This window comes from Kitasatospora sp. NPDC057015 (genome assembly GCF_042673745.1).
Lineage (GTDB): Bacteria > Actinomycetota > Actinomycetes > Streptomycetales > Streptomycetaceae > Kitasatospora.
Map to the genome: position 1 here is coordinate 1 of NZ_JBHUSG010000037.1, position 56,450 is coordinate 56,450.

Sequence of the window (56,450 nt, forward strand, 5' to 3'; positions counted from 1 at the left end):
ACCGGCACCTGCACCGGCACCACCGTCACCGTCGACACCACCGGCAAGGCCACCACCACCGTCAACCCCGGCGACGCCATCGCCCTGCGCACCGGAGTCGGCGGCGTGACGGCCAGCCCGACCAGCACCCCGTCCGGCAGCGCGACCCCCAGCCCGACCGCGACCGCCACGCCGCCCGGCGGCACGACCGTCTTCTACAGCACCAACAAGAACTGGGCCGCCTACAACCTGCACTACGCGCCCACCGGCGGCAGCTGGACCACCGTGCCCGGTGTCGCGATGACCGCGGCCTGCACCGGCTGGGTGAAGAAGACCGTCGACCTGGGTACCGCCACCGGCCTGGCCGCGACCTTCAACAACGGCTCCGGGACCTGGGACAACAACGGCAACCGCAACTACGCGCTGGGCACCGGCAACATCACCGTCAAGAACGGCGTCGTCGGCAGCGGCGACCCCTGCCCCGCACCCACGCCGACCGCGACTCCGACGCCGACGGTGACGCCGACCGCGACCCCGACCGTCACCCCCACCGTGACGCCGACCACCACGCCGACCACCACGCCGGACCCGGGTCCGAACCCCGGGGGACCGTACTACGCCACCAACCCCGGAGGGCACCTCGGGCGGGCGGCCACCGTGACGGTGGACGGCAAGCCCACCGAGTGGACCAAGGACATGATCGTGGCCCAGGGCGTCGCCAACGACGACCCCCGTATCTTCCGCGGCAGCCACGAAGGACCGGTCTACGACCCCTACTCCCTCTCCGCGGCGTGGGACGACACCAACCTCTACCTGATGTGGCAGTTCACCAACGTCACGGACGTGACCGACCCCGCCCAGGGCTACCCCATCAGCGACAACGGCAAGCCCTACCAGGGTGACATCCCCCAGTCCATCGCCCTGGACGTCGACCCGGACCGGGGCGGCAACGGCCTGGTCGGGGCAGGCCCCGCCGGCCCCTGGGGCCTGCGCACCTCGTTCGCCCGCGGGGAGGTCGACCACATCGCCAACTTCTCCAGCAAGCCGGGCGTGGGCCAGCCCGCCCTCTTCAACCTGAACTCGGCCGGCACCTTCGACTACGCGCCCGCCAACGTCCAGCAGTTCGCGGCCGCAGGCATCACCTACAAGTACGCCGACGGCCTGGCCTCCAGCGAGGTCACCGGCATCAAGGCCACCGGCAACGCCGGATACGTGCCCGCCAACCTGGCCGACGCCAGCCGCTACCAGAACCTGCTCGCGGCGGGCCACAACCCGGCCCAGGACACCACCTACGAGATGAACATCCCGCTGCAGGCGCTCGGTATCAACCGGGCCACCCTGGAGAGCCGCGGCCTGGGCATCATGCTCATCTCCACCTTCGGCCAGTCGGCCATCGGCTCCCTGCCCCAGGACCCGACCGTCCTGGACACCGCGACCGAGCCGTACGGCCCGGACAGCTCCACCTCGCACGAGAAGGACGACTACGACACCTTCCGCGTGCCCTTCGCCCGCATCGGACACTGACCACCGGGCCCGCCCCGGGCCCGCGTCCAGCTCCTGAGCGGAAACCCGGAAGTGCCTTCTGACCTGGAACGACAGAGCCTGAACAGGCTTCTGTCGTTCCAGCAGGGAGGCACTTCCGCGTACCCGCACCACCTGTGCCGGACGGCCGGAAGCCGAGCAGACCGTGGAGGAGGAGGGATGAGACCCTAGTGGTCCGCTCGCGACATGCGGTCGGATGTCCGGGTGCCTGGGACATCAGGTACCTTGCGCATCAGAGGCACGGGCCCAACGGCAACATGGTTCAGCTCGGTGATTGGAACAGGTTCTCGTCGTGGCGACTCCTTCGTTCGAGCCCGGCGAACCGGGTGAGCGGCGATTCGACGGCGGCGTCGCATGAGCATGGAACCCGACCGCCTGTCGCAGGTTCTCGGCGAGCCGACACAGCGCCCGGCCGCCACCCCGTGGGAACGGTCTGTTGCGGAGGTCGGTTCGCCTTCCCGTCGGACTACCGGGAGTTCGTGGACCGCTGTGGATCCGTGCGGATCAACGGCGAGCTGTCCGTGGTGGTGCCTACCCTGCGCTGCTATGACGGGGGCTCGATCATCGGCTTCCCGGGCTATGTCCGCCTGACCACGGAAGGCATCGCTGCCGAACTGGCCGCGGACGAGGACTGCCCGTACCCCGTCCACCCCGAGCCCGGCGGTCTCCTGTCCTGGGGCTCGAACCTCAACGCGGACCAGTTCTTCTGGCTGACCGAAGGTGATGACCCCGACGCCTGGCCGGTGGTCGCGTTCTACCGGAGCCTGGGGGAGTGGGACCGCTTCGACGGCGGCTTCGCTGCCTTCCTCCTAGCCGTCATCGACGGCACCTACGCTTACGCGGACGAGGTGGCTCCGCGCAGTTCCGATGAGCCGCGGTGGCGATTCCAAGGCGACTGGAACTGGGTGGAGTAGCAGGAACTCCCCGAACGGGCGTCGCTGCGTCGCGAGCCCGTTCGCCTCCATCTCTGCGCCGGTAACCCGTCCCCGGCGCGAGGGGCAGACGGCCAACCGGTTTCGAATACCGCCCCCACGCAGGGGCGGGCGAAGCCCCGCCGGTCGGGTGAGAGGTGGGAACCCGTTGATGCCGGGGGAGCGCCGGTGATGACGGCGGGACAGCGCGGGTTGGTCGGTCCGGGACCGGGCGCCCGCGGCCCGGCCGCCCACCGGGGCGCGTTCCCAGGGGGACTCCGCTGCGGCGGTCCGGTCGGTCTCGGGATGGGGCGATCCTGGTCGGACGCTCCCCAGAGTCGCCGCCGAGCGGTACCGTCATCAGGTAGCTACGGAGGGTTGGGTCATGGCGACGGAGATCGGCACCTGCACCTCGTGCGGCGGGGCACGCGGCACGGAGAAGGTGCAGCACAGGGTCGACCTGGATGTGAACGGCAGTCAGGTCCACCGCGTCGACCGGTTCCGGCCGTCCGGTACCGCGTGCGGCGGCGTGGGCACGGTGATCGTCGGATGAGGTACGTGTTCGAGTGCCTGGAATGCGGCGTCCACTACCTGCCCCCCGAGGGCATGGCCTACTCGGACGGCCCGGCGAGCCCGGTCTGGTGCACCCTGTGCCAGGGCCTGATGTGCGAGCGCGGGATCCCGGAGCCGGCGGCCGCCGCAGCCGTGGCGCTCGCCGCGGCGAAGGCCAACCTCGCCGCCCGGATCCCGCCGGACGAGGAAGCAAGGCGGCCGGACGTCCGCCCGTCCCGGCCAGCGCACACCCGTCGGGCCCGCTCCGGCCCGAGCAGCGCGCGCAGCAAGTTGGGCTGACGGCCCGGGGCCGGCTCCGGCGCGGCGTCGATCGCCGACTACGGTCCCGGCTCGCCCGAGTTTCCTGCTGGGCCTCGTGCAGGTCACGATCGGGATCACCGTCAACTGCGTGGTCATGTTGGCGGCCGGCACGATCGCCGGCTTCCTCGGCGAGCGGCCCGCCTGGCTCCGGATCCAGCGGTACCTGATGGGCACCGTGTTGACGGGGCTGGCCGTACACATTGCTGCCGACCGGTCCAAGGCGCTGGTCCCGGCCTGATCCCGTCTGCGGACATCGAGGTGCGGAGCAGCACCGCCCGACGGTGTCGAGGCCGAGCACCGGGACCACGTCGCGACGGCGGGGCCCGCACGCCGCCGTGCGGGCCGGGGCCGACGTCAGCCGCGGAGCAGGGATTCCACCCGGGCGAACTCGCCCGGGGTGAGCGGGGACCGGACGGCGAGGTTCTCCTCGACCTGGGCGACGGTGCGGCAGCCGGGAATGGGGATGACGGCATCCGTGCGGGCCAGGAGCCAGGCGAGGGCGCCCTGGGCGAGGGTGCGGCCGTCGGAGGTCAGGACCTCGCGAACGGCGTCGATACGGGACAGGTGTTCGGCACTGCCCGCGCCGTCCTCGCCGAAGTAGGGGATCCACTGGTGGCCCTGGGCGCGGACGTCGTCGGCGGCCACGCGGCGGCCGTCGTGGTATTTGCCGGAGAGCAGGCCCATTGCGAGCGGGCCGCGGGCGATGGAGGCGAGGCCGAGGGACTCGACCACGGCGACCATCTCGGCCGCCGGGTTGAGCACGGAGAAGTCGTGCTGGACGGCGACGCAGTGGGGGGCCTTCGCGGCGAAGCCCTCGGCGTTGGCGGGGGTGTCGGTGGACCAGGCGTAGGCGCGGATCTTGCCGGTGGCGACCAGGTCCTCGAGGGTGTCGACGAGGTCGAGGGCGGCGGACAGCGGGGCGTCTGAGATGTGGAACTGGTAGAGGTCGACGTAGTCGGTGCCGAGGCGGCGGAGGCTGCCGTCGATCGCGGTACGGAGGTAGGCGGGGGTGGCGTCCTGGCCGGTGGCCTCGCCGGTGGACTCGTCGAAGGTGTTGCCCCACTTGGTGGCGATGACCACCTGGTCGCGGCGGCCGGCGAAGGCTCGTCCGAGGACGCTCTCGCTGTGGCCCGCACCGTAGTTGCTCGCGGTGTCGAAGAAGGTCGCGCCGAGGTCGAAGGCGCGCTGCAGGGCGGCGGTCGACTCCGCGTCGTCCACCGCACCCCAGCCGAACTGCTCGCCTCCGGCGTGCAGCGGGCCGCCGATGGCCCAGCAGCCCACGCCGATCGGGCTCACCTCGATGCCGCTGTTGCCGAGTGTGCGCGTCGCAAGGGTCATGCCGACTCCTCCTGCTGGATGCTGATCTGCGCCCGGTACCAGGCGATCTTCTCGTTCAAGTGCTGCTGCTGCCGGAGCAGTTCGTCGATGGTGTGCTGGGCCCTGCCCGCGTGCTCGGTCAGCAGCGCGAGCCGCTCCTCCAGCGTCCGGTCGCCCTCGCGGGCGCTGGCCGCGTACCGCTGCATGTCGGCGATGGGCATCCCGGTGTCGCGCAGGCAGCGCAGCACGCCCAGCCATTCGAGGTGGTCCTCGTTGAACTGGCGCTGCCCGCCGGTGCTGCGCGCGATCCGGTCGAGCAGTCCGATGCGCTCGTAGTACCGAAGGGTGTCGATGCTGAAGCCGGACCGTTTCACGGCCTCGGCAGGAGAGAGCAAGTCCGCCATGCCGACGACTCTCGCACCTGGAGTGCGCTCCAGGTCAAGGGAGGGGGAGCGGACGGCGGGGCTGTCCCGAAGTTCGGGACGGCTGTGGCGGACACGGCATCGACGTGTTCGTCGCGGCGGTTGATCGCAGCGCTGTGCCGCCGCCGCTCGGTTCGGCTCCGACCTCATTGTCGATGCCCGGTTGCGCGCCCGGTTCCCGCAAGCCCGGGGCGACAGCGACCTGTCGGAACGACCTGCCGAGGCAAAGCCCAGGCTCCCGCCCGGTCAACGCTTGCCGCAGCCGAAGCAACGCGCCCAGGGCGGACTCGACGCGCAGATGTGCCTCCGCGCGTACCGGGTGACTCAGCGCTGGGCTGTGGAACGCGGTGTGAGCGGCAAGGGCGGGGTGAGGACGGGTTCGAGCAGATCGGCGAGCTGTCGGCGCTGTTGCGCGTCGAGCCGGCCGGTCGCCGGCGCCAGGGCCTCCCGGACCTCCTGGTGCAGCTTCCCGATGAGCTCGCGGCCGGCGTCCGTGATCAGGACGTCGACGACGCGCTTGTCATCCGGATTGGCGCCGCGGGCCAGGAGTCCTCGCCGTTCCGCGCGGTCGATGAGGCCGGACAGGGTCGACTTGTCCAGCCCGAGGAACGCCGCCAGGTCGCTCATGCGGGGGCGTCGGTCGCGGAGGATTCCGAGCACCCGCAGCTGGGTGAGCGAGAGATCGTGCTCGGCGCCGATGCGGGTGAGCACGCCCATGATCTGGAACGCACTGCGGACGAGTCCGTCCAACAGGGCGTCTTCGGAGTCCTCGGAGGTCATGGATCCCACCCTACTTGACATTGTTTGCATCACCAACAACCCTGGAAACACTTGGTGATGCAAACCAAATGCAGACCAAATCTCTGGGAGTCCTCATGCATGCTGCCGTCCTCATGTCGAACGACGCCCCGCCGATCTACGGCGAGCACCCCGATCCGGTCGCCACCGGCGAGCACGACATGGTCGTACAGGTCCTCGCCGCGGGCCTGCACCACCTGACCCGGGCGAAGGCGAACGGCTCGCACTACTCCAGCACCGGCTCCTTCCCGCTCGTGCCCGGCGTGGACGGCGTCGTGCGCGACGCGACGGGCCGCCTTCGCTACGCCGCCCTGGACGACACGGCGTTCGGCACGTTCGCCGAGCGCACGGTGATCGACGTGCGCCGGAGCGTGCTCCTGCCGGACGGCATCGACCCGGTCCGGATCGCGGCCGCGATGAACCCGGGCATGTCCTCCTGGGTCGCGCTGCGCCGCCGCATCGCCTTCCAGGAAGGCCAGCGCGTCCTCATCCTGGGTGCCACCGGCAGTGCCGGAAGGATGGCGATCCAGATCGCCAAGCGGTTCGGCGCCACCCGGGTCATCGCCGCCGGCCGCGACGCCACCCGCCTCAAGAGCCTGCCCGACCTCGGTGCGGACCAGGCGATCACCTTCGACGGGATCCAGGCTGCCGCCGACGTCGACGTCGTCCTGGACTACGTGTGGGGAGCACCCGCAGCCGAGGCCATGCTCCCGATCCTGACCGCCCGCACCGATCGTTCCACCCCGCTGACCTGGATCCAGATCGGATCCATGGCCGGCGAGAGCGCTCCGATCCCCTCCGCCGCGCTGCGCGCGGCGCGGCTGCAGATTCTGGGCAGCGGCATCGGCTCGGTCCCACCCCGTGACTTCATCGCCGAACTTCCCGAGCTCGCCGCAGCGGTGACCGAGGGTGCCCTCGACGTCCGGGCCCGGGCCGTGCCGCTCGCCCAGATCACCCGAGCCTGGACCGACCGTTCCAGCGAGCGCCTCGTCCTCGTCCCGTAGCCGCCCGGCCGGGTCCTCCACCTCCGGGGATCGGGCCGGCCTGCCGCCCGTTCGAGCGGCAGGCCGGCCCACAGCTGAGGCAAGGGGTCGGCCACAGCTGCGAGTTGACTCCCTGCAACCCCGGACCGCCCCGCCGTCGGCGCCGGGTACCAAGGCGGTGGGGCGGTCAGCCGACCTTCAGCAGCAGCTCGGTGAGTTCGCCCGGCACGGTGACCATGCAGTCATGGCCGCTTCGCAACTCCCACACCTGCGACGGGGTGCCGTTGGGCTGTACCGGGGGAACGGCGCGGCGGGTGACGCCCTGCACCGTGGTGCCGACACAGTGGATGTGCGTCCGGGGAATCGCGTCCATGGCCGGGTTGTCCAGCCGGACAGGCTGCTGGAAGCAGCGGACCGACTCGTCCGAGAGCACCGTGCGCAGCCACTCCTTGTCCGCCGGGTCGGTCACCCCGAACAGACCCACGGGCGCCGGTCCCTCCGGCATGGGCGGGATGCGCCAGGGCGCGTCGGAGGCGGCGGCCGCCTCGATCAGGTGCCGGGTCAGGGGCATGACGTCGAGCACGGTCTCGCCGTCGGCCGGGACCATCGCGTCGAGGTAGACCAACCCTGCGATCCGGTCAGGGACTCGGCTGGCCACGTCGGATATGACCATCCCGGCGTAGCTGTGCCCGACGAGTATCACGTCGCTGAGGTCCTCCTCCGCGAGGACGGCGACGACGTCGGCGACATGGGTGTCGAGGCCGACGTCCGGACCGAGCAGGTGCTGCTTCTCGCCGTGACCGGTCAGTGAGGGGGCGAGCACCCGGTGCCCGGCCCGGGCCAGCAAGGGGACCACCCGGTCCCAGACACGCCTGTCGTGCCAGGCGCCGTGGACAAGAACGTAGGTTTTGGTGTGCGGTGTACTCATGGAAGAGACGCTAGTGAGCGGTCAGGTACCTCTTGGTAACCTTCGGCCCATGCATGACTCAGCGGAGAGCGTCTTCCTCGCCGACTGCCCCGCTCGGCTGGCCATCGAGATCATCACCAACAAGTGGGCGGTCGTCGTCCTGTTCGCGCTCAGTCGCAGGCCGTGCCGACACGGCGAACTCGTCGAGCTGGTCGGTGGCATCTCGCGCAAGGTGCTCACCCAGACCCTGCGCAGGCTCCAGGGCTACGGCCTGGTCGAGCGCCGCACCTACCCCGAAGCGCCCCCGCGGGTCGAGTACCGCCTGACCGACCTCGGCCAGACCCTTGTCGAGCCCATCGCCGTCCTGACGGACTGGGCGAGGTCGTACGGCGATGCCATCGTCAGCTTCCAGGAGGAGGCGGAAGAGGAGTCCGCACCGGGTGGCTGACCTGTGACCGACGCCGACTGCGTCGGCGCCCAGGCCGGCCGCACCGCCACCACCTGGTCGCGAATCAGGGCAACCGGGCCGTCGCAGCGCCACCGCCGTCACCGTCACCGTCACCCACCAGGGCGTCAGGTGGCCCGACCTGAATCGTCGGTCAGGGCAGCTGCGGTGAGGGTGAGGTGCTGGACCAGGAGCGCTGCCGCGGTGTCGGCGTCGCGGGCCAGCGCCGCCTCCTCCAATGCGCGGTGTTCCTCGACGCCGTCCCGGTCGGGGGTGCGGTGCGCCGCCCAACGGCGGGCCAGTTCGCTCGCGGTCCACAACCGGTCGAAGGTCTCCAACAGCGCGCGGTTGCCGCACCCCTCCAGCAACGTGCGGTGGAAGGCCCGGTGCGCCTCGGCCCAGGCAGCGGTGTAGTGCTCGCCCTCCGCCGGCACGTACGCCGGGGTACGGGCCAGGCGATGGTGGGCGGCCCGCACACGGGACTCCCAGTCGATGTCGCCGCGCTCGATGGACATGCGCAGGACGACCGGTTCGATGGTCCGGCGGGCCTCCGCGATCTCCTGCCAGCGGTGGTCGGAGAAGGCCGGGACCGCGAATCCGCGGTTGGGCAGTCGGTCGGCGAGCCCCTCGCCCACGAGCCGCACGAGCGCCTCGCGCGTGACGGCCAGGCTTACGCCCTGTTCCCTGGCGAGGTCCTGCGGCTTGAGGGCGTCACCAGGGGCGTAGTCCCCGCGCATGATCGCGTCCTGCAGGTGTGTGTGGACCTGCTCGGAGAGCATCTGCTTCCCGGTGGGGGCGGGGTTGTGAGGCGTGCCAGTCATGGTGCAAGCGTAGAGGATCCCTCAGATAATCGATTATTGATGCTACTGTCGATTAAGGGGCAGCGAGAGCGACGGCGCCGTTCCGTCGCCCGTGCGGCCCGATGACCGGCTGACGCCGCCCCTCCCGTCCTCGACCCCACCATGGCCGGTCACACCCTCAGAGACACGGCGTTGATCGCCATCGCCGAACCGCACAGCGCCACCCGACTCCTCAGAGGAGGAACCGCGATGCACCTCGACCACCTTCCCGACTCCGCCCGCCCCGGCGACGGTCCGGTGGACCTGCCCGCCGTCCGCGACGTCAGCCGTGCCATCAGTGCCGCCCACCTGTTCATCTACCTCGCCCCCGAGAGCGCGCAGGAGGCCGCCGAGCTCGGCGTGACCGACCGTGGCCCGGCATATCTGGCCTTCCGGTCGGCCGCGATGGGCGCGGTGCCGTGGCAGGTCACGCTCGCGGCGTTCTACAACTTCAGCCCGCGGGCGGTGCAGGCCATGGCGGGCGTGTGGGACACCGCACCGCCCGCGCGGTGGCAGGCTGCCCGGTTCCGGGCCGCCGGACGGGCGATGCGGCGCGTCAACGCGCATCTGACGGACGACCACCTCGCCGAGGCGCGCTCGCTGGTCGACCCGGTCATCGCCGGCGCCGACTACGCCGGCAAGGTGCTGGCCGCCGCGAACGCCTCGGTCCCGCTTCCACACGATCCTCTCGTCGCCCTGTGGCAGCAGATCACGGTGGTGCGCGAGTGGCGCGGCGACGCCCATCTCATCGTGCTCGCCGACAACGGCCTCGGGCCGTGCGACTGTCTCGTCCTGCACACCGCAACGGGCCACCTCCCGACCTCACTCGCACGAACCACCCGCCAGTGGGACGACGAGGAGTGGGCGGCGGCAACGGCCCGTCTGGTCGCGCGCGGCTGGCTCGACTCCAACGCCGTGGTCACCGACACCGGACGCGCGGCACGCGAACGCATCGAGGTGGAAACGGACCAGCACTGCGCCGCGCTCTGGGAGCCGATCGGCAACGCGGGGGCCCGTCGCTTCGCCTCGCTCATCGCGCCGATCGCCAACGCGTTCACCGCGGGAGGACATCGGCTGACCTGAACAGGCGGTTGGTCGATACCGGGCCGGTGGCTCGTCGCGTTCCACTCTGCTGGGCTGTCGATCGGCTCGGTGCCTGTACGGTGTCCACAGGCCGGGGGGAGCGTGATCCGCTGGTGGGCACGGTAAAGGGTGCGGATCAGGTGGTCATGGTGAAGTGATCGACCATCTGGTGCAGTCGTTGTTCATCAAGTCCTCCTCGGACGACCGGTTCATGCTGGAACGGCTGGTGAGAATCGACCGGATCCCTGGAGGGCCTACGTTCGACGCCCACGAGCCCGCCACCCGGGCTGCAACGGTCCTGAGGGATTTCCGGCCTTGAGGACCGCCGCCAACTACGGACTGTGAAGCAGGTCGGGTAGCCGGCCCGGCAGGCCGTGCCCAACGCGCTCGCCCGCCCTGGCCGCCCGCGGGCCGGCCGCCGTGACTGCGAGCCGTTCGGTTCGGTGGCGCGGACGCGAGTGCCGAGGGCGCCTGGTGAACCCACGAAGCCTGAGTAGCCGTCACCTCAAGTGGAGGGGTCGCCCCGTGGACGGGCGGCCTCGGTCGGCACCGACTGAGGGAGCACCTGTGAAGAAGTTCAAGACGGCGGTGGCCGCCGCCGTTCTCGCCGGCGTCGCGTTGACGGCGGCGCCCGCCGAAGCGTCGGCGGAGCCGATGCACTGCACCAGCCCCGCGTGGGGCGGCGAGTACCTCTGTGGCGCCGAGTACGGCCAGCCCGGTATGGCGGAGTACGCCTATCGGGACGGCCGCCGGCAGGTGTTCGTCATCGGCACCGACCACGCGGTGTGGACGCGGTCGAGCAGCGCGTCCGGCAAGAAGAGCGCCTGGACCTCCCTGGGCGGCTACCTGATCGGTGGCGTCGGCATCGTCGCCAGCGACATGGGCGCCGGCCAGTTCGAGATCGGCGCGAGGGGCACGGACAACAACCTGTGGTCCCGGCGCCATGCCGCGGACGGCCACTGGAGCGCGTGGGCCCGGATCTCGTAGCACCCCCGATCCGCCGGGCAGGGCGGAATCCGCCTACAGCCCTGCCCGGCACCGTCCGCCCTGCCCGCTCTTCGCCGCAGTCTCACCCGGGCGCCCTGCGGTGGCCCGGGCACCCCGTCGGCCTCCTCCCGTCAGCCTGCGATCGCCCGCAGGATCGGCTGGCCGAGTGCGCCGAGCCAGCCCGCGAGCGCGCCGAGCGGCCCGATCAGTCCGGTGCCGGCCGTGACCAGCGCACCCGCTGATGCCAGCAGCCGGGTGATCCGGCCGAGCCGGCCCGCCACCGCCTCCCGGTCCGGTTCCGGCTGGGCCACCTCCTCGTCCAGCGAGTCGAGCTCGGCCCGCACCTCGGGCTCGACCTCGGGCGGCAGCGCCGTCCGCTCGATCGACGCCCGTAGGTCGCGGACCAGGCCGCGCACCTCCTGCCCGCCGGCCGTGAAGACGGCCGACTGGCCACCGTGGACGGTCTGGTTCCCGGCGACGTTGTTGACCACGCCGCCCTGCTGGTTGCCGATGTTGAAGACCATGGGCTCCCATCTCCTCACCGTGGCCGCCACGACGCCTGTAGCTCGGCCTCCTCGAAGCGCCGGCGACGGGACGTCGTCACGATGTGCAACACGATCCCGACGACCATCAGGACCGTCCCGATCGCCGCCACCGCGAACCCGATCGCCCCGACCGGTACCCCGACCACCTTCGGCCCGAGCAGCTCCGGGGAGGAGTCGAAGTTCGAACTCCCGGACGAGAACTGGTCGTTCCCCCTGACAATGAATCGAATGATCACCCAGCCGTAGACCCCGCTCCCGACCAGGAAGAGCAGGAAGCCGACCACGATCAGGTGCCGTGCCCGGGTACGGGTCGCGGCGATGTCCTTGAGGAAGCTCTCGCGCTGCGCCTGCTGGATGTTGTACTGGTTCCCGGCGACGTTGTTCAGCCGGTCGGCCCGCTGGTCCCCGATGTCGAACCGCTGCTCGCCGTACGGCGGCGTACGGGCCGCCTCGGGCGGTACCCGGCCGCCCCGCGGGTCGGGGGGTGGTGGCCCCGGGGCGGGAGCGCCGTGCGGCGGGGGCCGGGAGTCAGGAGCGGGGGCACGGCCAGGGGTCGGCCCCAGGCCCGGCGTGGTGTCCCAGGTACCGCCGGGGGCGCCGACGGCTCCGAGTCCCGGGGCCTGAACGGTCCGGTCGGCGGGGCGCGGCTCTTCGTAGTGCACCTCGAAGGGCCCGAAATCCAGTACGTCGCCCGAGCGCAGCTCCTGCTGCCCGAGCACCGGGTGCCCGTTCACCGTGGTGCCGTTGGTGGAGGCGAGGTCCTCGACGGTGGTCCGGCCCGAGGCCCGCCACACCACCGCGTGCCGTCGGCTGACGCCCGGATCGCCGACCTGGATCTGGCAGTCGACGTCCCGCCCGACCAGCATCGGCTGGTCGTCGAGGACGAACACCCGGCCGCGCAGCCGGTCCGGGCGGTTGACCACGAGGTGCGGTAAGGCGCGCTCTCGCAGAGGCGGGTCCATGGCACGACCTCCTGCCGGCGAGGCATCCGGCGGCGGGGCGAAACGATTCGGCCGCCTGTTCCGGTGACCCCTCACCTTCCAGTAAAGGCCGATTGGCTCCGTCCGGCTAGAGCATCCCGGCCGTGATTTCGGCAGTGTGTTCGGCCGCCGCCCCCTGGGAACGCGACTCTCCGTATCCGCCTCAGATCCCGGCCTGGCCAATCGGGTTGGAGTTCTCCGGGTTCGGTGACGCTTGGTGTTCGACCTCCCCGCCGCACGGACCTACGGGCAGTCGCCTGCCGCGGCGGCGCGGGTGCCGGAGGCGTCGGGGTGCCCGTCGAAGTGACGGACCGTTGGGGGCTGTGCGGCGCCGACCGGCCGGCCAAGCTCGCCGCGTAGGACAAGTCCCCGGTTCACCCGGTGCGATGCCCGCCCTGTCCGTCGGATGTGGAGAGAGGGGGGTCCGCTCGCTCACAGTAGTCCCGGCTCGCACGCGTGCGGATCCGATCCGCGTCGATCGGGCGGGACACGGTCCGCCGGTGGAGGCCGCCGACTCGGTCGAGCACGATGATGCGCACGCGCACGGTGATGCGCACGCGCGTGGTCTCCGTCACCGCGGGAGCCGGCTCGGTGAACCGCGCCGGGAGGAGCCGGCGGCCGCCACTGACACCGGCAGCGCGCTGACCTCCTCGCCCTCGCTGTCGATTGCCGCGAGCGCGCCGGCCTACGGGAGGCGGCAGGTATTCTGGCCCCTCCCCGGACCGGCTCGCGGCTCACGGCTCGTGACGGCCCTGGCACCGGGCTCGGCACGGGAACCAGGGCCCGGTCCGTCGGCACGGGGCGGAGGGGGATTCGGATGGGCGACCAGGCGATCTGGACCCGTGCGTCGCTCGGGACCGGGCGTCCGCTCGACTTGCTGACCGCGCGCTTCGACCGGCACGTGTACGCGCCGCACAGCCACCAGGAGTACACCGTCGGTGTCTGCATCGGCGGCTCCGAGGTGATCGACTACCGCGGCGGACGGCTGCGGGTCGGCCCGGGGTCGATCGTCGTACTGGAGCCCGGCGAGATGCACACCGGCGGGCCGGACAGCGCCGGCGGCTACGCCTACCGCGCGCTGTACGCCGAGCAGCCGCTGCTCGGCGAGGGCACGACCGGCCCGCCGCACTTCCGGGAGCCCGTGGTCGACGACCCCGAGCTCGCCGCCGCGCTGCGCGCCGCCCACACCGAGCTGAGCGCCGGCCGCCCGGACCCGCTGGAGACCGAATCCCGGGTGCCCTGGCTGCTCACCGCCCTCGCCCGCCGCCACGGCTCCTCCCGTCCGGTCCGGGACACCGTCCCGGGCAGCCACCGGATCGCCCGGGACGTCCGGGACCGGCTGGCCGACGACCTGCTCGCCCCGCCCGCGCTCGCCGATCTGGCCGCCGGCTTCGGCCTGTCCCGCTACCAGCTGCTGCGCGCCTTCCGGGACGCCACCGGCGTGCCGCCGTACGCCTGGCTCGCCCAGTACCGGGTCGGCCGGGCCCGCGCCCTGCTGGAGGAGGGCCTGCGGCCCGCCGAGGTCGCGGGCCTGGTCGGCTTCGCGGACCAGGCGCACCTGACCCGCTGGTTCCGCCGGGTGCTCGGGGTCACCCCGGCGGCGTACCGCAACAGCGTTCAAGACATCCGCCGCTGAACGGACCAGGCTGCCGGGTATGACTGCACGTGGCTGGTTCCTGTTCGCCCTGATGAGCGTGGTCTGGGGCCTTCCGTATCTGATGATCAAGGTGGCGGTGACGGGCCTGCCGCCCGCCGCGGTGGTGTTCGTCCGCTGCGCGGTGGGGGCCGCGCTGCTGCTGCCGTTCGCCCTGCGCCAGGGCGGGCTCGGCCGGGTGCTGCGCGCCCACTGGCGGCCGATGCTCGCCTTCGCCGTGCTGGAGATCCTCATCCCGTGGTGGACCCTGACCGACGCCGAACGCCGCCTGTCGAGCTCCACGTCGGGCCTGCTGATCGCGGCCGTGCCGATCCTCGCACTGGTGGTCGCCCGGGTCCCCGGCGGGCGCTTCGGCGCGGCGGAGCGCCTCGGTGTCCGCCGCCTGGCCGGCCTCGGACTGGGACTGGCCGGCGTCGTGGTGCTCACCGCGCCGCAGCTGTCCGGCGGCGACTCCCGGTCGCTGCTGGAGGTCCTGATCACCTCGCTGGGCTACGCGATCGCGCCGCTGATCGTGGCCCGCCACCTCAAGCGGGTGCCCACGCTGCAGCTGATCGCCCCCTGCCTGACGCTCGCGACGCTCGTCTACGGCCCGTTCGCAGCCGCCGGTTGGCCGTCCACCGCACCCACCGGTCAGGTGTGGATCTCGCTGGCCGGCCTCGGCGTCGTCTGCACCGCGCTCGCCTTCGTGGCCTTCCTGGAACTCATCCGCGAGGCCGGCCCCGCCCGCGCGGTCGTGATCACCTACGTCAACCCGGCCGTGGCGGTCGGCGCGGGCGTCGCCTTCCTCGGTGAACCCTTGAGCGCGGGCGTGCTCACGGCCTTCGCCCTGATCCTCGCGGGCTCGATCCTGGCCACCGCTTCGGTGCCCGGCGACAACCCGCCGGCGCCCACCCCGGCCGAACCCCGGGCCCCCGCCGACCGCTTGCGGTCGTAGCGTCGGGTCGGCGACGCCGAGAGCGCCGGGTCGGGGAGGACCGGCACGGGTACGCTCCGGGTGCCTGCCGTCGTGGCTGCGCCCCTTCCCGCGTGCCGGCCTCGCCGGCCCGGCGCCGTTCCACTGGAGCGTGTTCCGTCCTTCCCGTCCCGGCCGGGCCGATCCTGCGGGCCGGCCGGGCCGGGTGGGAGTCAGCGGGCGATCCGCTCCAGGATCGCCAGGATCGCCCCCGGGTTCGATTCGGCGGCCGGGGCCATCTCGCGGCGGGCCGGTTCGTCGTCGAGGTCCGCCGCGTTCGCCCTGACGTAGTCATCCGTCGATTCGAGCCGCACGATGCTCTTCCCGTCCGGGCTGAGAACGGAGACGGTACCGTCGGGTTCCTCCTGCGGGTGGGCGACCCAGCCGGCGGCCACCAGCCGCCCGACCTCGGCCGGAACCAGTTCACCCGTCGCCGCCTTCACCACAACCACCCTCTCATCCACGGTCATTGACACGCACCTGCGTGTGCTGGAATCCGGCCTCCCACTCGAACAGCGGCTGGGCCGCGCCGTGCTGTCGGCGCGTCGGCTCCGCCGCGGATCGCTCAGGCGGGCAGCCAGGACGGCCACCACGGCGGGATGTTGCTGGGAGGGCAGAGTCCCGAATCACCGTGGTACGCGCTCGGTGTGCCCAGGAGCGCGAAGCACCCGATCGCCACCACCGCGAGGGCGAGCAACACCAGGGCCGCCGGGACGATCCCCCGCCAGGCGATGGGCAGTTCGGCCGTCAGCCGCCTCGCGCCCACCCACACGGCCACCGCCGCGACGAGGCACAGCAGTTCCATCCCCGGCCAGTCGATGATCGAGAACGCGAACCGGTGCTGCGGCTCCCAGGCGGCATCGCAGTAGCTCCGGGCCGCCGCCACCAGAATGGTCGTCCCGTACCCGGTGGCCAGCCCCCCGACCCCGACTCCGGCCCCGGCGAGCCCTCGCAGGAAGGCCGGCCCTCGAACCCCGGGCGCCCGCCCGGACCTTGCATCGACAGGGATACTCATGCCACTTCGGACGCACCCGCCACGGCGACGGTTCTCCGCCACGGAGGGGTTCTCGTCGATGTGCCGCGCCTCCCTCTGGAAGGGCGAGCGACGCGATGGCCGGGGGAGCAGGATCGTCCGCCCACGTGTGGAGTCGGGGTCATGCGCCTCGGCCATCGGCCGATCACGTGGTGAGGGGCCAGCCGATGACCAGGTCGAGCTCGATGGCGCGGAGGACGGCGTTGTCCAGCCTGATGCCGGTGGCGTCGGTCAGCCCGTGAGGTGGGATGCCGGTGCGGACCCGGCCGATTCGCGCGCCGGTCAGGTCCGCCTCTCGGTGGTCCACACCCGTCAGATCGCAGCCTGCCAGGGAGACGCCTCGCAGGGAGACGCCTCGCAGGGAGGCGCCGCGGAGGTCGGCCCCGCGAAACGACCACCGGGCGGGACGCTGCAGTACGACCGTCGCCGGGGACCGGTTCTCGGGGCGTACGGGCGGGCCGTGGCGGTGGCGGCGCGGGGACGGGCGGTGGCGGTGCGGCGCGGGGACGGGCGGGTGGCGGGCACCCCGGGCGATCCGCCGAACAGCTGACATCGCGTCGGCGGGACGTGGCGTTGCCCCGCACCGTCACGCGGTCCGGGCAGGGTCGGTGGGTGGAGCGGGCGCCGGCGCCGCGGCCGGGTCCCGGACCCGGTTCGGAGGCGGCGACCCGGTCCCGACCACCAGGCGCGGGCCGCACGGCGGCGGGCCCGCAGGACGGAAGGACGCAACGGATGGCAGGCCGGCAGCCCGACCCCACCGCGCAGGGGCCCGCGCAGGGCACCGCGCCCGTCGCGGCCAGCCAGTCGCTGACGCTGGCGGCGATGTTGTTCGCGGTGTCGATGACGTTCATCGACCAGACGATCGTGTCGATCGCCGCGCCCGACATCATCCGCGAGCTGGGCCTGTCGGCGGTCGGCATGCAGTGGGTGGTGAACGCCTACCTGTTGTCGCTGGCCGCTTTCTTCGCACTGGGCGGGCGGCTGGCGGACGTGCTCGGCCACAAGCGGATGATGCTGGCCGGGACGCTGATCTTCGTGATCGCCTCCGCGCTGTGCGGGGCGGTGCCCTCCGGCGGCGCCGCGGAGACCTGGCTGATCTGCTTCCGGGCGGTGCAGGGCCTGGGCGCGGCGCTGATGTTCCCGGCGGCGCTCGCCGTGGTGGTCGAGGTGTTCCCGGTGCAGCGGCGCGGCCGGGCGCTGGCGCTGTTCTTCGGCGTGGCGGGCGGTCTGACGGCGATCGGCCCGCTGCTGGGCGGCTGGCTGACCTCCTGGACCTGGCGGGCGATCTTCTGGGTCAACGTGCCGGTGGCGGTGGTCGCGCTCGTGCTGACGGCGCTGGCCGGGATCCGCAACACCCCGCGCCGGGAGCCGATCGACTGGACGGGCGCGATCCTGGTGGCCGCCGGCATGGGGCTGAGCGTGCTCGGCCTGCAGCAGGCGGCCTCCTGGGGCTGGGGCAGCCCGGCGACCTGGCTGTGCATCGTCGGGGGCCTGCTGGTGCTGACGGTGTTCGTACTGGTGGAACTGCGCACCGACCATCCGCTGATCAAGCTGCGGGTCTTCGCCGACCGGGCGTTCGCCGCGGACAACGCGGTGCTGTTCTTCGCCATGATCGCCTTCGTCCCGGTGTTCTTCTTCGCTTCGGTCTACGCCCAGGTGGCGTTGGGTCAGTCCCCCAACGAGGCGGGCCTGTACCTGCTGGTCTTCTTCGCCGGGTTCGCCCCCGGCTCGCAGATCGGCGGGCGGATGCTGGACCGGCGCGGCGCCCGCCCGCCGATGGTGCTGGGCACGGCGGTGTCCGCGGCCGGCTTCGCGCTCTGGGCCTCGAACATCACCGACCTGTCCCTCGGTGCGCAGTGGCCGTACATCGTCCTGGCCGGCGCGGGGATCGGGCTGCTGCTGACACCGGCCTCCACGGACGCGGTCAACCGGTCGATCGACGCCTCCTACGGCGAGGTCACCGGGATCACCCAGACCGTGCGCAACTACTCCGCCAGCCTGGGCCTGGCCGTGCTGGGCACCGTCCTGCTCAACGGCACCGTCCGCAACGTGCAGCACACCCTGGTCGAGAGCGGCGTCCCGGCCGACGCCGCGCACAACGTCGCCGACACCCTCACCGGGAGCATCACCGGCAACGGCTCCGGCGCGCAGACCCCCGCCACCGGCGCCGGGTCCACCCTGCTGGACGCGGTCCGGCACGACTTCGCCGAGGCGAACGGCCCGGTGCTGTACGGCATGGCCGCCGCGCTCGCGGTCGCCTTCCTGTGCGCCCTGCTGCACCCCGGCACCCGGGTCACCGCCGCCCCCGGCGAGCCCGCGGACGCCGCCGCCCGCGAGAGCGGGAAGGCGCTCTGACCGCGCGCCGCCGGCCGCCACACCGGATCGCTCCCGCGGGCTGGGCCGGTGCGAGTACCGTCCCGGATGGGTGCGAGCACCGTCCCGGATGGGATGAGCCGTGGTGTGGTCGCGAGCGACGGCGAGACGGTCGAACCGGTCGGCCCGGGCCCGGGGGTGGGCGAGGCCGTCGTGTGGTGAGTCCCGGGATGTGAGGCCGGGCCTGCGCTGACTGCTCCTGCCGGCACCGGCGGCCGAAGGGCCGCCGGTCGCGTTTGTAACAAAGCCCTCCGACCGGTTAACGCGAGTGCCTCCCCCGCCCTCTTGGCTGTGTAGACGTTGGACGAGTTGGGGAGTGAGATCGGTGGATCCCGTTGTGGGCTCGGTGGTGGCGGCGGTGCTGGGGTTGGCGGGGGCCGTGGCCACCCTCGTCGGGCAGTTACGAGCGAGCCGATGGAGCCGTCGTCCGACATCACAGCACTCCGTCGTGGTGGTTCTCTCAGTGCAGGCGTGCGACTCCCCGGAGGTCTTCCCGGTGCGCTCCGGGAAGCAGCAGAAGCGGGGTTGCGGCGCGCATGAGTGACACCGGGCCGGATCGGGACGCGGCCTCGGCGGCATCCCTCGGACACCTGCCGGCCTCCGAGAGCGAGATCGACGCGAGTTCGCGTGACGGCGAGTTCGCCTATTTCTACCGCACGTGCATCCGCAGGCTGGTGGCCTTCCTGATGTGGCAGGGGGCGTCTGCGGCCCTGGCCGCCGACTTGGCCCAGGACACGATGCTGCAGGCGTACGAGCGGTGGGACCGCATCCAGTTGCCGGAGGCGTGGAGCCGAAGAGTCGCGTCCAGGAAGCTGGTGCGGGCCTTCAGCCAGGTGGAGGAGAGCACCGACGAACTGGCTCTCGAACCGACCTCCCTGTTGCCGTCGCCGGGGGAGGCCGCCGAATGGGAGCAGCGGCAGGAGATCCTGCGTCTGCTGCAGGATCTCCCCTCGCGCCAGCGGCAGGTGATGGCTTGGACGTTGGACGGCTACTCGCCGGCTGAGATCGCGGCCGAGCTGGGGCTGAAGTCGGCGGCGGTGCGGGCGAGTCTGTTCAAGGCGCGGATGGCCGTTTCCAGCAGAATGACCGATCGAGAGGGGGAGTGATGGGCGAGCCCTTCGTTCCGGGACTCCGCGCCCGTGTCTTCTCGGACCGGCTGAGGCCTTCACAGGAGGTGTTCCTGGAAGGCCTGGACGGCCATCTTGACGTGGAGGCGGGTCTGCGCGAGGTGACGCTGTGCTCACGGCACAAGGAACTCGGCGAGGGTCTGGACGTGGTACTGGACGTCGAGGCGGGACTGGTGTCCATCCTGTCCAGGACCGTGGACCGCACCGAGTTTGAGAAGGCGGCCGCACCCCTGTACGAGGTGGGCCTGATGCACCAGCGGTTCGAGCTGATCGGCCACGAGCAGAGGCTGGTGCTGCGCGAGCACCCGCTCGTCTCGTCGGCGATCCTCGCCGACCTGCTGATCCGGACGGTGGTCCTGGCTCAGGACCTCACCTACGGTCTCGGCTTCGGCCGGTACCGCGGAATGTCGTTGAAGAGGGCCGTCTTCGCCGCGCAGGGGATCGCGCGGGGCATCGCTCACGAGTTGGACGGGCGGGCCGCCCTGGCGTGGGACCTGCGGGACATGGCGCACCAGATCGTCGCGCTGCTGGAGCCCCACTACCCGGCCATCAACCAGGCGGCCAGGGTCGGGCAGGTCCTCGTACGGGAGATGGCGGCGACGATCGACCAGCGCGTGCGAAGCGCGGATCACCCGGCGATCGCGGAGTTCCTGAGGGCCTGCCACGTGTTCATGCTCGCGGTACGCGGCGGCGACCTCACCCGGGCCGGCCTGGAGGTGGAGTACCTCACGCGAGCGCTGGCCGCGCAGGTCGGAGAACTGCTCGGGCTCGGAGAACCGGAAGCTCTCGACCTGGAGTTCCTCTCCGAGACGCTGGACGACTTCACCACCGCGGACCTGAGCGCGGCCGACCTAACGCACGTCGACCTCGCGGGAGTCCGCTGGTCCGAACTGCGTACGCGATGGCCGACCGAGATCAGCGTGGAGCAGCTTCGTGAGGACTCGCGGGAGACACTGCCCGGGTCCGGGATCTATGTGATCCGCCCGGGTACCGGCGCGCGGGATGTGACCCGGGTCTGACCAGGGCGCACGGCAGGACTGCGAGGTCGTACCGGGCGTGGTGACGGGAGCCGCCTACCCGTGTACGGCGGGAAGCGCGGCTCCCGTCGTGCTGTCGTGCTTTCCTGCTGTCCGGCGTGATCGTGGCCGGCCCGGCGACAGGCCCGTCCGCCGTGGAGGCCGGGCAGCGGTCGAGCCCTCCCGGTCCGGCCACCACCGGGGTTGGCCGGCGGGCGCTCCCGCGACCCTCCGCCGAGCCGTCGGCCCAGGTGGTGCGTCGCCACGGCCGGCCTGGTGCTGCGGGGGTGGGTGGAGGCGGTCCCGTACCCGGCGGTCACCGAGCGGTGGTGCGGTTCTGCCTCAGTTGCAACTCGACGGAACGGCACAGGCCCAGCGCGTCCTGCTGATCGTCGGCCCGGTGGCCGACGCGACCGATGAGCACCACCGAGTCGAGTGTGACGCCCGCGCGGGCCAGCACGAACAGCAGGGCGAGCAGGGCGGCGCGGGCGTTGCCGTCGTCGAACGGGTGGAAGAAGCAGACGTCCAGGTAGGTCCGGGCCGCCCTCGCGGCCAGCGACTGCCGGCTGTCGGCTGTCGGCGGCTTGTGCGAGACAGGCGTCGAGGCGGGTGCGGGTGTCGGGGCCGATCCCGTAGCGCTCCTCGCCGCCCTGATCGGTTTCACCGAGGTTCGATCGCCCGGGACTCGTCTCATCGGACGTCGACGCCGCAGGTCAGGTACGGTTCCGGAATGATCGAGGGTCTTCCTTCCGACGTGGACGTGCCCGACGGGATACTGCTCGCCGGCTACTTCGTCACAGCGCCCGAGCGGCTCGCAGGCTCGGGTATGCCCCGGACGGAGCGGCTGGTCACGGCGTCCGAGTGCCTGAGCGACCGGCTTTCGCAGGACGGCTGCTGGTTCGGCACCGCGCGGGAGGCGTTGACGGCCTGCCTCCTGTTCCAGGTGCCCGCGGAGGCGCGCTTGTACGCCCTGCTGGTGCCCTCCGAGCATGTCGGCGGCTTCGTTGCCGACATCCGCGCGGCCGGGACGGACGAGCCGGTGCTGCTCGCCCACCTCGACGGTCGGGGCGTCGGCGAGGCCGCCGCCCGGGAGATGGCCGAGGACGGACACGAACTCGGCTGGGAGGTACTCGGCTACGACTACGGGCTGCTCCACAGCTGGCTCTGCAACAACCTGTACGACGACGGTGTGCGCAGTCTCGGTGTGGGGGTCAACGAACACGGCCTGCTGCCCGACCGGGACACAGCCCAACGCGTCGCCGCCTGGGCCAACGCGCGCGTCGACACCAAACCGGTCACCTGGTTCCCCGGTGCCCTGATCGAATGGGACACCCCGATCCGGAGCCGTCTCCGTCCCGCCGGCACCGAGACGGCGCCCTCTGCTGCGCAGCCCTGGTGGCGCCGGATCCTCGACCGGTAGGTTCCTGCCTCTGAAGATCGACCGGTGGCGGGTCGGCCAGGGGTACGGCTTCGGCTCTCTCAGCCCCGACCGGCTGGAGGGGCGTTTCTACCGGGAGTCCTCGCGATGTCGGGTGTCCTCGCGATGTCGGGTGTCCGCCCGCACGGGTGGAAGTGCTCAGGCACGGGGCGTCGCACCGGACAGTGCGGGCGGGGCCGGTGTTCACGGACGACGCCGGTGGTGCCGACGCGTCGCGTGGTGCCGGCGCGCGCCTGGCGTTCCGGTGGCCAGCAGGTGGCATTCAACCGGAGTACACGCCGTTTCAAGGTTGTGTCACCAGAGTTCGGCCTCGTGCCTACCTCACACTCGCGTACCGGCGTCGCCTCCGTCTGCGCCGCGGCCTTGACGTTCTCAGGACTGCTCGTCACCGGGTTGCTCGCGGCGCAGCCCGCGGCCGCCGCGGACCCTGCCGGCTTCCAGAACATTCGGATCAACGAGGTCACCTCGTCCAACAACGACACGGTGGAGCTCTACAACACCGGTTCGACCGCAGTGAGCATCAGCGGCTGGAAGATGTCCGACGACGCCTTCTCGCCGCAGTCGTTCAGCCCGTCCTCCAGCACGATCCCGGCCGGCGGCTTCGTCACCTTCAACTCGCCCAAGGGACTCGGCGACTCGGACAAGCTGGTGATCTACACGTCCGACGGCACGGTGGTCGACCGCGTCGAGTGGGCCACCAACGCGGCGAAGCCGGCGATGGCGCGCTGCGGCGGGGACGGTACCGGGGCGTGGGTGACCACGACCGTGGCTGCCACGTTCGGTGCCGCGAACGCCGGGGGCTGCCCCTCCTCGACACCGGCGGCGAGCCGGGTACGGATCAACGAGGTCACCTCGAACGGCACGGACACCGTGGAGCTGTACAACGGCGGCACGAGTGCGGTCAGCATCGGGTCGTGGAAGTACGTCGACAGCGACACCACCCACTCCCCGGTCTCGATCTCGTCCTCCTCGCCGAGCGCGACCAGCATCCCCGCGGGCGGCTACGTCACGTTCAACTCCACCCTCGGTCTGGGGGACAACGACTCGGTCTTCCTGCTCAACAGCACCGGCTCCACCATCGACTCGGTGACCTGGGCGACCGATGGCGCCAAGCCGTCGGACGAGCGCTGCGCCAACGGCACCGGCTGGTTCCAGACGGCCGTAACGGCGACGCTCGGCGGCGCCAACTCCTGCTCGGGCAGCGGCGGTGGTGGCCAGACGGGCCAGCTGCTGGGCGGTGGCGGCGCGCTGACCAGCGGCTGCGCCCCGGAGGCGCCCACGGGTACGGGCGCCAAGCCGGCGGGCACGCTGGCGTGGCCGGGCGGACTGGACGTCACGATCGCCGACAACGTCTGCGCGTTCACCACCTCCACCGGCCCCGAGGGTCGTGACATCAGCGGCCTGGCGTTCGACCCGGCGAACCCGTCGGTGCTGTGGGCGGCCAAGAACAAGAGCTGGCTCTACAAGCTGGTGAAGAGCAACGGCAAGTGGGTCCCGGACGCGACGTGGAGCGCGACCGGCAAGCAGATCCGCTTCGCCGGCGGCTCGGGCGAGCCGGACGCCGAGGGCCTGACGGTCGGCAGCAACGGCCACCTCTACGTGACCTCCGAGCGCGACAACACCAACAACACGGTCCCCAAGGACACCATCATGGAGTTCGACCCGGCCGTGACCGGATCGACGCTCACCCCGGTCCACCAGTGGGACATGACCTCGCAGTTCCCGCAGCTCGACACCGGCAGCAAGGACGACGCCAACCTGGGCTTCGAGGGTGTCGGGTACGTGCCGGACAGCTGGCTGACCGCGAACGGCTGGATCGACCCGCTGACCGGCGCCGCCTACAACCCGGCGAACTACCCGCTGCACGGTTCGGGCCTGTACTTCGCCGGCCTGGAGTGGGACGGCACCCTGCACGTCTACGGCCTCAACTCCGACGGCTCGTTCACCACGTTCACCACGATCGCGACCGGCAAGGCCTCCGTGATGGACGTGACCTACGACGCCGGAACCCAGCGCCTCATCGCGACCTGCGACAACACCTGCGGCGAGACCCACACCCTCATGAAGGTCAACGCCGGCGGCGCGATCGTCCCCGACGTGACCTACACGAACCCGGCCGTCATGCCGACCGACAACCTGGAGGGCTTCGCCATCGCCCCGACCTCGACCTGCGTCAACGGCTTCCGCGAGGCGGTCTGGAGCGACGACGGCATCTACGGCTTCGGCTCGGGAAGCTCCTCCTACGGACACGCCCTGTACAGCGGCACCTTCCCCTGCTGATCCCTCCCACCGGAGCGGACGCGCCACCCGCGGGGCCGTCGTCGAGATGAGACGGCACGGATACCCGTGTCGTGCGTAGTGATGGAGCTCCCGGCTGCCAGGGGGTCACGGTCGTGACCACCACCGGCGGCCGGGAGCTTCGTCGTTGACGCCGGATGGGGGTGCAGGGGGTGTGCTGAATTTGATCTTCAGGGGTGAGGGCTTGGCCGGCCGCTGACGGGCCTCGCATTCCTCCGTAGCTCCTGCTGTGTCGGCCATGGTGGTCCGTCCGGGCTGTGGGAGTTCACGTACGGCCGGGCTGCGCTGATCCAGGGCTCTGAAGATCGCTTCCAGGTCACCGCGTGATCGCCTCCCGTGACCCGGCGCACGGTTGGAGGCAGGGACCGCGCGCCGGAACCAACGGTGTGGTGGTCGACGTCCCGTGACTTGAGCAGAGCAGGGGGTGGGAATCACCGTGGCTTCGAACCAGCCGGGTACGTCCACAGCAGGCTTGTCCATGCCTCAGGGCTGCGGCATCGGCTGCCTCGTGGTCATCGTGGGCGTGATCGCCGGATTCATGGCAGATGCATCGGCGACCGACACCATCGTCGACTCCAGGGCCTACTGCGCGAACCTGGCGTGGCCGGTGCTGTTCGACCTGGAGTCGTACACACCGCGGTTGGACGGCCTCGACGGCATGCCGTACATGCTGGCCTACTTCTCCTGCGTCCCGCTGGGCTTCACCCTGGCGTGGTGGGGCCTGCGACGGCGCGCGCTCTGGGCCCGCACCACAGTCGGATGCCTCGCCGGACTGCTCCTCCTCGGCACGGCGATCGCCGGCGACCTGTCGCTCAACATCGCGTCCGAACCCGGGTACTACACGTCGGCACGCTGCCCGGCCGGCCACCCGCCGTGGTGGCCGCACTGGCTGCCGATACGCGACTCGGGGATGACCCCAAAGCGCGAAGATCCCACCTGATCCCAGGCATCGGACGGGACCTCGTGACCGTTCACGAGCTGAACTCGTGAGCGGTGGGGCCGTGCTGCGGCATGCTGGATATGGGATTCGTGCATGCGGGGTTGATGGTTTGTCGCACGGTGACGAACGGGCGGTCCGCGGAATTCCCACATCCGCCAACGCCGTTCGAGATCCGTCACTTCCGGGCTCAGAGCGCCCTGATGCCCTCGGAGTACGCGCAGGCCGGTGCGGTGAGGCCACGCGCGGGCGCCCACGGTGCTGTGATCCGACGCCCCGTCACCCGGCGCAGCCCCGAACTCCGCCTCCGCCTGTTCCCCGCCGGCGTCACCGGTGTCGGGGTCGCCGGCCCGCAACCGGTCGAGTTGGTCGGGGATCTGGTCGACAAGCGGTTCGACCATGCCGGGGCGTGCGCGCACTCCTGAAGGTGACCGTGTCGGTGAGGCGGCCGTCGACGAGTCCCGCCGGCGGATCCCTCCGCGGGCTCTGGTGCCTGATCGTCCTCAGGCGCGGAGAGCGGCGTCGAGATCGCGAATGAACTCTCCCACGCGGCCGCCTCCGGGAGGCGCGGCGGGCAGACGGCCGAGCACCGCGGTGACCGCTGACGGTGCGTGATGACGCGCCCATTCCAGGGTGCCCGCACCGACACGCGGGTCTTCTCCGGTCACCAGTTCTTCTGCTCGCGCCGCATGCGCCGCCGCACCGAGAACGTGTTTGACCTGATGCGCGTCCGCCAGGGGATGTAGGTAGGCAGCGCCGGCCGCGTGGCTTGCCGCTCGTGCCGCGTCCGCCGCAGCGGGTGAAGTGGCTTCTCCTGCCGCTCTGAACGCCGCCCACGCGCTCTGCCGCAGGGCGGCCGTGCGCCGGCCGCCCCCGGCGAAGGCGTAGGCGGCCTCGATGGCGTCGCGAGGGCGCGTGTCGGCAGGAAGGCTCTGCTCGAAGATCGACAGCGCCCTGCCCGCACAATCAGCGGCGTAGCCCGCGATCTCACGAAGTTCGGATTCGCTCAGCTCGATCATGTCTGACTTGGTCGGCACGGCTCAATCCTGCCGCAGGTCGCCGATCGGCGCGGAGACTTCTCGCCCGCTCATCTCCGTCACCGTCTGCCGTGGTGTCCACCGGCCTGTCCCAGGTCACGCCGTGACGCTGCATGCGTTCACTCCTCCGCCGTGCCGCCGTCGAGGCCGAGGGTCCAGGTCTGGCCGACGAGGTCGTGGCCGAAGCTGTGGTGGGGCTCCTCGGCGATGAGGACGAAACCGAAGTGCTCGTAGATCCTGCGGGCGGAGACCAGGTTGTCGTTGGTCCACAGCGTCACGTGCCGGTAGCCGGCCGCGCGGGCGAACCCGAGGGCCTCCTCGACGAGGCGGGTGCCGAGCCCGAGGCCCCGGGCAGCCGGGGTGACGAGGAGGACGCGCAGTTTGGCAACCTCCGGTTGCTCACCGGCGACCAGCAGCACGCAGCCGGCCCGCTCGCCGTCGACCTCGGCGATCCAGGCGGCCTCGGTGGCCGGGTCCCGCCGGGTCGCGTAGTCGGCGACGATCTCGGCGACGAGGGCCTCGAAGTCGGTGTTCCAGCCGAACTGCCGGTCGTACAGCTCGCCGTGGGCCATCACCACCCAGCCCAGGTCACCGGGGCGGTCGGCACGACGGATCACGACCTGGCGCCGGCTGGCTCCGCTCGACATTGCACACTCTCCGAGGTGTTCGATCACCATGAGTTACTGACACGAGTGTGTTAGTTGCTTTAGGCTAGGTCCATGCCCCCGAAGACCGCAAACCCGTCCGCACGGCAGACCGAACTGCTCGAAGCCGCCTATCAGTACGCGCTCGCCCACGGCTTGACCGACCTGTCGCTGCGCCCGCTGGCCGAGGCCGTCGGCTCCAGCACCCGGGTGCTGATGTTCCTCTTCGGCAACAAGGACGGACTCCTGCGGGCACTGCTGGAGCGGGCTCGCACCGACGAGCTGGCACTCCTGGTGCGGTTCCGGCAGAGCGAGCGCCCGGCCGGCCTGGCTCCGGCAGCCGGCCAGGTGTGGACGTGGCTGGCCGCCGACGAACACCGCCCCCTGCTACGCCTGTGGGCCGAGGCCTACACCCGCTCCCTCGTCGAACCCGATGGCCCCTGGGCCGGGTTCGCCCGGGCCACCGTGGACGACTGGCTCGACGTCCTGGCCCACTGCCAGCCGCAGCCGGAACGGGACGGTGCGGACGGCGCCGCCCGGCGCACCCTGACGCTGGCGGTCCTGCGCGGGGCCTTGCTCGACCTGCTCGCCACCGACGACGAGCCGAGGGTCACCGCGGCCGTCCAGCGGCACCTCGGCTTCCTCGGCCAGTAGCAGACGACCGGTACTCCAACAGGACTTCGGTGTTCCGCCCGGCCAGAAGGCTGCGCGGTGAGTGCGGTGGTCCGGTTCCCGCCAGGGGCGGTCTTCGTCGGGCCGCTCCCGGATCGTGTGCAGCCGGCGTCGGTGGTGGCAGCGGCGGGGCGGCCTCCGGTCGTGATCAACGGGCCTTCGGCGGAGGGCTCGGGCCGCGAACTCCAAGACCTCTTCCTCCGTGTCGGCCACCGCTTCGGCCGCGTGGAGCCGCGCCGACGAACGCGCGACCACGTTCGCGGCCCACTCGGCCCACTCAGCCCGGCCGGCCGCAAGAACGGCCGGCAGTCGGCAGCGGCCAGCGGCCGGCCGAATGCGCAGGCCGTGCCACCCCCGCATGGGCTGCAGCGCCTACGTGCGGGTTCCCGCCGGGACGCGGACGAGGCCCGCGACGAGCTCCAACAGGCCGGGGGCCGATGCGAGGGTCACTCGGGTGCTCCGTTCGTCCTAGGTGAGGGCCTGCGCGGCCAGCATAGCTGCGCGATCGCAAACTACGCCTGGATCAGAGCAAGATCCTTGCATGCTGGGATGGCGGCTGATCTCAGCCCGGGGTGGGGTGATCCCTGCTCCATGGGCCTCCTGGGCGGCCCTGGCCGGGGCAGGCCATCAAGTCCGGATGGCCGGATGGGGACCGGGGGCCCGCGCGGCGGCCCCGAGGCCGATTCCACCGATTTGCGTTGGCCAGTTCAATTTTTGCGTAGACCTTTGTAGTCTTCGGCCATGACGAAGCGAGTGAACGAGGTAGCGAGGTTCGCCGGCGTGAGCACGGCGACGGTGAGCCGGGTGCTGCACAACCGGCCCGGGGTGGCCGACGCGACACGGCAGTCGGTGCTCACGGCCCTGGACGTGATGGGGCTGGAGCGGCCGTCGGCCCTGCGCACCGAGCGCGCGCCGCTGGTCGGCCTCGTGGTGCCCGACCTGCAGAATCCGGTGTTCCCCGCGTTCTGCGAGGTGCTGGCGGGGGCGCTGAGCAAGCGCGGCCTGATGCCGGTGCTGTGTACGCGCACGGCCGACGGCGTCTCGGAGGCGAACTACGTCGAGATGCTGCTGCGGCAGAACGTCGCCGGGATCGTCTTCGTCGGCGCCAGCTACGCCGACGCCGGCCCCGAGCAGGGCCGGGTGCTGCACGAGCGGGAGATGCCGATGGTGCTGATCAACGCGGCCGACGGGCACGAGGGGGCGGCGCGGATCGCGGTGGACGACGCGAGCGCCGTCGAGCAGGCCCTGGCCCACCTCACCGCGCTCGGCCACGAGCGGATCGGACTGCTCCTCGGCCCTGCGGCGCACGTTCCGTCCGTACGCAAACTGCAGGCGTTCTCGCGGTACCTGGATGCCCGCGGCCAGGGGTCGCGGGTGCACGAACTGGTGGCGCACACGATGTTCTCGCTGGACGGGGGAGCGGCCATGGTGCCGCGCCTGGTGGCGGCCGGCGCGACCGCGGTGGTGTGCGCGAGCGACGCCCTCGCGCTGGGCGCGATCCGCAGGCTGCGCAAGGACGGGCTGTCGGTGCCCGAGGACGTCTCGGTGGTCGGCTTCGACGACTCGCCCTACATGATCGCCACCGACCCGCCGCTCACCACGATCCGCCAGCCGGTCCACCTGATGGCCGCGGCGGCGGCAAAGGTGCTGGTCGAGCAGATAGAGGGCCACCGGGTCGCCCCCGAGGAGGTCCTTTTCGAGCCCGAGCTCATCGTCCGGTCCTCCACCCGCACGGCGCCCGCCGCCCCCCGGTCCTACGAGGTCACGAACCGATGAACCAGTGCAAGGATGTTGCGTAACACTGTTGACCAATTGCGTTAACACTGTCTATGTTCACTGCCACCGGCGAACGCCTCCCCGTGGCGCCGGTCAGACAATCCGCATCGAGCGGCCGTCCTGCGTTGCAGTGGTGGCCGCAAATTCTTGCAGGATCCACGGAAGGTCCGATCAGCATGGACAGCAACAGAACCCGCCGGCTCTCCGCCGCGACACTGGCCGCGGCCGTCGCGCTCACCGTGGCCGCGTGCGGCAGCGGCTCTTCGGGCGACTCCGGCAAGGCCGGAGGTGTGGTCACCATCTCCGTCAACGGCCTCCCGCCGGCGACGCAGACCGTGGACCGCAAGAACTTCGAGGACGACGTCAAGGCGTTCGAGGCGAGCCACCCGAACATCAGGATCGATGCCCGCGAGGGCCTGATGGACCCGAAGACGTTCGCCGCGAAGCTCGCCGGCGGTCAGCTGGAGGACGTCTTCTACGTCTACTTCACCGACCCCGCCGGGCTGATCCAGCGCCGCCAGGTCGCCGACGTCAGCCAGTACCTCAAGGACGTCCCCGCGCTCGCCGACGTCAAGCCCGAACTGCTGGACGTCTTCAAGGACAAGGCGGGCAAGGTCTACGGCCTGCCCACCGGGAACTACTCCATGGGCCTGGTCTACAACCGCGCGCTGTTCGCGAAGGCGGGCCTGGACCCGGAGAAGCCGCCGACCACCTGGGAGGAGGTCCGCGCCGCCGCCCAGAAGATCACCGCGCTCGGCGACGGCGTCACCGGCTACGCCGACTTCAGCAAGAACAACCAGGGCGGCTGGCACCTCAGTTCCTGGATCTACTCGCTCGGCGGCGACGTCGCCAAGCAGGACGGCGACGCCTGGAAGCCCGCCTTCAACTCCGAGGCCGGCCACAAGGCCCTGCAGTACCTGCACGACATGCGCTGGACCGACGACAGCATGGGCAGCCGCCAGCTCCTGGAGATCCCCGACGTCCAGAAGATGATGGGTTCCGGCAAGCTCGGCATGTACCTCGCCGGCCCCGACAACATCCCCACCATCGTCAAGCAGTTCGAGCGCAAGTACGACGAGTTCGGTCTCGCCGCCATGCCCGGCATCGGCACCCTCGGCGGCGGCGACGGCTTCATGTTCAACCTCAGGAACACTCCCGAGAAGACCAAGGCGGGCCTCGCCTGGGTGCAGTGGAAGTACCTGAACCCCGAGCGCGAGGACGAGATCACCAAGAAGTCCGCCGGCTCCGACATACCGATCGGCCTGCCGCAGCCCGACCTGTTCAACGGCAAGGGCGGCGAGACGATCAAGACCGTGCACGCCAAGTACGCCAACGTGCCCCAGAAGAACTACCAGCCGTTCGTCGACCGCAGCAGCGACGTCAAGGTCAAGGTCGAGCCGCCGAACGCCCAGCAGCTCTACGCCATCCTCGACGGCGTGATGCAGGCCGTGCTGACCGACAAGGACGCCAACCGCGACCAGCTCCTCGCCGACGCCGAGAAGAAGGCCGCCGCCGTCCTGGCCGCCGTCAAGTGAGCCCGGGGCGCGGCCGGCCCCCGATCCCGCCGGCCGGCCGCGCCCGATCCCTGACCGGTCCCCGCCCGAGTCGAAAGCCATCCGACATGAAGGTCGAAACCGCCGCCCGCGCCCCCCGCCAACGGCCCGGCGCTGAAGCACCCGGCGTCTCCCCGCGCCGCACCGGCGCGCCCCTGCAGCAGCACGACCGCCTCCGGCGCCGCATCGCCGACAACCTGGTCGCCCACGCGTTCCTGGGCCTGGGCGTCCTCGCCTTCGCGCTCTTCTCCTGGTACCCGATCGTGCGGGGCTTCCTGCTGAGCTTCCAGCAGGTCAACTTCGCCGCCCCCGCCGAATGGGTCGGCCTGGACAACTTCCAGCGCCTCTTCGACGACCCGCTGTTCCTGACGGCCTGGCGCAACACCCTGTGGTTCACCGCCCTGGCGCTGGTCTTCGGCTTCGCCGCCCCGTTCGTCACCGCCGTCGTCCTCAACGAACTGCGTCACGGCCGCGCCTACCTGCGGATGACCGTCTACCTGCCGGTCATGCTCCCGCCCATCGTCACCGTCCTGCTGTGGCGCTGGTTCTACGACCCGGGACCAGGCCTGTTCAACAACGTCCTCAAGATCCTCCACCTGCCGCCCCAGCAGTGGCTGGAGTCCGCCAACCTCTCCATGCTCTCCCTGGTCATCGTCTCCACCTGGGCCAACATGGGCACCACCACGCTCATCTACCTCGCCGCCCTGGGCGGCATCCCCGGCGAACTCTACGAGGCCGCCCAGCTCGACGGCGCGTCCATCCGCCAGCGGCTGTGGCACGTGACGATCCCGCAGATGCGCTTCATCCTGCTGATCACCCTGCTCCTGCAGATCATCGGCACCATGCAGGTCTTCGTCGAACCGTTCGTCCTCACCGGCGGCGGCCCCAGCGACGCCACCATCACCGTCCTGCTGCTGCTCTACCGCTACGCCTTCGTCTACAACGACTTCGGCCTGGCCAGCGCGATGAGCACCGTCCTGTTCGTGGTCCTCGGGGCCTTCGCCGGCCTGTACCTGCGACTGACCCGAACCAAGGGCTGAGAGGAACTCGCCATGGCCACCGCCGAATCCCCGGTCCGCACCCTCGTCGCCCCCGCCGAACTGCAACGCCCCCTCGGACGCATCCTGTACCGCACGGTGCTGACCTTCGTGCTCGTCAGCTTCACCGCCGCGTTCGTCTTCCCGCTCTTCTGGATGGCCTCCGGCGCGCTCAAGTCGTCCGCCGAACTCGCCGAGCCCGTGCCGAACCTGCTGCCGCACTCGTTCCACCCCGAGAGCTACACCGAGGCGTGGAGCAGCACCGGCCTGGGCCGGTACTTCCTCAACACGCTGCTGCTGGCCGCCGGCGCACTGCTCTTCCAACTCGTCGTGGACGTCGCCGCCGCCTACGCACTCTCCAAACTCCGGCCGGTCCTCGGCAACATCGTGCTCGCCATGATGCTCGCCACCCTCATGCTGCCGGTGTCCGCGCTGCTCGTGCCCACCTACCTCACGGTGGTGGACGTGCCGCTGATCCACGTCAACCTGATCAACACGCCGTTCGCGATCTGGCTGCCCGCCTGCGCCAACGCCTTCAACATCTTCGTCCTCAAGCGCTTCTTCGACCAGATCCCCGAAGAGATGATCGACGCCGCCCGGATCGACGGCGCCGGCCCGCTGCGCATCCTGGCGTCCGTCGTCCTGCCGCTGTCGCGGCCGGTGCTCGGCGTGGTCTCCATCTTCGCCGTCGTCGGCGTGTGGAAGGACTTCCTCTGGCCGATGCTGACGCTGCCCGACCCCAAGGGCCAGCCGCTCACCGTCGCCCTCGCCACGCTCTCGCTCGACATGCCGGCCAACCAGCTCCTCGCCGGCATGGTGATGGCGAGCGTCCCCCTCCTGGTGATCTTCCTGATCTTCCAGAAGAACATCATGGCGGGCCTGACCGCGGGCAGCCTCAAGGGCTGAGGCCCCGCGAGCCGGCCCCGCCCGGACCGTACGGTCCGCCGCCCTCCTCCTCCGCCGCCCTCCTCCGGCGCGCGCCGAACAGGACGCACCCTCTCGTTCGGCGCGCGCCGGTTCGTGCCCGGACTGCTGTCCGAGCCACCACCGGATCGGTGATCCGGTCAGCGATCCGGCCCACGGCCCGGTCCGCGACCGGTACCGCCGCCCCCACAGACCCGGCGCCGGCCGCAGAGCCGCTCAGCGCGGCCGGCGCCGTACCCCCACCCATCCACACCGGTGCCCACGCCCCGGTGGACCTTCGGGAGCCCACGTGTCCCCTGCACCCGGCAAGTCCCGCACCATCAGAACCACGGCCGTCGCCGTCGCCGCCTCGATCGTCGCCGGTCTCGCCCTGTGGTCGCTCGCCCCCGGCGCCCAGGCCGCCTCCGTCGTCCTGGAGGCCGAGTCCGCGTCGCTCGCCGGCGGTGCCTCGGTCGCCTCCGACCACACCGGCTACACCGGTACCGGCTTCGTCGGCGGCTTCACCGACGGCAACAAGGGCAACGCGAAGACCTCCTTCACCGTGCAGGCCACCGCGGCCGGCGCCGCCACCGTCGCCATCCGGTACGCCAACGGCACCGGCTCCGACAAGACGCTGAGCCTGGTCGTCAACGGCACCACCGTCCGGCAGGTCACCCTGCCCGCCACCGCGAACTGGGACACCTGGGCGACCAGCGAGCAGACCGTCACCCTCACCGCGGGCGCCAACACCGTGGCCCTGGCCTTCACCACCGCCGACAGCGGCAACGTCAACCTCGACAACCTGACCGCCACCACCGGCACCACCACCCCGGGCGGCACCCTGCAGGCCGAGTCCGCGTCGCTCGCCGGCGGTGCCTCGGTCGCCTCCGACCACACCGGCTACACCGGTACCGGCTTCGTCGGGGGCTTCACGGACGGCAACAAGGGCAACGCCTCCACCTCCTTCGCCGTCACCGCCGGCCAGGCGGGAACCGGCAGCGTCGCCGTTCGCTACGCCAACGGCACCGGCTCCACCAAGACCCTCACCCTGGTCGTCAACGGCACCGCGGCCGGCCAGGTCCAGCTGCCGGCCACGGCGAACTGGGACACCTGGGCCACCGTCAACCAGGCCGTCACCTTCACCGCGGGCGCCAACACGGTCGCGCTGAAGTTCACCACCGCCGACAGCGGCAACGTCAACCTCGACAGCCTCACCCCCACCACCCCCACCGGCACCCCGACCCCCACCGGCACCGCGAGCCCCAGCCCGTCGCCGACCGCCACCGGCAACCCCAACCCGACCGGCGTCGGGGCCACCCTCCCCTTCACCACCTACGAGGCCGAGGCCGGCAGCACCAACGGCACCGTCCTCAGCCCCGACCGCACCTACCTCACCCTCGCCTCGGAAGCCTCCGGCCGCCAGGCCGTCGTGCTCTCCCAGACCGGCCAGTACGTCGAGATCAAGCTCACCCAGCCGGCCAACGCCGTCAACCTGCGCTACTCGCTGCCCGACAGCAGCGACGGCAAGGGCATCGACGCCACCCTCAGCGCCTACGCGAACGGCCAGGCCCTGCCCGACCTGCAGCTGACCTCCCGCTACGCCTGGGTCTACGGCGGCTACCCCTACACGAACAACCCCGGCGAGGGCCAGGCCCACCGCTTCTTCGACGAGACCCGCGCCACCTTCGGCCAGACCCTGCCGGCCGGCACCGTGCTGCGCCTGCAGAAGGACGCCGGGGACGCCGCCGCCTCCTACACCATCGACCTGATCGAGGCGGAGGAGACCGGCACCGCGGCCACCCTGCCCGCCGGCTACGTGTCCGCCACGGACCTCGGCGTCACGGCGAACGACAACCAGGACGACACCGCCGCCCTGAACAACGCCCTCACCACGGCCAGGAACCAGGGCAAGGGACTGTTCCTCCCGGCCGGCACCTACACCATCTCCGACCGCATCAACCTCTCCGGCGTGAAGCTGCGCGGCGCGGGCATCTGGTACACCGTGCTGCGCGGCACCGCGCTCAAGGGCGGGCTGTACGGTCAGGGCGGCACCAGCACCGTCGAGAACCTGACGATCGACGGCCAGAACACCGTCCGCGACGACGCCAACGGCCAGGCCGGCGTCGAGGGTGACTTCGGCACCGGCTCGGTGATCAGGAACGTCTGGATCCAGCACACCAAGGTCGGCCTGTGGATCAACGCCCCGACCAAGGCACTGCAGGCCAGCAACCTGCGCATCCGCAACACCTACGCCGACGGCGTCAACCTGCACGGCGCGGTGGACAGCACCGTCATCTCCAACAGCAGCATCCGCGGCACCGGTGACGACGCCCTGGCCATGTGGTCGGACGGCGCGGCGGTGACCAACAGCGCCTTCCGCAACAACACCGTGCAGCTGCCCGTCCTCGCCAACGGCGCCGCCGTCTACGGCGGCAGCGGCAACAGCGTCGAGAACAACCTCGTCTCCGACACCGTCGTCGCGGCAGCCGGCATCACCGTCTCCACCCGCTTCGGCCAGCCGTTCAGCGGCACCACCACCGTCTCGGGCAACGTCCTGCGCCGCACCGGCAGCATGGAGGTGAACTGGAACGCCAAGCTCGGCGCCCTGTGGGTCTACGCCGACCAGAGCGACATCACCCAGCCCGTCGTCCTGACGAACAACACCGTCGAGGACTCCACCTACAGCGGCCTCCTCGTCACCTGGCAGAAGCAGGTCGCCGACCTGCGGGTGAACGGCCTGACCATCAACCGGACCGGCAACAACGGCATCGAGGGCAACGCCTCCGGTCAGGGCACCTTCTCCAACACCACGGTGTCCCAGACCGCCGGCGACCCGCTGAACATGACCGGCGGCTTCGTCATCCAGCGCGGCACCGGCAACAGCGGCTGGTAACCAGCCGCCCCGGAAGCCGTACCGAACGGTCCTCACCAGGACCACCGGCCAGGGCCCGCCGACACCCCGTCGGCGGGCTCCGGCCCCGTCCACGAACAGGGAGAAACCCCGTGACACAGCCCACCGATCGCCCCACGCCGGCCTGGTGGCGCACCGCCTCCATCTACCAGGTCTACGTGCGCAGCTTCGCCGACGGCAACGGCGACGGCGTCGGCGACCTCGCGGGCGTGCGCAGCCGCCTGCCCTACCTGCGCGACCTCGGGGTGGACGCCCTGTGGTTCAACCCCTGGTACCTGTCGCCGATGGCCGACGGCGGCTACGACGTCGCCGACTACCGCGACATCGACCCGCTCTTCGGCACCCTCGCCGACGCCCAGGACCTCATCGCGGACGCCCACCAGCACGACCTGCGCGTCATCGTCGACCTCGTGCCCAACCACTGCTCCGACCAGCACGTCTGGTTCCGGGCCGCGCTGGCGGCCGGCCCCGGCTCCCCGGAGCGCGAACGGTTCTGGTTCGCTCCCGGCCGCGGAGAGAGCGGCGAACTGCCGCCCAACGACTGGCAGTCCTACTTCGGCGGCAACGCCTGGACCCGCATCACCGAGGCCGACGGCACCCCCGGCCCCTGGTACCTGCACCTCTTCGCCCCGGAGCAGCCCGACCTCAACTGGGAACACCCCGAGGTCCGCACCGAGTTCGAATCGATCCTGCGCTTCTGGCTCGACCGCGGCGTCGACGGCTTCCGCATCGACGTCGCCCACGGCCTCGCCAAGAAGCCCGGCCTGCCCGACGTCGGCGCCGACCCCGACATCACCGACCTCCCCTACCAGGACGTCGACGCCGTGCACGACATCTACCGCTCCTGGCGCAAGATCACCGACTCCTACCCCGGCGAACGGGTCTTCGTCGGCGAGGTCTGGCTGCCCACCCCCGGCCAGTTCGCCCGCTACCTGCGCGCGGACGAACTCCACTCCGCCTTCAACTTCGAGTTCCTCTGCAGCGCCTGGGAGCACGACGCCGTCCGCGGCGTCATCGACGGCACCCTCGCCTCCCACCGCCAGGTCGGCGCACCCCCCACCTGGGTCCTCTCCAACCACGACACCATCCGGCACGTCACCCGGTACGGCCGCGAGGACACCTCCTTCGACATGGGGGACAAGCGCCTCGGCGCCCCCACCGACCGCGCCCTCGGCGTGCGCCGCGCCCGTGCCGCCGCCCTGCTGACGACCGCGCTGCCCGGCGGCGTCTACATCTACCAGGGCGACGAACTCGGCCTCAGCGAGGTCGAGGATCTCCCCGACCACCTCCTCCAGGACCCCACCTTCGTCCGCTCCGGCGGCACCGACCGCGGCCGCGACGGCTGCCGGGTCCCGCTGCCCTGGTCCGGTGCCGCCGCCCCGCTCGGCTTCTCCCCGGACGGCTCCGCCGCACCCTGGCTCCCGCAGCCCGCCGACTGGGCCGGCCGGAGCGTCAGCGCGCAGGGCGACGACCCCGGCTCCCACCTGTCCCTCTACCGTGCCGCACTGCGGGTACGACGCAGCATACTGACGACCCTGCCCGAAGAGATCAGCTGGCTCCAGAGCCTGCCGGGAGTCCTGGCCTTCAGCCGTGGCGACTCCTTCGTCTGCGCCGTCAACTTCTCCACGCAGCCCGTACCCCTGCCGGAGGGAGCAGTCGTTCTCCTGTCCAGCGCCGACTGCAACGACGGCCTGCTGCCGTCCGACGCCTGCGTCTGGCTGCGACCGCACACCTCCTGACCCCCGCACAGGCCAGCCCCTCGAGCCGAGCGGGCGGGGCCAAGTCCGCCGGCCGTACCTGACAGCGGCGGCAGCGGTAGGTGAAGCTACCGGCCGAGGCACGTCCTGACGCCAGCGTCCCGGGGCCGCTCACCCGCCGTGCCCCGCCGACGCTGCAGGCGGGACCGGCCCCGGCGGCCGGACGTCCCGGCAGCGCGGCCACGGCGACTCGACGCGGCAGGTCACAACGCCGGTGGCGACGGCGACCCCCAGACCTCGAAGCCCGTCCCGGTGATGCGGGGACGGGCGTCGAGGTCTGGGCGGTGGTGCCGGCTGGAGCCTGTCCGGCGGATCTTGCCGGACAGGCCCTAGGCCCAATGCCGGTGACTTTGTCCTGTCTGTCTCGTTGGTTGTGGTGTGGCGAGGGTGGGGCAGGTCAAGTTGTCTGCGGGTGAGCGGTTGTCGGATCGGATCGCGATCGGGGTGCTGACGCGGGCGTTTCCGCCGGGGTTGGTGGACGAGGTGATCGCGGAGACCGGGCGGGTCGAGCAGCGTAGTCGGCTGCTGCCGGCGCGGGTGGTCGTGTACTTCGTGCTGGCGATGTGCCTGTTCTTCGGGCAGGGCTACGAGGAGGTCGCCCGGCTGCTGGGTGAGGGGATCGGGGACGGGCGGCGGTCGTGGCGGGTGCCGACGACCGCCGCGATCGGCCGGGCACGGCGCAGGCTGGGCGTCGAGCCGTTGCGGTTGCTGTTCGCGCGGGTGTGCCGTCCGTTGGCGGTGCCCGAGACGGCGGGTGCGTGGTACCGGGGCCGGCGGCTGGTGGCGGTGGACGGCACCACGCTGGACCTGGCGGACACCGAGGCCAACGACGCCTTCTTCGGGCGCCCGGGCACAGGTCGCGGGACGGGCGCTTTCCCGCAGGCCCGGGTGGTGGGGCTGGCCGAGTGCGGCACCCACGCGATGTTCGGCGCCGAGGTGGGCCCGCTGTCGATGGGCGAGCAGACGCTCTCGCGGCGACTGTTCGTCCAGTTGGAAGCGGGCATGCTGCTGCTGGCGGACCGGGGCTTCTACGGCTTCGAGCTGTGGCAGCACGCCCGGGCCACCGGAGCGGACCTGCTGTGGCGGGTGCGCAAGAGCGCGAACCTGCCCGTCGTGCGGATCCTCAGCGACGGCTCCTATCTCAGCGCCGTCCACGCCGAGCGGGATCGCCGGACCCGCCGCAACCCGGTGACGGTTCGGGTCGTCGAGTACACCCTGGCCCGCACCGGCGACAGCACCGTCTACCGTCTGATCACCACCCTCCTCGACCCCACGGAGGCACCCGCCGCCGAGCTGGCCGCGCTGTACGCCCAACGCTGGGAGATCGAGACCACGCTGGACGAGATCAAGACCCACCAACGCGGCCCCAAGCTCGTCCTGCGCTCGAAGTACCCGTGGGGTGTCGAGCAGGAGATCTACGGGTTCCTGCTCGTCCACCACGCCATCCGACAGTTGATGCACGAGGCCGCTCTCCACGAAGATCTGGACCCCGACCGGCTGTCGTTCACCCGCAGCCTGCGGGTCGTGCGCCGCCAGGTCCCGGCCCAGGCGGCGCTTTCCCCCCCGGCAGACTCGCCAGGGCACTGACCCGCACCCTGGCTGAGATCACCGAACGCCTGCTATCCGACCGACGCCACCGGACCTGCCCGCGCGTCATCAAACGCAAGATGTCCAACTGGCCCCTCAAACGGACCCAACACCGCGACTCACCACCACCACACCCACCAACACCCACCAACACCCCGCACCACACGACCCAAAGTCACCGGCATTGGCCCTAACCCATCGGCACCGGCTCCGGGTGCGCCGGTTGGGATCGTTGGGTGTCGGAAGCGCCGGAGGTCGCCGTGGCTGCGAGGCCGAGGAGGACGGCGGCCACCACGCCGGCGATGAACCAGCCGGACGGGCCGTTCTTGCCGAGGTGGGTGGCCAGGAGTGGGGTGGTGCCGCCCAGGACGGCGCTGGTCAGTGCATAGGGGAGGCCGATGCCCAGGGCGCGTACGCGGGGCGGGAAGATCTCGGCGAGCAGGGCGGGCAGGACCGTGGTCACGCAGACCAGGTAGACCACGCCGCTGCCGTAGGCGAGTAGCAGACTGGTGAACCGGCCGGTCATGGCGAGGTAGGCCCAGGAGCCCCCGGTGGCGAAGAGCAGGCTCGCCACGACCAGCAGCCGCCGCGGCCCGACCCGGTCGGCGAGCAGGCCGATCGGCACCTGGAGCAGGATCATCACGGCGGTGGCGCAGACCACGACCCAGAACATCGTCCCGTCCGGAGCCAGCCGCTGCCCCATCGCCGGTATCACCGAGGTCCAGGTGCTGCCGACGGTCGCCATCCCGGCCACCAGTAGGACGGAGCGCAGGACCTGCCGCCGGTGGGTGCGCAGGACCTCGCGCAGCGGGCTGCGGTCCTGACGGGAGCTCACCTCGCGCCGGAAGACCTCGCTCTCGGTGATCCGGCTCCGCAGCGCCAGCAGGACCAGCCCGAGCACGCCGCCGATCAGGAACGGCACCCGCCAGCCCCAGGTCTCCATCGCCCCGGGACCCACCAGGCCGGTCAGCATGCCGCCGAGCATCGCGGCGGTGAACGCGCCCGCGGCGGTGGTGAGCGAGAACAGGCTGCCGTAGAGGCCCCTGCGGCGAGGCGGGGCCAGTTCCATCAGGTACGCCGCCGCGGCGGGCCACTCACCGCCGGAGGAGATGCCCTGGGCGACCCGGGCGCAGAGCAGCAGCACCGGGGCGAGGATCCCGGCCTGCTGGTACGTCGGGGCGCTCCCGATCAGGACCGAACCGGCCGTCATCAGGAGAATCGCCAGCAGCAGCGCCGGCTTGCGGCCCCGGCGGTCCGCCAGCCGGCCCAGCAGCACGCCGCCGAGCGGCCTGGCCAGCACGCCCACCCCGAGCACCGCGAAGGCACCCAGCAGCGAGGTGGTCGGATCGGCGGAGGGGAAGAACCGCTCCGCGAAGAGCGGGGCGAACAGACCGTACGCCAGCCAGTCGAAGGATTCCACGAAGTTCCCGACCACGGTCGCGGTGACGGCGCGGCGACGTAACCGCACGGCCTCGGGCGAAGGGGCGGGCAGCGGGTGGAGCGGGCTGGTCTCGGTGTGCGGCATGGGTGGGCTACTCCCGACGCGGACGATGTGAGGGCTCATGGTTCCGGGCCTCGCGTCCGCTGCCTACTTCTCGATTGCCCTCTTTCCCCGCCGCCGCGCACCCCGGGCCCCGGTCCGCCGACCGGGGCCCGGGGGCGTCGTCAGCGCGGGCTGCCGTACCCGTGCGCCACGATCCGCTGGGCGCCCTCGGTGTAGTGGCTCCGGTCGGCCGGCAGCTCGGTGTCGAGGCAGCTGACGTAGCGGTTGTACATGCGGAACGCGGTGGCGATCAGCACCGTGTCGTGGATCTCGTCGTCCCCCGCACCCTCCGCCCGGGCGGCGGCCACGGCCTTCTCCGAGACCGGGCGGGCGAACGCCTGGACCTCGGCGGCAACCCGCAGCAGGGCCCGCAGCTGCTCGGAGACCGGCGCGGTCTCCAGGTCGTTCAGGACGGCCGTCGCCAACTCCTCGCCGCCGTCGAGCTGCGCGGCGGCGAACGCACCGTGCGAGTCGAGCAGAACCGGGTCCGGTTGAGTTCGGAGACGTGGGCGGCGATCAGCTCGCGCTCTCCCCGGGACAGCGGGCAGGGGCCGCGCAGCAGGACGTCGACGAGCCGGTTCAGCGGCGCGGCGCTGTCGGGGCGGTCGGCCGGCAGACCGCTGATGCCCGGGAGGCCGTTGCCGATGCTGAGTTGCGGCACTGTGGTTCTCCTCAACGGCGTTCCGGATGTGACGGTCCGTCGACGGGGATCCCGCCCGGCACCGTCCGGTGTCTGTACCCGGGTACTCCGCGCCGACGGACTGGGTTCTGTCCGGCGGATCGGGTCTGATCCATAGGCGGATCGAGGCGAGGGTGACGGTGCCCTGGAGGACGTAGGCCCGTTTGTCGTAGCGGGTGGCGACGGCGCGGAAGGTCTTGAGCCGGTTGATGGTGTGCTCGACTTCGTTGCGGCGCCGGCAGGTGCCCGTGGCGAAGACGGGAGGCCGTCCTCCCCTGCTGCCCCGGCCTCGTCGGGGCGGTGCTGCCGGGGCGTTGATCCTTTTTGGGAATCCGCGGCTCCCGCCGGGGCGCCCCGGCGGCGTGCTGGTGGGCACGGCAGGAGCCGGTCCCTCGGCATGAAAGCCTCACCATCATGGCCACTGAAACCGAGGTAGGCGAGCTGTTGCACCGGCGCGGCTGGCGGACGGCGTTCACGGTCGCCGACAGGGTGAACGCGTGGGCCGCCCTGGTGAGTGTCATCGAGCGCGGCTATGACGACGACGTCTACGAGTACACCAACGACCTCTACTGCCGGAACTGGCTCCACGAGGCGTGGCTCCTGCTGGACGAACACATCGTCCAGCTCTGGACGCCGCAGATCCGAGCCATCGACGATCGGTTCAAGGCCGCGACCGTCGACGACGACGGCCAGGCACTCGACCGGTTCCACAGGCTGCCCGGCATCGACCTTTGGTGGTGGCGGCGACACCCCCGCATCCTCACCGGAGACCTCGGGCGATCACTCCGTTCGGCCGGCGCCATCGGTACCGACCCGGACACGGCATGACCACGAGGCCGGTGGGGTAACGCGACAACCCTTGGCCAGGGGGCGGCCGGACCTGGAACGAACCGCGACGGCGGCCCCGGCCAGCCGGCCCCGGCGCCTTGCCTCGGGCGGCGCACACGCCGCTGCGCCGACCTCCCGCCCGCTCACCTGGCCGCTCACCCGGCCGGAGCCCAGGACGTCCCCCCGCGCAGCGATTCCAGCAGCTCTGTCAGGAACTCCTTCGGGCGCTCGATGTGCACACTGTGCCCCGCGCCCTCGATCACCGCCTCCCGGACCGGACCGCCGGCCGCCGCGTAGCGGGCCAGGACGGCCCGGGTCTGGGCGAGCATGGGCTGGGCCGGGCAGTCGTCCTCGCCGGGCCAGCCGGGGACGGCGCCCAGGGCGCCGAGGTGGGCCATGTCGAAGAGCGAGGTGTCGGAGACGATCACGTCGGCCGAGCCCCGCAGCCAGAGCACCGGGGGCCTGGCGCCGGCGAGTTCCAGGTCGTCGATCCGGAAGTGCGTCGGTGCCAGGCAGTTGAGGACGCCGCGGTCCCCCGGAGCGACGCCCGGCCAGGCCTCGCTGGTGCGGGAGTCGCCCGGGTAGTGGTCGTCACCGATGCGGGTGGAGAGCATCGAGGCGATGTAGCTGTCGGTCGGCTCCACGGGCGAGTTGACGTAGCAGGTGGCGAAGACGGAGCGCGGTGAGAGCGGCGACTCCCCGTTGGTCTCGCCGGCCGCCAGCAGCCGGACGAACTCCGGGTTCGCGGTGCCGCCGCCGGAGCCCGCCCCGTCCGGGCTGTTCAGTCGGCCGTCGGTCCCGTGCGTGCCGCCGAAGCCGTACGGGGAGACCGGGTTGACCAGCGTCACCGAGCGCAGCCGCTCCGCGTGGTCCCGCAGTTGGTGCAGGACCACGCCGCCGCCCAGGCTCCAGCCGACCAGGTGCACCCGGTCCAGGTCGAGCGCCTCGATCAGTGCGCTGAGGTCGTCGCTGTAGTCGCGCAGGCCGCGGGTGGCGTCCACCGGCAGCGGGTCGGTGTCGCCGAAGCCGCGCAGGTCGAGGGCGATCGGCCGGTACTGTGCGGGCAGGTCGAGCATCGCCTGCTGCCAGAAGAGCGAGGACGAAACGTTGCCGTGCACGAAGAGCACCGGCTCGCCCGAGCGTGCTTCGATCTGGAGGTAGTTGACGGTCAGTCGGGAGGTGGCGATCCGACTGGCGACGATGGTGGGCAGAAGCATGCTGATCCTTCAGTTGAGCCAGCTGGCGATCTGGGCCTCGGATGTGGCGTCCCAACCGAGTTGGAGGTGGTTGGCGCCGGTGACCAGGGCGGTCCCGCCGACCGTGCCGACCCCGGTGGTGTCCAGGGCGCTGGAGACGAAGACCACGCCGTCGCTGGGTCCGCGGTTCTCGTTGAAGATGCCGAGGATGTTCGGCGTGCCGCCGGCCAGCAGGAAGGCGCGGACCTGGGCGGGGACGCCGGCCTGCTGCAGCGGTGCGATCAGCGAGCCCGCGTCGATGGCGGTCTGGATCCCGGTGCCGTCGGTGTAGAAGCCCTGGCCGCCGTAGTAGGTGGTGTACCAGTCCTGTTGACTCTGGTCGACCCCGTACCGGCCGTCCCAGCGGGCCAGCATCTGCCGCTGCCCCGGGTAGTCGTCGTAGCCGCCGGTCGGGGTGAACGCGAACTGCGGGTGTGCCACGTAGCTGCCGTAGCAGGTCATCCGCAGGTGCGGGGACGGCGCGTTGACCTTGCCGCCGCACTCCGGCCAGATGCTGAAATCGTGCGCCCAGCCGTGCGCGTAGGGGTAGTCGTAGCCGCCGTTGGGGCCGCCCAGGGTGATCAGCCGCCGGACGTCGCCGGCGTACGGCCGCCCCCACTGGGGCCTGACCGAGGAAACGTACGCTCGGGTCGACATCTCGCCCTTGCTCCAGCCGACCAGGTCCACCTGTGCGACGCCCAGCTTGGCGCGGATCAACGCGATCGCGTCGCCGACCTCCTGTGCCTGCATCAGGTTGTCACCCTGCTTGTGCGCGAAGCCGATGGCGAACACCCGGTACCCCCGTGTGGAGAGGTACTGCATCAGCCCGGTGTTCGGGCAGGAGGCCGTCCCGCAGCCGTAGCCGCCCGACTCGCCCGGGTTGGCCCAGGCCCGGTCCGGGTTGTCGTTGGCGCCGTGCACCAGCAGAACGGGCACCTGGTGCGCGCCGCTGTTCCAGCCGGGCGCGGAGTACAGCAGGAACCGCCCGGAGTGCGGCTGCTTGACGCCGCCGAAGAAGGTCAGCCGCTGACCGTCCTGGTCACCGCGGCCGTCCGGCGGGTACTGCTCCTGATGGAAGCCGGCGGTGGTGTCGAGATAGCGCTCCACGTGGTCCCAGCCGTTGGCCACCGTGCCGTAGCTCGCCTCCATCGTGAGGTAGCCCGGCGCGGCGGCCCCGGCGGGCGGTGCCCCGGCCAGCCCGGTCACCAGCGCCAGCAGTACCGCGAGGATCCAGCCGCCCGACTTCCGCATCATCGTCCGCTCCTCCGTCCGGCAGGCTGGAGTGGCCCGCCCCGACACGCTAGGGGCGCCGGCGGGCCCGGCCCATGGGGGCGGCCCACATGGTGAGCGGCCAGTGGTGTGGATCACACCCCTGGTCCGGTCCGCCATGGATCGACCCGTCCCGAACAGGTTGCTGCTCGGCGTTGCTGTGCCTCCCGGGACGGGCTGAGGCGCCGTCACTGCACAGAGCCGAACGGGGGTAGCCGGGCCCGGTCAGTCCGCGGTGACGCGGAGGTTGGCGAGGACGGTGCTGTCGTCGGCGGCGAGGGCGAGGATGCGGCCGCTGCGGTGCCAGTAGGTGGCGGTGGTGGCGTGGCGGCGGACGCCGACGGGGGTGGGGCGACCGTCGGGGCCGGGTGGTGCCGCGGGGACGTGCAGGGTCAGCAGCGGGCTGTCGGTGGGGCGGCGGGCGGCGTGGACGGTGAGGCCGCCGGTGCCGGGGCCGGGGGCCGGGACGGTGAGCGCCCAGTCGTTGCCGTCGGTGTGCGGGGGTGCGACGGGGAGGCCGTCGACGGTGAGCGGGCCCGGGGTGGGGACGCCGAACCAGCGCAGGGTGCTCCGGCCCGCCTCGCGGTCGGCGGTGGTGAGCAGCCGGCCGCCGCCGGCGAGCGCGGCGAGGCCCACGAAGGCGCCGGCCGACCGGAGTTCGTCGTCGGTGAGGGCGACCCGGGCGGTCAGCCGCCAGCCGGGCAGCTCCCAGGTCCAGCACTCGGTGAGGCCGGTGCCGAAGCGGGGCCGGGTCAGGACGAGGGCGGAGCAGCGGTCCGCGGTGCGGGACGGTGGGCCGGCCGGGCGCTGGTCGCCCTGGGCATTGCCGCCGCCGAGTTCGCGCCAGACGACGGTGGGTCGCTCCGCCGCGGTGTCGAGCACGACGATGCCCTGTGCGTCGACGCCGATCAGCTGTCGGCCGTCGTAGGTGCCGAGCAGGGCGGCGGAGCGCAGGGTGGTCCACGGCCGCAGCGTCCGGGTCGCGAGGTCGAGCCGGGAGACCTCGGTGACCGGGCCGTGGTCGGCGACCACCAGGGCGTTGCCACCGTGGTCGGCGAGGACCAGGCGGTCGGCGGGGGTGTCCCAGCGCGCCTTGGTCCGCCCGTCGGGCGTGAGCAGCCGCACGCCCGCCTGGCCGCAGGCGACCAGCAGGGCACCGGAGTCCAGGTAGGCCGCGTCGAGCACCGGGAGGGTGCCGGGACGGTCGGCGGCGGTGACCTCCAGCGGCCGTCCGCCGGCCCGGCCGGGCTGGACGGGGCGGGGCAGGTCGGCGGCGGCGAGCGGGTCGGCGCGGGCGAGCAGGCGGTCGAAGCGGGCGCGGTCGGTGCCCTGGCCGGCGGGTGCGCCGAAGCCGCCGTCGCGCACGGCGGCGCGGGCGGCGGCGGTGGTCAGTTCGCGGTCCACCACCGGGTCGGCGGCCGGGAGTTCGGACAGGGCGGTGAGCAGGGCGGCCCGTCCGCCGGCACCGGCCCGCTCTTCGCCGTCGATCACGGCGCGGGCGAGCCGCACGGTCGCGCCGGGCGCGCCGAGGGCGAGCAGGTGGGCGAGTGCCCGGCCCTGGGCGGGCCCGCCGAGGGCCACCGCGTCGCGCAGGTCGGCGACCACGGAGGTGCGCAGCTCCTCCGCGGGCCAGACCGCCTCGACGGCCCCGATCCGGTCGCCGGCGCTGCGGCAGTGCTCCGCCCAGGCGAGCCGCAGTTCGCGGGCCGCCACCGGGTCGGTGGCGGTGAGCCGTTCGACGGCGAGCGCGAAGGCGCCGCGCCGGTGGGCGGTCCGGACGGCGCGGTCGCGCTCACCGGCCCGCCACCAGAGGCGGACCACCAGGTCGGGGTCGAGTTCGCGGCCCTCGGCCAGTTCGGCGGCCTGGGCGGTGCGGCCGTACCGGTCGAGCAGGGCGACCGCCTCGCCGGGACGGTGCAGCAGGTCGGCGAGGACGAATGCGGCCTCGTCGATGCGGCCTTCGCGTTCCAGGGCTTCGGCGGCCGCGCGGTAGAGGCCGGTGAGGTACCCCTGAACGTCCGGGCCGGAGAGCGCGGACGTGCCGCCCGCGACCGCGACGCCCGGGGTGGCGCGCAGTGCGCCGGTGTAGCGCGACGGCAGGCCGAGGCCCAGCCAGTCCTGCCGGTCGCCGCCGCCGGGGGCGCCGAGCTGGATGGCGTCGCGCAGCGCGTCCTCCCAGCGCTTCTCCCGGAAAGCCCGGTCGAGGCGCTGCAGGTAGCGGGCGTGGCGGCCGCGGACCAGGCCGGCGGCGGGGCTGCGCAGGGTGAGCCGGGCGAGCAGGCCGCGCAGCAGGGGGCGGCGGGGCCGGCCGCCCGCAGCGCCGCCGCCGCCCGCCCCGGGGGTGCCGGTGCCTGCGGCGCTGCCGGCCGCGACCCCGGCCTGCCGCCGCCGGGCGCGGATCACCAGGGCGAGGAGCACCAGGAGAACGAGACCGAACAGCGTGGACGGGGATCCGGCGTCGCCCGAGGCGAGCCCCTTCACCATCCGGGCCAGGACCAGCACGAGGCCGATCGACACCACGGCGGCGCCGGCGAGGTTCATGAGGAACCGCAGGGCGGTCCAGGCACCGCGCAGCGCGGACCGCAGGAGGCGGCCGAGGCCGCGCGGCGACAGCAGCCCGGCCAGGGCGGCGCCGCGGCGCCGGGTCCTCGGCGACGGCCCGCGGCGGGCGAAGCGCGGCCCGTCGGCCGTCCGGCGCAGGCGCAGCCGGGGCAGGGTGATCACCGGCAGGCGGTCGAGCAGCCGGGGCCGTCCGGACTCGCCGAGCAGCCGTCCGGCGGGCGCCGAGCGGGCGCCGAGTCCGGCGGCGGCTCGCAGGTCGGGGGCGGCCGGGGGCGGCACGGCGTCGACGACCGGCGCGGGGTCGGGCGGGGTGCCGACGGGGCCGAGGCGGTGGACGGTGAGGCCGCCGGGGTCGAGCCAGTCCGCCGGGTCGACGGCGGGCAGTTCGGCGATCAGATGCGCGCCGACGCGGCCGCCGGTGGTGAGCAGCAGGTGTCCGGTGGGGGCGTCGGTGCCGTTGGTGCCGTCGGTGCCGACGGCGACCAGCGCGCCGGCGGTGCGGCGCACGGGCAGGCCGGGGGCCAGGTCGGCGCGGACGGTGACGGGTGCGGCCAGGGTGAGCAGCCAGCGCCCGTCGGGCAGCCGGTGCAGTTCGGCACCGTCCTGCCAGTGCGCGAGGACCCGGGCGGCGGCCTCGGCCGGCCCGGTGACGGGGGTGTCGAGGACGAAGCCGGCGGCGTCGACGGCGCTGCGGAAGTCCCCGGACGCGGGCGGGCGGACGCTGCCGGGCGCGGACGGGCGGACGGCGGGGGTGCGCGGGTCGGGACGGTCCGGAAGGTCCGCCGCTGCGGGGGTGCGCGCAGCGGCCCGGTCGGGAGTCGGACGGCCCGGGCGGGGCGCCTCGGTGGTGCTCACTGGTCGCTCCCGATGACGTGGTGGATCCGCCCGGTGTCCGCATCGCCGACCAGGATCCGGTCGGGCCCGTTGGGCACGGCGATCAGCGGCAGGGTGGGGTGGAGGGCGGGGCGGCCGCTGCCGCCGGACAGCCGGGCGAGGGTGCGCCGACCGTCCGCACGGGCGTGGCGCAGCACGGCGTCCTTGCGGCTGGCGGTGATCAGGGCGGCGCCGGCGGAGCCGTGTACCAGCCCGATCACGTCCGCCTGCTCCCGGAAGGTGACGAGCTGGTGGACGCCGTCGCGGTCGACGACGTCCCAGGTGCGGCGGTCCGTGCTCCAGGCGACGGCGCCCGCGCCGTGCAGCAGGTGGCGTGCCTGCTCGGCGCCGGCCGGCAGGTCGCCCTCGAACAGGCGGCTGTCACGGGCCCGGTCGTAGGGCAGGTCCGCCGTCTGGTTGCCGACCGGCCCGTCGTCCTGGGCCTCGCCGTCCGCGCCGATCCGCCACCAGCGGCCGGCGACGGGCAGCCGCAGGAACCGGCCGTCGACCAGCAGCGGCAGCACCGGCTCGGCCAGCAGCGCGTCCAGGCCGGCGCGGTCGATCCCGAGGGCGGCGCTGTCGCGGACCACGTACTCGCCGCGCTCGCAGAACCGGCGCCCGCTCACGTACGGGACGAGCTGGCGGCCCCGGGCGTAGAGCACGATCAGCTGCCGTGCGGTGCGGCCGGCGGCCACGGCGGGGCCGGGCAGGTCGTGGCGGCGGGCGCGGACCGGGGTGGCGTGCCGGTCCGAACCGGGCAGGTGCACGGCGAGCAGGACGTCCGTGTCGTGGCCACGGGCCAGCAGGGTGCGGGACTGGGTGGTGAAGACCGGCAGCGCGCCGCCCCTGACGCCGGTCGGCAGCACCGCCTGCACCGGGGCGGCGCGGCGGAACCCGGCGCCGCGCAGCGCCCGGACGGCGATGTCGGGGGCGGGCAGCGCAAGCAGCGCGGTGGTGGGGGCGGCCGCGCCGGTGGTGATGCGGACCTCGACGCCGGTGGCGCCGTTCGCGTCCCACCGCATCGGCCGGGCGGTCAGGGCCCGGGTGCCGCCCGGGAGGAGGGCGGCGAGGCGTTCGGAGGTGAGTACCCAGGCGCGGTCGCCGTCCTCCAGGAGCTCGCAGGCGTGCCGGACGTCCTCAGGGTTCGGGTCGCTCCGGCGGCGGGCCTCCAGCCAGGCCGGGAGCAGGTCCTCCAGGTCGCCGCCGAGCCACGTTCCGGAGAGGTCGCCGAGGATGCCGACCCGCAGCTCGGTGCCGCGGGCGGCGGCCCTGCGGTGCAGGACGAGCAGGGCGGCGAGCTGGACGAGACGGGCGGCGCCGGCCTGCGTCGGGCCGGTGTCGGCCAGCACCACGGTCCGGCCGGTCGGCAGGGGGAGGGTGAACTCGGGCGCGAGGTGGAGGAGTTCGCCGTCGACGAGGCGGCGGAGGAACTCGTCGGGGAACTCGTCGGCGAGCAGCCACTCGGAGGGGAGCAGCTGGTCCGGGCGGCCGGTGCGGGCGAGGCCGCCATGGCCGTTCGGGGTGCCCCGGTGCCGGACGGCCGGCTCGTGCTCGGCGACCAGGGTGTCCAGGCGGCGCAGCAACGGGCCCAGGGCGGTGGCGAGTTCGGGAGTGAGGGCGGCGAGGGAGGCCGACCAGGGGGCGAGGGCGGAGGGCAGGGCGCTGGTCATGCGGGACGGCTCCCGGTGGACTGCTCGGCGGATCCCGGAGCGGGAGCGGCGTCGGGTGCGGGGGCAGGGCCTGGGGCCGGTCGGGGGTCGGTGGCGGGCCCCGGCTCGGCGTCGGGTTCGGCCGGGAGGAAGCGGTCCAAGGCCGCGGGGTCGGTGGTCGGCGGCGGCGGGTCGGCGACCAGCGCGTGCCCGGGCAGCAGGACGCACAGCTGGCCGCGCCGGGCGCCGAGGGCGGTCGGCCACAGGGCGGGCGCGGGCAGCGGGCGCGCCGTGGTGGGGACGAGCAGGTCGCCGTCACGCCCGAGGTAGCGGGCACCGTCGGCCCAGGGCAGGTCGCCGGCGGCGCCGAGGACGAGCAGGGCGCCCGCGTCCGCGAGCGCGCCGAGCCGCACGCCGGCGAGCAGCCGGGCGCGGGTCGCCGCGGCCAGGGCGGGTACGGCCTCGCCGAGCGCGAGCACCGCGGCGGGCGGCAGGGGCGGTTCGCGCCGCTCCCAGCGCAGCGCGAAAACCGGCTCGGCGGCCGAGCCACGAGCGGTGACGGGCCCGGGAGCCGCGGCCGAGCCGGACGTGACCGACGGCCCGGGTGTGACCGCGCTGCCGGGGCCGGACGGCTGGGCGGTGGTCACGTCGGGGAGACCGCCACGACCAGGTCCGCGCGGACGCCGGCGAGCACGGCGGGCAGGTCGTCCGGATCGAAGCCCGCGTCGATCTCGCGCAGTGCGCCCTCCAGCCGCAGCCGCGAGTCCGGGCCGCCCGGGAGCGCGCCGTGCTCGGCGAGCAGCGCGGCGGCGGAGCGCGCGAGCCGCTCGGCCCGGGCGTGGGCGCTGCGCGACATCTCCTCGGCGGCGTGCACCAGGCTGTGGTTGGCGGACTTCTCGATCAGGTCGGCGAGGGTGTCACGGGCGAGCGCCTGGGCGTCGGCGGTGGGCGCGATGAGCGGCAGCACCCACAGGTCCCGGGTGGTGGCGCGGTCCCGCCCGTCGAGGACGGCGGCGGCGGCCACCAGCCGCTGGGAGCGCACGGCCCGGCGGTCGCTGACGGGGACTCCGGCGGCGCGCAGCCGTCGCAGGGCGGTGGCGACCGCCGGGGTGACCTCGGCGAGGTCGCAGGCCCGGGCCGCGGCGGCGAGCCGGTCGAGGGCACCGAGCAGGTCGGCGGGCCGGCCGGGTGCGCCGTGCGGCGCCGCACCGCCGACCGGCGCCGGCGAGAGCGGGGTCGGGGCCGGCGGGAGCGGGGTCGGAGCCGGGCGGCGTCCGGCCTCCAGGAGCTCCTCCAGCCGGGCGTCGGCGACGGGTTCGACGAACAGCCGGGCGAGGAAGCGGTCGGCGAAGGCGGCGAGCTCGGGGTCCTCGGGCAGGTGGTTGGCAGCGCCGACGCAGACCCTCAGCGGGCTCGCCAGCACCGTGCCGCCGCGGCGGAAGACCCGCTCGTTGAGCAGTCCGAGGAGGGTGTTGAGGACGGCGGTGGAGCCGAGGAACACCTCGTCCAGGAAGGCGATGTCGGCCTCGGGCAGCATCCCGGCGGTCTCGAACTCGACGCGGCCCTCGCGCAGCCGTCGCAGGTCGACCGGCCCGAACAACTCGTTGGGCTCGGTGAACCGGCCGAGCAGGTACTCGAAGTAGCGCCCGCCGAGCTGCCCGGCGACCCGCCGCACGGCCTCGGACTTCGCGGTGCCCGGCGCACCCACGACCAGCAGGTGCTCACCGGCGACCGCACACAGCGCCACGACCTCGGCGACGACCTCGCGGTCGACCATGCCCCGGCCCGCGGCGACGACGGCGGCCGCCAGGAGGTCCGCGTCGGCCGTACCCGCACCGCCGTCCGCGGGCGCACCGCCCTGGGCGGGCACCGGGGACGGCGTGGCCGCCGTGGCCACCGGTATCGACGGAATCGACGGGGGCACGGAGGGCTGCGGGGGCGCGGGGCTCGGCGAGGCCGCCGCGGCGGGTATGTCGGTCACGATCACGGGAGTCTACGGTCCGCCGCCACTGCCCCACCAACGGTTTCCGCCCAGCTCCGACGGGCGGCGCCCCACCATCGACACACCCGCGGCCCGCAGGACCACTTGAGATGACGTCCGAGGACCCCGGCATCGCGCCCGGACCCCGCCGCCGCGGTCGCGCATCCCCCGTGCGAGCTACCGGAGCTGTCCCGGTGCGGGTGATTCGCGGACGCCGACGGATTCCTAACGTGGTCGTCAGGTCGGCGCAGGCCCGACCACGACAGGGGAGGCACCATGGGTACGACGTCCGCCACACCGCACGACACACCGCACGACACCCCGCACGACACCCCGCACGGCACACCGCACGAGACCGGCTCCGGCCTGGACGAGGACCGCGACGGACGCGGCGGCCGGTTCGGCCGGATCGTGCACGCTCCGCTCGGCTGGATGCTGGTGGGGGCGGTGGGTGTCGCTCTGGTCTCGGGCCTGACGGCGACCGGGCCCGGCCCGGTGCCGGTGCTGGGTGCGGCTGCCGCGGTGGCCGTGTACCGGTCGGTCATGCACCGCGCGGCACGACGCTCCACGCCGGAGACCGCCCGGCGCGGGGCCGGCCGGGCGGCGCTGCTCGGCGGCGGGATCGGCCTGGGCTTCATCCTCGTCTCGGCCCTCCTGATCACGCTGTTCGGAGGCTACTCGTTCTCCTGGGCGGGCAGCGACGTCCTGTCGGTCGTGTGGACCGCGGTCATGGTGCAGATCGGTGCCGCGGTCACCGAGGAACTGCTGTTCCGTGCCCTTGCCCTGCAGGCCCTGGAGCAACTGTGGGGCAGTCGGGCCGCCCTCGTGATCACCTCGCTGTTCTTCGGTGTCGCCCACCTGGGCGCCCCGGGGGCGAACGCGTGGAGCGGACTGGCGATCGCCCTGGAGGCGGGGGGCCTGCTCGGGGCCGCCTTCCTGTGGCGGCGTAGCATCTGGTTCGTCGCGGGGCTGCATTTCACCTGGAACACCGCGGAGCAACTGCTCGGCATCCCGGTCTCCGGACACACCCCCGAGGGCCTTTTCACCGTCGACGTCCACGGGTCCGCCCTCCTGACCGGCGGAAGCTTCGGCCTGGAGGCGTCGATGATCCCCGTCCTCAGCGCCTTGGCCCTCGCCGTCCCGATGCTCGTCCTCGCTCACCGCAACGGTGGGATGAAGACCCGCCGACGCGCAGGCCACTGAGACGGACTCACTGGAGGAAACGGACATGACGTCCCGTCAGGCATCCTGGAGCCTTCCGCTGCTCCGGGCGCCGCTCGACCGGTGGCAGGAGCGGGATGTCCTCCTCAAGGACGGCGTCCTCGCCCTGGCACTCACCCTGGCGGCCTTCGTGCCGACCCTGTCCGGCATCGGTGCGCAGATCGGCGACCTTCCCGAGCGGCCGGCGAACGCGCTGGGCGTCGGGCTGGTTCTGGCCCACACCCTGCCGCTGGCGGTTCGCCGCAGGTGGCCCGCGGCCTGTCTGGCCGTCGTCGCGTGCGCGTTCGCCGTGCATCAGGCACTGGGTTTCGCGACGACGTTCGCGAGCGTGGGACTGTATCTGGCCCTGTACTCCGCCGGGGCCCATCAGGTCCGCTTCCGCCGCGGCCTGGCCGCCGTGGTGGGTGCGGGCTACGCCGTGCTGGCCGTCGTCCTGGACCACCTCGGTTCACCGCAGTCCGTACCCGACTATCTCGTGTTCTCCCTCATCCTGGCCGCGGTCCGGCTGCTGGGAAGCACGGTGCGCAGGCGGCGGACGGAAGAGGCGCGGCGACGGCGGCTGGCTGCCGAGACGGCCACCACCGCCGAGCGGGCGCGGATCGCCCGCGAACTGCACGACGTGGTCACCCATCACGTGACGGCCATGGTGATCCAGGCCGACGCGGCGCAGTTCCTGCTCACGTCCGCGCCCGAACGCGCCGCAGCGGGACTGGTGGCCGTCAGCGACACCGGCCGTCGGGCGCTGACCGAACTGCGCCACCTGCTCGACGTCCTGGAGGCGACCGGCGAGTCGGCGCCCGCGGACCCGGCGCCCGCGGACCGGGCACCCACCCTCGGGCGGGTGGGGGACCTGGTCGAGCGGGCCCGCAGGTCGGGTCAGCCGGTCGAGTTCAGTGAGCAGGGCGAGCGGCGGCCGCAGAGCGTGGACGTGGAACTGGCCGCGTACCGGGTGGTGCAGGAGACGCTCACCAACGCCCTCAAGCACGCGGCCGGCGAGCCGACCCGCGTCCTGCTCCGGTACGGCGACGAGCACCTCGGGATCGAGGTGGCCACGGACGGACCCGTCGCCGCACCGGCCGCGCGGAAACCCGGCCCTGCGGGCGGACGGGGGCTGGCCGGGCTGCGTGCACGGGTGCGGATGCTCGATGGTCAACTGGAGGCCGGCCCCCGGCCCGAGGGCGGGTTCGAGGTCCGCGCCACGATTCCGGCCAAGACCCTTCAGGAGTGATCCCGTGAGTGATGAACCGTCACCGATCCGCGTGCTCGTCTGCGACGACCAGGCACTGGTGCGGACCGGCTACGTCACCATCTTCTCCGCGCAGCCCGACATGGAGGTCGTGGGGGAGGCCGAGAACGGCCACGAGGCGGTTCAGGCCGCGCGGCGGCTGCGCCCGGACGTGGTCGTGATGGACATTCGGATGCCCCTGCTCGACGGCATTCAGGCGACACGGCACCTGGCGGGTCCCGAGGCCGAAGGCACGGTGAAGGTCCTGGTCGTCACCACGTTCAACGTCGACGCCTACGTCTACGACGCGTTGCGCGCCGGAGCGAGCGGCTTCCTCCTCAAGGACGCGCCCGCGGCGGAGCTGGTCAACGGCATCCGGACGGTCGCCCGCGGCGAGGCCCTGCTGGCACCCGCCGTCACCCGCCACCTCATCGGCCACTTCGCCCAGCACCTGCGACCGGCCGGCACCTCCCGGACGGCCAGGGCGGACGTCGTGCGGGTGTTGACCCCCCGCGAGCTGGAAGTGCTGCAACTGATCGCCGAGGGGCTGTCGAACGCGGAGATCGCTGCGGCGATGTTCATCACCCCCGAGACCGTCAAGACCTATGTGTCGCGAATCCTGGCGAAACTCGGCCTGCGCGACCGCGTCCAGGCGGTCGTCCTCGCCTACCGGATCGGACTCGTGCCCGGCATGTCGTGAACCGGCACGGCCGGGTGACCGTCTCCCCGGCCGAGGCGTTGCCCTCCGCGGGTGCGCCCGGCCGCGCAACCCGTCCTGCGGACCACATCGGCCGGCTGTGACGGTCCGGCCCGGGCGGGGCACCCGTGGTCACTCGCCCTGGCCGGCGCTTCCGATCGGGCCGACCTTCACCGGGGATCCGCTGCCTTCCGTGACGGGCAGTGAACCGGTGCCCGGCCAGGGCAGGGTGACCGACTGGGTCTCGTCCGGCGGGGTCACCACCAGGCCGGTGATCCGGACGCCGGAGCCGCCCGAGGTGTTGACCGGGCAGAGGATGCCGAAGTACGTCGACTTGCCGTTCTTCACGACGCCGGTGACGACCGGCTCGCCGGTGCGCTTCGCGGACAGTGTGCCCGCGGAGGTCTTCAGGTCGACGCCCGCGTACCCGGAGAGCGTGCAGTCCTTGCCGCTGTGGTTCTTCAGCTCGACCACGACGGTGTTGTCGGGGTCGCCGCTGATGGTGCGGTCCGCGGCGGTGATGGTCAGGTCCGCGGTCCGGCACTTGGTGCTCTGCCCGGCGGCGGTGGAGCCGGCCGGTGCGGCGGCGGGCGGCGTGCTGCCCTTCCCCGGAGCGCTGGACGCCGGAGCGCCGGTCGCCGGAGCGTTGGTCGCGGGACCGCCGCTGGGGGAGGCGCCGGTGGGCGCGGTCGGAGCGGCGGTCGGGGCGCCCTGTGCGGTGCCCGTCTCGTCGTCCTGGCAGGCGGTGAGCGAGAGGGCGGCTGCGACGGCCAGGGCGGTGAGGGTGATCTTGTGGACGCGCACGGTGTGTTCCTCCAGATTGGGCGGGCGGGGCCCGGTGCTCGGTGCGAGCGGGTTTCCGAAGACCAGGACCGCCCGCCCGGACGAACCGTTGCGCCCGGGCCGCCCCCAGGACAGGGCTGTTACACGGACCGTCGGCATCCACCCGCGCCGTCGCCCGCCGTGCCGGGCGCACACCGCCGCCGACCTGCTCGGACGCCGGGCCGCATCATCACCGCGCACCGCCGACGCCGTCGCCGACCGCCGGGACAGACCCGTGACCCGGACGACCTTGACCACAGAGCGCGCCGGCACGACGGTCACGCCGGTACGACGCGCTCGGTCACAGTCCCAGCGCCGGCCGAGCAGCCAAGCTGAGTAGCTGTCACATCTTTTGCGGGCGTGCCGGGTTGAAGGTGTGTCGAGCCGACTCCGCCCGAAGGCGGCGCAGCCCGTCGGCAGAGGACTGACCAAACGTCAGACACCAGCGACGTGCCGTCTCACGGGAGGCGACCACCTCGTGCTGGAGAGTCGGTTCCCCGGTGTCCGCGGAACGACGGCGGGAAGCGGAGGCACAACCTCACGCAGGGCG

General features: G+C 72.6%; 51 protein-coding genes and 2 pseudogenes. 30 read left to right on the top strand and 23 right to left on the bottom strand.

Going from position 1 to position 56,450, the window contains the following annotated elements; translation table 11 throughout:
* The 5 genes from ACFTWP_RS28340 to ACFTWP_RS28360 all read left to right on the top strand — a co-directional run.
* On the top strand, positions 1–1,503 hold a 1,503-nt coding region (locus tag ACFTWP_RS28340), incomplete at its 5' end, for a carbohydrate binding domain-containing protein (RefSeq protein WP_380267722.1).
* 515 nt (positions 1,504–2,018) lie between these two features.
* Positions 2,019–2,435 carry a hypothetical protein gene (locus ACFTWP_RS28345; RefSeq protein WP_380267723.1) on the top strand — a complete coding sequence of 139 codons (417 nt, stop codon included), beginning with the start codon at positions 2,019–2,021 and terminating at the stop codon, positions 2,433–2,435.
* Between the two features lie 382 nt (positions 2,436–2,817).
* Positions 2,818–2,985, top strand: a complete 168-nt coding sequence (locus ACFTWP_RS28350; RefSeq protein WP_380267724.1) for a hypothetical protein — start codon at positions 2,818–2,820, stop codon at positions 2,983–2,985.
* A complete protein-coding gene (locus ACFTWP_RS28355) occupies positions 2,982–3,284 on the top strand; it encodes a hypothetical protein (protein ID WP_380267725.1) in 303 nt (100 codons plus the stop codon). The genes ACFTWP_RS28350 and ACFTWP_RS28355 overlap by 4 nt, the downstream gene beginning before the upstream one ends.
* Before the next feature lie 76 nt (positions 3,285–3,360).
* Complete coding sequence (locus ACFTWP_RS28360) at positions 3,361–3,543, top strand: hypothetical protein (RefSeq protein ID WP_380267726.1); 183 nt, start codon at positions 3,361–3,363, stop codon at positions 3,541–3,543.
* 116 nt (positions 3,544–3,659) lie between these two features.
* Here ACFTWP_RS28360 and ACFTWP_RS28365 read toward each other — a convergent pair whose 3' ends face one another.
* The 3 genes from ACFTWP_RS28365 to ACFTWP_RS28375 all read right to left on the bottom strand — a co-directional run bounded on the left by ACFTWP_RS28365 (position 3,660) and on the right by ACFTWP_RS28375 (position 5,824).
* Positions 3,660–4,643 carry an aldo/keto reductase gene (locus tag ACFTWP_RS28365; RefSeq protein WP_380267727.1) on the bottom strand — a complete coding sequence of 328 codons (984 nt, stop codon included), beginning with the start codon at positions 4,641–4,643 and terminating at the stop codon, positions 3,660–3,662.
* Positions 4,640–5,026, bottom strand: a complete 387-nt coding sequence (locus ACFTWP_RS28370; protein WP_380267728.1) for a MerR family transcriptional regulator — start codon at positions 5,024–5,026, stop codon at positions 4,640–4,642. The genes ACFTWP_RS28365 and ACFTWP_RS28370 overlap by 4 nt, the downstream gene beginning before the upstream one ends.
* A 342-nt stretch (positions 5,027–5,368) precedes the next feature.
* Positions 5,369–5,824, bottom strand: coding sequence for a MarR family winged helix-turn-helix transcriptional regulator (locus ACFTWP_RS28375; RefSeq protein WP_380267729.1), 456 nt, complete (start codon positions 5,822–5,824; stop codon positions 5,369–5,371).
* A gap of 95 nt (positions 5,825–5,919) precedes the next feature.
* Between ACFTWP_RS28375 and ACFTWP_RS28380 the strand changes: the two genes are divergently transcribed.
* Complete coding sequence (locus tag ACFTWP_RS28380; protein ID WP_380267730.1) at positions 5,920–6,846, top strand: zinc-binding alcohol dehydrogenase family protein; 927 nt, start codon at positions 5,920–5,922, stop codon at positions 6,844–6,846.
* Between the two features lie 166 nt (positions 6,847–7,012).
* Here ACFTWP_RS28380 and ACFTWP_RS28385 read toward each other — a convergent pair whose 3' ends face one another.
* Positions 7,013–7,753: an alpha/beta fold hydrolase gene (locus tag ACFTWP_RS28385; RefSeq protein WP_380267731.1), complete on the bottom strand. Its 741-nt coding sequence runs from the start codon at positions 7,751–7,753 to the stop codon at positions 7,013–7,015.
* A gap of 49 nt (positions 7,754–7,802) precedes the next feature.
* Here ACFTWP_RS28385 and ACFTWP_RS28390 point away from each other — a divergent pair, with 49 nt between their 5' ends.
* The gene (locus ACFTWP_RS28390) at positions 7,803–8,180 is read left to right on the top strand and encodes a winged helix-turn-helix transcriptional regulator (RefSeq protein ID WP_380267732.1); all 378 of its coding nucleotides are present in this window, start codon (positions 7,803–7,805) and stop codon (positions 8,178–8,180) included.
* A 125-nt stretch (positions 8,181–8,305) separates the two neighbouring features.
* Here ACFTWP_RS28390 and ACFTWP_RS28395 read toward each other — a convergent pair whose 3' ends face one another.
* The gene (locus tag ACFTWP_RS28395; protein WP_380267733.1) at positions 8,306–8,998 is read right to left on the bottom strand and encodes a GntR family transcriptional regulator; all 693 of its coding nucleotides are present in this window, start codon (positions 8,996–8,998) and stop codon (positions 8,306–8,308) included.
* Between the two features lie 228 nt (positions 8,999–9,226).
* Here ACFTWP_RS28395 and ACFTWP_RS28400 point away from each other — a divergent pair, with 228 nt between their 5' ends.
* Positions 9,227–10,099 (top strand): hypothetical protein, encoded by an 873-nt coding sequence (locus tag ACFTWP_RS28400; RefSeq protein WP_380267734.1) that lies wholly within the window; start codon positions 9,227–9,229, stop codon positions 10,097–10,099.
* 567 nt (positions 10,100–10,666) lie between these two features.
* The gene (locus ACFTWP_RS28405; protein WP_380267735.1) at positions 10,667–11,086 is read left to right on the top strand and encodes a hypothetical protein; all 420 of its coding nucleotides are present in this window, start codon (positions 10,667–10,669) and stop codon (positions 11,084–11,086) included.
* A gap of 131 nt (positions 11,087–11,217) precedes the next feature.
* On the opposite strand, the gene ACFTWP_RS28410 is transcribed toward ACFTWP_RS28405, so the two are convergent.
* Together ACFTWP_RS28410 and ACFTWP_RS28415 are read right to left on the bottom strand one after the other, a co-directional pair.
* Positions 11,218–11,610 carry a hypothetical protein gene (locus ACFTWP_RS28410; RefSeq protein ID WP_380267737.1) on the bottom strand — a complete coding sequence of 131 codons (393 nt, stop codon included), beginning with the start codon at positions 11,608–11,610 and terminating at the stop codon, positions 11,218–11,220.
* A gap of 14 nt (positions 11,611–11,624) precedes the next feature.
* A complete protein-coding gene (locus ACFTWP_RS28415) occupies positions 11,625–12,593 on the bottom strand; it encodes an FHA domain-containing protein (protein WP_380267739.1) in 969 nt (322 codons plus the stop codon).
* 835 nt (positions 12,594–13,428) lie between these two features.
* On the opposite strand from ACFTWP_RS28415, the gene ACFTWP_RS28420 reads away from it, so the two are divergent.
* Positions 13,429–14,247, top strand: a complete 819-nt coding sequence (locus tag ACFTWP_RS28420; protein WP_380267740.1) for an AraC family transcriptional regulator — start codon at positions 13,429–13,431, stop codon at positions 14,245–14,247.
* A gap of 19 nt (positions 14,248–14,266) precedes the next feature.
* The gene (locus ACFTWP_RS28425; RefSeq protein ID WP_380267742.1) at positions 14,267–15,199 is read left to right on the top strand and encodes a DMT family transporter; all 933 of its coding nucleotides are present in this window, start codon (positions 14,267–14,269) and stop codon (positions 15,197–15,199) included.
* A 191-nt stretch (positions 15,200–15,390) separates the two neighbouring features.
* On the opposite strand, the gene ACFTWP_RS28430 is transcribed toward ACFTWP_RS28425, so the two are convergent.
* The 3 genes from ACFTWP_RS28430 to ACFTWP_RS28440 all read right to left on the bottom strand — a co-directional run bounded on the left by ACFTWP_RS28430 (position 15,391) and on the right by ACFTWP_RS28440 (position 16,803).
* Complete coding sequence (locus ACFTWP_RS28430; RefSeq protein ID WP_380267743.1) at positions 15,391–15,687, bottom strand: hypothetical protein; 297 nt, start codon at positions 15,685–15,687, stop codon at positions 15,391–15,393.
* A 95-nt stretch (positions 15,688–15,782) separates the two neighbouring features.
* Positions 15,783–16,232, bottom strand: a complete 450-nt coding sequence (locus ACFTWP_RS28435) for a hypothetical protein (protein WP_380267744.1) — start codon at positions 16,230–16,232, stop codon at positions 15,783–15,785.
* 163 nt (positions 16,233–16,395) lie between these two features.
* Positions 16,396–16,803 (bottom strand): pentapeptide repeat-containing protein, encoded by a 408-nt coding sequence (locus ACFTWP_RS28440; protein WP_380267746.1) that lies wholly within the window; start codon positions 16,801–16,803, stop codon positions 16,396–16,398.
* A gap of 179 nt (positions 16,804–16,982) precedes the next feature.
* On the opposite strand from ACFTWP_RS28440, the gene ACFTWP_RS28445 reads away from it, so the two are divergent.
* The 3 genes from ACFTWP_RS28445 (at position 16,983) to ACFTWP_RS28455 (ending at position 20,769) form a co-directional block, all read left to right on the top strand.
* Complete coding sequence (locus ACFTWP_RS28445; protein ID WP_380267747.1) at positions 16,983–18,605, top strand: MFS transporter; 1,623 nt, start codon at positions 16,983–16,985, stop codon at positions 18,603–18,605.
* 554 nt (positions 18,606–19,159) lie between these two features.
* Entirely contained in the window at positions 19,160–19,729 is a 570-nt protein-coding gene (locus ACFTWP_RS28450; protein WP_380267748.1) for a sigma-70 family RNA polymerase sigma factor, read from the top strand.
* Between the two features lie 68 nt (positions 19,730–19,797).
* A complete protein-coding gene (locus ACFTWP_RS28455; protein WP_380267749.1) occupies positions 19,798–20,769 on the top strand; it encodes a hypothetical protein in 972 nt (323 codons plus the stop codon).
* Positions 20,770–21,082: 313 nt separating this feature from the next.
* On the opposite strand, the gene ACFTWP_RS28460 is transcribed toward ACFTWP_RS28455, so the two are convergent.
* A complete protein-coding gene (locus ACFTWP_RS28460; RefSeq protein WP_380267750.1) occupies positions 21,083–21,430 on the bottom strand; it encodes a Fic family protein in 348 nt (115 codons plus the stop codon).
* A gap of 66 nt (positions 21,431–21,496) precedes the next feature.
* Here ACFTWP_RS28460 and ACFTWP_RS28465 point away from each other — a divergent pair, with 66 nt between their 5' ends.
* From ACFTWP_RS28465 to ACFTWP_RS28480, 4 genes are all read left to right on the top strand, one after another.
* The gene (locus tag ACFTWP_RS28465) at positions 21,497–22,186 is read left to right on the top strand and encodes a hypothetical protein (RefSeq protein ID WP_380267751.1); all 690 of its coding nucleotides are present in this window, start codon (positions 21,497–21,499) and stop codon (positions 22,184–22,186) included.
* A gap of 381 nt (positions 22,187–22,567) precedes the next feature.
* Positions 22,568–24,484: a lamin tail domain-containing protein gene (locus ACFTWP_RS28470; RefSeq protein WP_380267752.1), complete on the top strand. Its 1,917-nt coding sequence runs from the start codon at positions 22,568–22,570 to the stop codon at positions 24,482–24,484.
* A 490-nt stretch (positions 24,485–24,974) separates the two neighbouring features.
* Positions 24,975–25,442: a hypothetical protein gene (locus ACFTWP_RS28475; RefSeq protein WP_380267753.1), complete on the top strand. Its 468-nt coding sequence runs from the start codon at positions 24,975–24,977 to the stop codon at positions 25,440–25,442.
* A gap of 260 nt (positions 25,443–25,702) precedes the next feature.
* Positions 25,703–25,864 carry a hypothetical protein gene (locus tag ACFTWP_RS28480; RefSeq protein ID WP_380267754.1) on the top strand — a complete coding sequence of 54 codons (162 nt, stop codon included), beginning with the start codon at positions 25,703–25,705 and terminating at the stop codon, positions 25,862–25,864.
* A 78-nt stretch (positions 25,865–25,942) separates the two neighbouring features.
* On the opposite strand, the gene ACFTWP_RS28485 is transcribed toward ACFTWP_RS28480, so the two are convergent.
* Both ACFTWP_RS28485 and ACFTWP_RS28490 read right to left on the bottom strand, forming a co-directional pair.
* Positions 25,943–26,458: a putative immunity protein gene (locus ACFTWP_RS28485; protein ID WP_380267756.1), complete on the bottom strand. Its 516-nt coding sequence runs from the start codon at positions 26,456–26,458 to the stop codon at positions 25,943–25,945.
* Positions 26,459–26,595: 137 nt separating this feature from the next.
* Positions 26,596–27,123 carry a GNAT family N-acetyltransferase gene (locus ACFTWP_RS28490; protein ID WP_380267757.1) on the bottom strand — a complete coding sequence of 176 codons (528 nt, stop codon included), beginning with the start codon at positions 27,121–27,123 and terminating at the stop codon, positions 26,596–26,598.
* Between the two features lie 72 nt (positions 27,124–27,195).
* On the opposite strand from ACFTWP_RS28490, the gene ACFTWP_RS28495 reads away from it, so the two are divergent.
* The 8 genes from ACFTWP_RS28495 (at position 27,196) to ACFTWP_RS28530 (ending at position 39,316) form a co-directional block, all read left to right on the top strand.
* Positions 27,196–27,774, top strand: a complete 579-nt coding sequence (locus ACFTWP_RS28495; protein WP_380267758.1) for a TetR family transcriptional regulator — start codon at positions 27,196–27,198, stop codon at positions 27,772–27,774.
* Between the two features lie 759 nt (positions 27,775–28,533).
* Positions 28,534–29,568 (top strand): LacI family DNA-binding transcriptional regulator, encoded by a 1,035-nt coding sequence (locus ACFTWP_RS28500; RefSeq protein ID WP_380267760.1) that lies wholly within the window; start codon positions 28,534–28,536, stop codon positions 29,566–29,568.
* A 176-nt stretch (positions 29,569–29,744) separates the two neighbouring features.
* Positions 29,745–31,103, top strand: a complete 1,359-nt coding sequence (locus tag ACFTWP_RS28505; protein ID WP_380267761.1) for an ABC transporter substrate-binding protein — start codon at positions 29,745–29,747, stop codon at positions 31,101–31,103.
* A gap of 86 nt (positions 31,104–31,189) precedes the next feature.
* Positions 31,190–32,161 (top strand): carbohydrate ABC transporter permease, encoded by a 972-nt coding sequence (locus ACFTWP_RS28510; protein ID WP_380267762.1) that lies wholly within the window; start codon positions 31,190–31,192, stop codon positions 32,159–32,161.
* 12 nt (positions 32,162–32,173) lie between these two features.
* Complete coding sequence (locus ACFTWP_RS28515; protein ID WP_380267763.1) at positions 32,174–33,064, top strand: carbohydrate ABC transporter permease; 891 nt, start codon at positions 32,174–32,176, stop codon at positions 33,062–33,064.
* A 307-nt stretch (positions 33,065–33,371) separates the two neighbouring features.
* On the top strand, positions 33,372–35,954 hold the full coding sequence (locus tag ACFTWP_RS28520; protein ID WP_380267764.1) for a carbohydrate-binding protein: 2,583 nt from the start codon (positions 33,372–33,374) through the stop codon (positions 35,952–35,954).
* Positions 35,955–36,064: 110 nt separating this feature from the next.
* On the top strand, positions 36,065–37,711 hold the full coding sequence (locus ACFTWP_RS28525) for an alpha-amylase family glycosyl hydrolase (RefSeq protein WP_380267765.1): 1,647 nt from the start codon (positions 36,065–36,067) through the stop codon (positions 37,709–37,711).
* 396 nt (positions 37,712–38,107) lie between these two features.
* Complete coding sequence (locus ACFTWP_RS28530) at positions 38,108–39,316, top strand: IS4 family transposase (protein ID WP_380267766.1); 1,209 nt, start codon at positions 38,108–38,110, stop codon at positions 39,314–39,316.
* A 190-nt stretch (positions 39,317–39,506) separates the two neighbouring features.
* Here ACFTWP_RS28530 and ACFTWP_RS28535 read toward each other — a convergent pair whose 3' ends face one another.
* The 3 genes and pseudogenes from ACFTWP_RS28535 to ACFTWP_RS28545 all read right to left on the bottom strand — a co-directional run.
* On the bottom strand, positions 39,507–40,841 hold the full coding sequence (locus ACFTWP_RS28535) for an MFS transporter (protein WP_380267767.1): 1,335 nt from the start codon (positions 40,839–40,841) through the stop codon (positions 39,507–39,509).
* Between the two features lie 140 nt (positions 40,842–40,981).
* Positions 40,982–41,520, bottom strand: a pseudogene (locus ACFTWP_RS28540) (carboxymuconolactone decarboxylase family protein).
* 124 nt (positions 41,521–41,644) lie between these two features.
* Positions 41,645–41,833 (bottom strand): annotated as a pseudogene (locus tag ACFTWP_RS28545) (IS5/IS1182 family transposase); the annotation flags it as partial.
* 119 nt (positions 41,834–41,952) lie between these two features.
* Here ACFTWP_RS28545 and ACFTWP_RS28550 point away from each other — a divergent pair.
* Positions 41,953–42,366: a hypothetical protein gene (locus ACFTWP_RS28550; RefSeq protein ID WP_380267768.1), complete on the top strand. Its 414-nt coding sequence runs from the start codon at positions 41,953–41,955 to the stop codon at positions 42,364–42,366.
* A gap of 155 nt (positions 42,367–42,521) precedes the next feature.
* On the opposite strand, the gene ACFTWP_RS28555 is transcribed toward ACFTWP_RS28550, so the two are convergent.
* The 6 genes from ACFTWP_RS28555 to ACFTWP_RS28580 all read right to left on the bottom strand — a co-directional run bounded on the left by ACFTWP_RS28555 (position 42,522) and on the right by ACFTWP_RS28580 (position 51,935).
* The gene (locus ACFTWP_RS28555; protein ID WP_380267769.1) at positions 42,522–43,583 is read right to left on the bottom strand and encodes an alpha/beta fold hydrolase; all 1,062 of its coding nucleotides are present in this window, start codon (positions 43,581–43,583) and stop codon (positions 42,522–42,524) included.
* A 9-nt stretch (positions 43,584–43,592) separates the two neighbouring features.
* The gene (locus tag ACFTWP_RS28560; protein ID WP_380267771.1) at positions 43,593–44,855 is read right to left on the bottom strand and encodes an esterase/lipase family protein; all 1,263 of its coding nucleotides are present in this window, start codon (positions 44,853–44,855) and stop codon (positions 43,593–43,595) included.
* A 240-nt stretch (positions 44,856–45,095) separates the two neighbouring features.
* On the bottom strand, positions 45,096–48,287 hold the full coding sequence (locus ACFTWP_RS28565; protein WP_380267772.1) for a bpX6 domain-containing protein: 3,192 nt from the start codon (positions 48,285–48,287) through the stop codon (positions 45,096–45,098).
* On the bottom strand, positions 48,284–49,975 hold the full coding sequence (locus ACFTWP_RS28570) for a hypothetical protein (protein ID WP_380267773.1): 1,692 nt from the start codon (positions 49,973–49,975) through the stop codon (positions 48,284–48,286). Before ACFTWP_RS28570 ends, ACFTWP_RS28565 begins: the two co-directional genes overlap by 4 nt.
* Positions 49,972–50,601 carry a hypothetical protein gene (locus ACFTWP_RS28575; RefSeq protein WP_380267774.1) on the bottom strand — a complete coding sequence of 210 codons (630 nt, stop codon included), beginning with the start codon at positions 50,599–50,601 and terminating at the stop codon, positions 49,972–49,974. Before ACFTWP_RS28575 ends, ACFTWP_RS28570 begins: the two co-directional genes overlap by 4 nt.
* Complete coding sequence (locus ACFTWP_RS28580) at positions 50,598–51,935, bottom strand: AAA family ATPase (protein WP_380267775.1); 1,338 nt, start codon at positions 51,933–51,935, stop codon at positions 50,598–50,600. Before ACFTWP_RS28580 ends, ACFTWP_RS28575 begins: the two co-directional genes overlap by 4 nt.
* 276 nt (positions 51,936–52,211) lie before the next feature.
* On the opposite strand from ACFTWP_RS28580, the gene ACFTWP_RS28585 reads away from it, so the two are divergent.
* The 3 genes from ACFTWP_RS28585 to ACFTWP_RS28595 are packed head-to-tail and all read left to right on the top strand — an operon-like array spanning position 52,212 to position 55,081.
* A complete protein-coding gene (locus tag ACFTWP_RS28585) occupies positions 52,212–53,138 on the top strand; it encodes a CPBP family intramembrane glutamic endopeptidase (protein ID WP_380267776.1) in 927 nt (308 codons plus the stop codon).
* A gap of 25 nt (positions 53,139–53,163) precedes the next feature.
* Entirely contained in the window at positions 53,164–54,384 is a 1,221-nt protein-coding gene (locus ACFTWP_RS28590; RefSeq protein WP_380267777.1) for a sensor histidine kinase, read from the top strand.
* Positions 54,385–54,388: 4 nt separating this feature from the next.
* Positions 54,389–55,081: a response regulator gene (locus ACFTWP_RS28595; RefSeq protein WP_380267778.1), complete on the top strand. Its 693-nt coding sequence runs from the start codon at positions 54,389–54,391 to the stop codon at positions 55,079–55,081.
* Between the two features lie 129 nt (positions 55,082–55,210).
* Here the strand turns inward: ACFTWP_RS28595 and ACFTWP_RS28600 are convergent, their stop codons facing one another.
* The gene (locus tag ACFTWP_RS28600; RefSeq protein ID WP_380267779.1) at positions 55,211–55,882 is read right to left on the bottom strand and encodes a DUF4232 domain-containing protein; all 672 of its coding nucleotides are present in this window, start codon (positions 55,880–55,882) and stop codon (positions 55,211–55,213) included.
* Between the last annotated feature and the right edge of the window lie 568 nt (positions 55,883–56,450).

Bases quoted from the DNA above. Each gene is read 5' to 3' on its own strand.
- ACFTWP_RS28350 (WP_380267724.1), top strand. From the start codon at position 2,818: ATGGCGACGGAGATCGGCACCTGCACCTCGTGCGGCGGGGCACGCGGC.
- ACFTWP_RS28355 (WP_380267725.1), top strand. From the start codon at position 2,982: ATGAGGTACGTGTTCGAGTGCCTGGAATGCGGCGTCCACTACCTGCCC.
- ACFTWP_RS28365 (WP_380267727.1), bottom strand. From the start codon at position 4,643: ATGACCCTTGCGACGCGCACACTCGGCAACAGCGGCATCGAGGTGAGC.
- ACFTWP_RS28370 (WP_380267728.1), bottom strand. From the start codon at position 5,026: ATGGCGGACTTGCTCTCTCCTGCCGAGGCCGTGAAACGGTCCGGCTTC.
- ACFTWP_RS28375 (WP_380267729.1), bottom strand. From the start codon at position 5,824: ATGACCTCCGAGGACTCCGAAGACGCCCTGTTGGACGGACTCGTCCGC.
- ACFTWP_RS28380 (WP_380267730.1), top strand. From the start codon at position 5,920: ATGCATGCTGCCGTCCTCATGTCGAACGACGCCCCGCCGATCTACGGC.
- ACFTWP_RS28385 (WP_380267731.1), bottom strand. From the start codon at position 7,753: ATGAGTACACCGCACACCAAAACCTACGTTCTTGTCCACGGCGCCTGG.
- ACFTWP_RS28390 (WP_380267732.1), top strand. From the start codon at position 7,803: ATGCATGACTCAGCGGAGAGCGTCTTCCTCGCCGACTGCCCCGCTCGG.
- ACFTWP_RS28395 (WP_380267733.1), bottom strand. From the start codon at position 8,998: ATGACTGGCACGCCTCACAACCCCGCCCCCACCGGGAAGCAGATGCTC.
- ACFTWP_RS28400 (WP_380267734.1), top strand. From the start codon at position 9,227: ATGCACCTCGACCACCTTCCCGACTCCGCCCGCCCCGGCGACGGTCCG.
- ACFTWP_RS28410 (WP_380267737.1), bottom strand. From the start codon at position 11,610: ATGGTCTTCAACATCGGCAACCAGCAGGGCGGCGTGGTCAACAACGTC.
- ACFTWP_RS28415 (WP_380267739.1), bottom strand. From the start codon at position 12,593: ATGGACCCGCCTCTGCGAGAGCGCGCCTTACCGCACCTCGTGGTCAAC.
- ACFTWP_RS28420 (WP_380267740.1), top strand. From the start codon at position 13,429: ATGGGCGACCAGGCGATCTGGACCCGTGCGTCGCTCGGGACCGGGCGT.
- ACFTWP_RS28425 (WP_380267742.1), top strand. From the start codon at position 14,267: ATGACTGCACGTGGCTGGTTCCTGTTCGCCCTGATGAGCGTGGTCTGG.
- ACFTWP_RS28430 (WP_380267743.1), bottom strand. From the start codon at position 15,687: ATGACCGTGGATGAGAGGGTGGTTGTGGTGAAGGCGGCGACGGGTGAA.
- ACFTWP_RS28435 (WP_380267744.1), bottom strand. From the start codon at position 16,232: ATGAGTATCCCTGTCGATGCAAGGTCCGGGCGGGCGCCCGGGGTTCGA.
- ACFTWP_RS28440 (WP_380267746.1), bottom strand. From the start codon at position 16,803: ATGTCAGCTGTTCGGCGGATCGCCCGGGGTGCCCGCCACCCGCCCGTC.
- ACFTWP_RS28445 (WP_380267747.1), top strand. From the start codon at position 16,983: ATGGCAGGCCGGCAGCCCGACCCCACCGCGCAGGGGCCCGCGCAGGGC.
- ACFTWP_RS28450 (WP_380267748.1), top strand. From the start codon at position 19,160: ATGAGTGACACCGGGCCGGATCGGGACGCGGCCTCGGCGGCATCCCTC.
- ACFTWP_RS28465 (WP_380267751.1), top strand. From the start codon at position 21,497: ATGATCGAGGGTCTTCCTTCCGACGTGGACGTGCCCGACGGGATACTG.
- ACFTWP_RS28485 (WP_380267756.1), bottom strand. From the start codon at position 26,458: ATGATCGAGCTGAGCGAATCCGAACTTCGTGAGATCGCGGGCTACGCC.
- ACFTWP_RS28490 (WP_380267757.1), bottom strand. From the start codon at position 27,123: ATGTCGAGCGGAGCCAGCCGGCGCCAGGTCGTGATCCGTCGTGCCGAC.
- ACFTWP_RS28495 (WP_380267758.1), top strand. From the start codon at position 27,196: ATGCCCCCGAAGACCGCAAACCCGTCCGCACGGCAGACCGAACTGCTC.
- ACFTWP_RS28500 (WP_380267760.1), top strand. From the start codon at position 28,534: ATGACGAAGCGAGTGAACGAGGTAGCGAGGTTCGCCGGCGTGAGCACG.
- ACFTWP_RS28505 (WP_380267761.1), top strand. From the start codon at position 29,745: ATGGACAGCAACAGAACCCGCCGGCTCTCCGCCGCGACACTGGCCGCG.
- ACFTWP_RS28510 (WP_380267762.1), top strand. From the start codon at position 31,190: ATGAAGGTCGAAACCGCCGCCCGCGCCCCCCGCCAACGGCCCGGCGCT.
- ACFTWP_RS28515 (WP_380267763.1), top strand. From the start codon at position 32,174: ATGGCCACCGCCGAATCCCCGGTCCGCACCCTCGTCGCCCCCGCCGAA.
- ACFTWP_RS28535 (WP_380267767.1), bottom strand. From the start codon at position 40,841: ATGCCGCACACCGAGACCAGCCCGCTCCACCCGCTGCCCGCCCCTTCG.
- ACFTWP_RS28550 (WP_380267768.1), top strand. From the start codon at position 41,953: ATGGCCACTGAAACCGAGGTAGGCGAGCTGTTGCACCGGCGCGGCTGG.
- ACFTWP_RS28555 (WP_380267769.1), bottom strand. From the start codon at position 43,583: ATGCTTCTGCCCACCATCGTCGCCAGTCGGATCGCCACCTCCCGACTG.
- ACFTWP_RS28560 (WP_380267771.1), bottom strand. From the start codon at position 44,855: ATGATGCGGAAGTCGGGCGGCTGGATCCTCGCGGTACTGCTGGCGCTG.
- ACFTWP_RS28570 (WP_380267773.1), bottom strand. From the start codon at position 49,975: ATGACCAGCGCCCTGCCCTCCGCCCTCGCCCCCTGGTCGGCCTCCCTC.
- ACFTWP_RS28585 (WP_380267776.1), top strand. From the start codon at position 52,212: ATGGGTACGACGTCCGCCACACCGCACGACACACCGCACGACACCCCG.
- ACFTWP_RS28590 (WP_380267777.1), top strand. From the start codon at position 53,164: ATGACGTCCCGTCAGGCATCCTGGAGCCTTCCGCTGCTCCGGGCGCCG.